Genomic DNA, 57671 nt, shown 5'->3' with positions numbered 1-57671 from the left:
AGTCTTTCAATAAGTTCAGACTTGGTCATATTACCTCCAAGCTTTGCAGCTAAACTACCGTTTCGGGGCGGTCTGTACATATCATAAATAATAACCGCCCCCCGTCATTACTCGCCTTTTGCCGCTTTGAACGCTTCAGCCATAGCGTTAGAGAAGTTGCTTTCTTCTGCTGGTTTGTTGTTAACCACAGCGATTGCTTCTTTCTCGTCTGACTCATCCTTAGCACGGACGGACAGGCTTACTACGCGGTTCTTACGATCAACACCGGTGAACTTAGCTTCAACATCATCACCAACGCTCAGAACCAGAGTTGCGTCTTCAATACGGTCGCGAGAAGCTTCTGAAGCACGCAGGTAACCTTCTACACCGCCTGCTAATTCAACTGTAGCACCTTTGGCGTCAACTGCTGTGACTTTACCAGTAACAATAGTACCTTTCTTGTTCGTAGACAGGTAGTTATTGAACGGATCTTCAGCCAGTTGCTTCACGCCCAAGGAGATGCGCTCGCGCTCTGCGTCAACTTGCAGAACCACAGCTGCGATTTCGTCGCCTTTCTTGTATTCACGTACTGCTTCTTCGCCTGCAACGTTCCAGGAGATGTCAGACAGGTGAACCAGGCCGTCGATGCCGCCGTCCAGACCAATGAAGATACCGAAGTCAGTGATTGACTTGATTTTACCTTCAACACGGTCGTTCTTGTTGTGGGTTTCTGCAAACAACTGCCATGGGTTAGATTTGCATTGTTTCAGGCCCAGGGAGATACGACGACGTTCTTCGTCGATGTCCAGAACCATAACTTCAACAACATCGCCCACGTTAACAACTTTAGATGGGTGGATGTTTTTGTTAGTCCAATCCATTTCAGAAACGTGAACCAGACCTTCAACGCCTTCTTCGATTTCTACGAAGCAGCCGTAATCAGTCAGGTTGGTAACGCGACCAGTCAGTTTAGTACCTTCTGGGTAACGTTTAGCGATAGCAACCCATGGATCTTCGCCCAGCTGTTTCAAGCCAAGGGATACACGAGTACGTTCACGGTCAAATTTCAGAACTTTAACAGTGATTTCGTCGCCAACGTTGACGATTTCGCTTGGATGTTTAACACGTTTCCAAGCCATGTCAGTGATGTGCAACAGGCCGTCAACGCCACCCAGATCCACGAATGCACCGTAGTCAGTGAGGTTCTTAACGATACCTTTAACTTCCATGCCTTCCTGCAGGTTTTCCAGCAGTTGATCGCGCTCTGCGCTGTTCTCAGACTCAATTACTGCACGGCGAGAAACAACAACGTTGTTGCGTTTCTGGTCCAGTTTGATGACTTTGAACTCAAGATCTTTGCCTTCGAGATGCAGCGTGTCGCGTACCGGACGAACGTCTACCAGTGAACCTGGCAGGAACGCACGAATACCGTTCAGCTCAACAGTGAAACCGCCTTTAACTTTACCGTTGATAACACCGGTAACAGTTGCAGCTTCTTCGTAAGCTTTTTCCAGCGTGATCCAAGCTTCATGACGTTTAGCTTTTTCACGGGACAGCAGAGTTTCACCGAAGCCATCTTCAACAGCGTCCAGCGCAACATCAACTTCGTCGCCAACCTGGATTTCCAGTTCGCCCTGTGCGTTTTTGAACTGCTCTGCTGGAATCGCGGACTCAGATTTCAGACCGGCGTCAACCAGTACGATATCTTTGTCGATAGACACAACAACGCCACGAACGATGGAACCCGGACGGGTTTCGATTGTTTTTAAGGATTCTTCAAAGAGTTGAGCAAAAGATTCAGTCATGTTGTTAATCTTTAAGTTCTTAAGTTTAACGTCCATCTGGCGTCCTGCTGGATGGGGTTGTTTCAAATGCCCCGCTACAGATCCTTGCGGCGAGGTTAAAAAAAACTATAGCCAAAACCGGCACTGAAGAGTATTCAGCACCAGAAATAAGGCTCGATCACCGGGTTTGTTTTTGCGGCAATCCTAGAATTTCAGTGGCATAAGCCAACGCACGTTGGATAACTTCGTCAATCGACATACTGGTTGAATCCAGTAATAACGCATCAGAAGCGGCAACCAAAGGCGCTATAGCACGATTACGGTCACGGTCATCCCGTTCCTTTATCTCGGCTAAAAGACGTTCAAAGTTAACACTAAAGCCTTTTTCCTGCAACTGTAGCATTCTTCTGTTCGCACGCTCTTCCGAGCTGGCATCCAAAAATATTTTTACCGGTGCATCAGGGAAAACGACGGTGCCCATATCACGCCCGTCAGCAATCAGTCCCGGAGCCTCACGAAAAGCCCGCTGGCGACGGAGCAAGGCTTCACGAACCCGGGGGAAAGCAGCAGCCTGGGAAGCTGTATTGCCCACCGTTTCAGTGCGGATTTCATTACTGACATCCTCACCTTCTAAAATCACTTTTAATTGCCCGTCCTGAGCGACAAAACGAACGTCAAGGTGTGCGGCAAGCGGTACCAACGCCTCTTCAGAGACAATATCGACCTGATGATGTAAAGCAGCCAGTGCTAAAACGCGGTAGATGGCACCGGAGTCCAGCAAGCGCCATTCTAGGGCCTCTGCCAGCGCTTTACACAGCGTGCCTTTACCTGCGCCACTTGGCCCATCAACGGTTATCACCGGGGCTAAAGCCGTCATTTCTGTCTCCTTTGGTGGGGTAAACCCTCATCATTAACCCGGAAAGGCTAATTCAGGAGCGATATTATACGCTGCCTTTACCACAACTGTTACCCCACGTTGTTCAGTTGCCGAAAAAGCAGACTACACCTATAAAACTGTTGACGATAAAGTGCAAAAAAAACGGACATCTTTCTATGTCCGTCTTAGTTATAGACTATGCCAACGTGCTGATAGCGGCGAGTCGCTCAAAATAGTCGGGGAATGTTTTGGCGGTGCATTTGGGATCCAGAATAGTCACCGGGGTATCCGACAGCGCCACCAGCGAGAAACACATCGCCATCCGATGATCGTTATAAGTACCAATTTCGGCAAAGGTCAAAGATTGAGGCGGTTCAACGCGGATGTAATCCTCACCCTCTTCAACCGTTGCGCCCACTTTGCGCAATTCGGTGGCCATCGCGGCCAGACGGTCGGTCTCTTTGACGCGCCAGTTGTAAATGTTACGCAGCGTCGTTGGCCCTTTCGCAAACAGCGCGGCCGTTGCGATGGTCATTGCCGCGTCAGGAATGTGGTTCATATCCATATCGATACCGATCAGTTCACCGCGGGTACATTCGATATAATCTTTTGCCCAGGTGACTTTAGCACCCATCTTTTCCAGTACGTCAGCAAAACGGATATCACCCTGCATGCTGTTTTTGCCAATACCGGTGACGCGCACTGTGCCGCCTTTAATGGCGGCGGCGGCCAGGAAATAGGAGGCGGACGAGGCATCGCCTTCGACTAAATAGGTGCCTGGTGACACGTAATTCTGCTGCCCGCGAATGCGGAACTGCTGATAGTTTTCGTTGGTGACCGTCACTCCGAAGATTTTCATCAGATTCAGCGTGATATCAATATAAGGCTTAGACACCAGCTCACCTTTAATACGGATGGTAGTGTCCGCGCCGGCCAGCGGAGCCATCATCAGCAACGCCGTCAGAAACTGGCTGGAAACGCTGCCATCGACGGTGACTTCGCCGCCTTTAAATCCACCGCGTAAACGCACTGGCGGATAATTGTCCTGCTCAAGATAGTCAACATCCGCACCGCCCTGACGCAGCGCATCCACCAGATGGCCAATCGGACGCTCTTTCATGCGCGGTTCGCCCGTCAAAACCACATCATGCGAACCGAGACAAAGCGCCGCAGCCAGCGGACGCATGGCCGTACCGGCATTACCCAGAAAAAGCTCCAGAGCGGCAGAAGGCTGAAAAATACCGCCCAGTCCCTCGATTTCACAATGTGTACGGTCAGCCGAGAGACGATAGGTCACACCCAGCTTAGTGAGGGCATTTAACATATGACTGACGTCATCGCTGTCGAGAAGGTTATTCAGGCGAGTCGTGCCCTGTGCAAAAGCAGCCAGTAAAAGGGCCCGGTTAGAAACACTTTTTGATCCAGGTAAATTGATGGTGCCGTTAACCAGTGCAACGGGTTGTAATGTCAGGGATTCCACGCTATCTCCATTTTATTTTATTCATAAAATGACCCCGGACTTCCAGCCGGGGTCATTTTTAAACCACATTTATTCAGCCATTCTGGCACAGATCAACCGTGGCGTTTTTCGAAATCAGCCATAAAGTCAGTCAATGCTCTCACGCCTTCAATCGGCATAGCATTATAAATAGAAGCTCGCATTCCGCCGGCAACACGGTGCCCTTTCAGCGCGTGCATTCCTGCCTCAAAAGATTGTTGCAGGAAAAATTTGTCCAGCGATGCATCGGCCATTTGGAACGGCACGTTCATCCACGAGCGGTTGGCTGCGGCTACGTTGTTACGGTAAAAATCACTGCGATCAATGGTGCCATAAAGCAGTTCGGCTTTCGCCTGATTACGTTTTTCCATTTCACGTAATCCACCCTGCTCTTTCAACCATTTAAACACCATCCCCGATAAATACCAGGCAAAGGTCGGAGGTGTATTAAACATCGAGTCGTTTTCAGCCAGCACCGTGTAATCAAGAATCGAAGGCAACGCTTTCTGCGCTTTGCCGAGCAAATCTTCACGGACAATGACCAGAGTCAGGCCCGCAGGGCCGATATTTTTCTGCGCGCCCGCGTAAATCACGCCAAAGCGACTGACATCTACCGGGCGGGATAAAATAGAGGAAGAGTAGTCAGCGATGACCACTTTGTCGCCGAAGTCTGGGACTTCATCAATCGCGACGCCATCAATAGTTTCATTCGGGCAGTAGTGAACATAAGCAGCATCGGCATTCAATGCCCACTCGCTCATCGGCAAGATGCCGCGTTTGCCATCGACGGTGGTGGTCACATCGATAACATTCGGCGTGCAGTATTTTTGAGCTTCTTTCACTGCACTGTGTGCCCAATAGCCGCCGTCGATATAATCCGCAGTGGCTTTTTCACCCAGTAAATTCATGGGTACGGCGGCAAATTGCGCACGCGCGCCACCGTGGCAGAACAAGACTTTATAGTTGGAAGGAATATTCATCAGATCACGGATATCCTGCTCGGACTCCTCGGCAACCTGGATAAACTCCTTACTACGGTGGCTGATTTCCATTACCGACGTTCCCAGCCCATGCCAGTTACACAGTTCTTGTTCAGCACGTCGTAATACTTCTGCCGGGATCATTGCCGGTCCAGCACTAAAATTATAAACCTGAGTCATTTCCCCTCACCACTCCGCTGAGACAACCATAAGATATAACCAATTTACTGGTTTTATCATTCGAGACAAGCAGTCTGCAATGGTTATTCGTAACGGGAGCATGATCACATTGTTGTCACTGCGTTAACGGTTGCCTGTAGCCTAAAATCCCGTATGATTGCGCGTTTTTAGAACGCTCAAAAGTGAACTCAATGACACAAACCTTCATTACTGGCAAAGACGCGGCGCTGGAAGATTCAATTTCCCGTTTTCAACAAAAACTCACTGACCTCGGTTTCAACATTGAGGAAGCTTCCTGGCTGAACCCGATCCCTAATGTCTGGTCAGTGCATATCCGCGATCGCGATTGCCCGCTGTGCTTTACCAACGGCAAAGGTGCCAGTAAAAAAGCGGCGCTGGCCTCTGCGCTGGGTGAGTATTTTGAGCGTTTATCGACCAACTATTTCTTCGCGGATTTCTATCTGGGTAAAGAGATTGCCAACGGTGATTTCGTCCATTACCCGAACGAGAAATGGTTCCCGATCCCGGCTGACAACGGTCTGCCAGCAGGTATTCTGGATGAGCGTCTGCATGATTTCTATGATGCGGATAAAGAGCTGACCGGTGGCGACCTGGTGGACCTGCAATCAGGCAACCCGGAGCGCGGGATCTGCGCCCTGCCATTCACCCGCCAGTCTGACCTGCAAACCGTCTATATTCCGATGAACATCATCGGAAACCTGTATGTCTCCAACGGGATGTCTGCCGGTAACACCGCCAATGAAGCGCGTGTTCAGGGTCTGTCAGAAGTGTTTGAGCGTTACGTCAAAAACCGCATCATTGCTGAATCCATCAGCCTGCCGGAGATCCCAGCCGATGTGCTGGCGCGTTATCCGGGCGTCGTTGAAGCCATTGCCAAACTGGAAGAAGAAGGTTTCCCCATTCTTTCTTATGACGCCTCTCTGGGCGGCAACTATCCGGTTATTTGTGTGGTTCTGTTCAACCCGGCCAACGGTACCTGTTTTGCCTCTTTTGGCGCGCACCCTGATTTCGGCGTGGCGCTGGAACGTACCGTGACCGAACTGCTGCAGGGCCGCAGCCTGAAAGATCTGGATGTGTTCACTGCACCGACCTTCGACGACGAAGAAGTGGCCGAACACGCTAACCTCGAAACTCACTTCATCGATTCAAGCGGTTTGATTTCGTGGGATATGTTCAAGCAGGATGCCGACTATCCGTTCGCCGACTGGAGCTTCAGCGGCACCACGGAGCAAGAGTTCACCACGCTGATGGCTATCTTTGATAAAGAAGACGCCGAGGTTTACATCGCTGATTACGAACATCTGGACGTTTACGCCTGCCGCATCATTGTTCCGGGCATGTCTGATATTTACCCGGCCGAAGATTTGCTGCTCGCCAATAACACCATGGGCGCTCACCTGCGCGAACAACTGCTGGCACTGCCGGGCAGCGATTTGCCGAAAGAAGCCTATCTGGAGATGATCACTCAGCTTGATGAAGAAGGTCTGGATGACTTTACCCGCGTACGTGAATTATTGGGTATCGCCAGCGGTAAGGATAATGGCTGGTATACGCTGCGTGTGGGTGAACTGAAGTCCATGCTGGCTCTTGCCGGCGGCGATATGGATCAGGCGCTGACCTGGGCCGAATGGGCGCATGAGTTTAACTCCTCCGTTTACAGCGACGAGCGCAACAACTATTACCGTTGTCTGCAGACGTTACTGCAACTCGCGCTGGAAGAAGATCGCTCCCCTGAACAGTACTATGGCGCGTTCGTCAAAATGTACGGTCAGGATGCCGTCGATAGCGCTTCTGCAGCTATCAGTGGCGAAGAGCGTTTCCACAGCCTGTTCGCCGTAGAGACCGACCTGCGTGCCCTTCCTGCTCATCAGGGATTGCTCGCCGCTTACGAAAAGCTGCAAGTGGCAAAACGTCGTCATTGGTCTAAAATCTGACTTCACGCTTTTAGTCGGCGTTGAAATCTTACAACCGGTAGCCTTGGCTGCCGGTTTTTTTATGCCTCAGGAAATTTGACTCGCAGCCAAAAGTGGCGTGTAATTCGGCCGCATCGCCCAGTCGTTTAATGTATAAGCGTTTTAATCGCACGTATTTTACGCACAGTTAATTAACAGTGAATATATTATGCGCATTTAAACCTGAATTGATTACATTGCACCCTAATAATTAACATAAAGCCATTATGTCTCGTTGATGCATTCAACTTTATTTGTAAGATTTAAAATGTTTTTATTTGATATTTTTCAACGAGATAAGCAATTTATTACTCCTTTAGGATAGGGGTAAAACGTCCCTAATATCCCCCCTTATGATCCAAGTCAATTTTTACGTTATACTGCTTTGCTAGTATCTCGTTGTGCAGTAGATAACCCTTAAAGAGAGAGTTACTGTGAAAGCTGACAACCCCTTCAATTTATTGTTACCCGCAGCAACAGCGAAAGTCGCTGAAGATGCAGGTGTTTATAAAGCCACTAAACAACCGCTGAAAACTTTTTATTTAGCGATCACTGCTGGCGTCTTTATTTCCATTGCTTTTGTTTTCTATATCACATCAACCACCGGTACTGCGGCCATTCCTTTTGGTCTGGCAAAACTGGTTGGGGGGATCTGCTTCTCACTCGGCCTGATGTTGGTCGTCGTTTGTGGTGCTGACCTTTTCACTTCGACCGTACTCATCGTTATTGCTAAGGCTAGCGGCAGGATAACCTGGGGTCAGTTGGCGTGTAACTGGATCAACGTCTACATCGGAAACCTCTTCGGCGCCCTGTTTTTTGTCGCACTGATCTGGTTCTCCGGCGAACACATGACCGATAATGGTCTGTGGGGCCTGAATGTATTACAAACCGCAGACCACAAAATGCATCACACCTTTATTGAAGCTGTGTGTCTGGGTATTTTGGCTAACCTGATGGTCTGTCTGGCGGTATGGATGAGTTACTCCGGCCGCAGTCTGATGGACAAAATGTTCGCCATGATCCTGCCTGTCGCCATGTTTGTTGCCAGCGGTTTTGAGCACAGCATCGCCAACATGTTTATGATTCCTCTCGGTATTGTCATCAAGAACTTTGCATCTCCTGAGTTCTGGCATGCGGTTGGAACCACCCCTGCGCAATTTGCAGAACTGAATATCAGTAACTTTATTATCGACAACCTGATCCCCGTCACTATCGGGAACATCATCGGTGGTGGTCTGATGGTAGGGTTAACGTACTGGGTAATTTATCTCCGTGATGAGCAGCCTCATTAAGTTCTGTGAAATGCTTGTTACGACAGGTTTACAAACCGATTTTTAAAAGAAAGCCAAATTAGAAGGTAGGTGCATAATGTCCAAGCTCAATGAAAAATTGACCAACGCATGGCAAGGTTTTAGTGCTGGCGACTGGCAGACTGAAGTTAACGTCCGTGACTTCATCCAGAAGAACTACACCCCGTATGAAGGTGACGAGTCTTTCCTGGCCGGTGCGACCAAAGCGACTTCTACGCTGTGGGATAAAGTAATGGAAGGCATCAAACTGGAAAACAGCACCCATGCTCCAGTTGATTTTGATACCGACGTTGCCGCAACCATCACCTCTCATGATGCGGGCTATATCAACAAGTCCCTTGAAACCATCGTGGGTCTGCAGACTGATGCTCCTCTGAAACGCGCCCTGATCCCGTTCGGCGGCATCAAGATGGTTGAAGGTTCATGCAAAGTTTATGGCCGTGAACTGGATCCAGCGCTGAAGAAAGTCTTCACCGAATACCGCAAAACCCATAACCAGGGTGTATTCGATGTGTATACCAAAGACATCCTGAACTGCCGTAAATCCGGTGTACTGACCGGTCTGCCAGACGCCTACGGCCGCGGCCGTATCATCGGTGACTACCGTCGCGTTGCGCTGTACGGTATTGATTTCCTGATGGCTGACAAATATCAGCAATTCCTGTCACTGCAAAATGATCTGGAAAACGGCGTTAACCTGGAAATGACCATCCAGCTGCGCGAAGAGATCTCTGAGCAATACCGTGCCTTGGGCCAGATTAAAGAAATGGCGGCCAAATATGGCTGCGACATTTCTGCACCGGCAAATACCGCTCAGGAAGCTGTTCAGTGGACTTACTTCGGCTATCTGGCTGCGGTTAAATCTCAGAACGGCGCTGCAATGTCCTTCGGCCGCGTATCTACCTTCCTTGACGTGTTCATCGAACGTGATATCAAAGCAGGCAAACTGACTGAAGAAGCTGCTCAGGAGCTGATTGACCACCTGGTCATGAAACTGCGTATGGTACGTTTCCTGCGTACCCCTGAGTATGATGAATTGTTCTCTGGTGACCCAATCTGGGCAACAGAATCTCTGGCAGGTATGGGCGTTGATGGCCGTACTCTGGTCACTAAAAACAGCTTCCGCTTCCTGAATACCCTCTACACCATGGGGCCTTCACCAGAGCCGAACATGACCATTCTGTGGTCAGAAAAACTGCCACTGAACTTCAAAAAATACGCTGCAAAAGTGTCTATCGATACTTCATCCGTACAGTATGAAAACGATGACCTGATGCGTCCTGACTTCAATAATGATGACTACGCCATTGCTTGCTGCGTAAGCCCGATGATTGTTGGTAAACAAATGCAGTTCTTCGGCGCGCGTGCCAACCTGGCGAAAACCATGTTGTATGCAATCAACGGCGGCGTTGACGAAAAAATGAAAATCCAGGTTGGCCCAAAAGAAGCGCCAATGATGGATGCCGTGCTGGACTATGACAAAGTCATGGAACGTATGGATCACTTCATGGACTGGCTGGCTAAACAGTACGTCACAGCCCTGAACATCATCCACTACATGCACGACAAATACAGCTATGAAGCTGCATTGATGGCGCTGCATGACCGTGATGTTTACCGCACTATGGCGTGTGGTATCGCAGGTCTGTCTGTTGCTGCGGACTCCCTGTCTGCTATCAAATATGCAAAAGTCAGCACCATTCGTGACGAAGACGGCTTAGCCGTTGACTTCAAAATCGAAGGTGAGTACCCGCAGTTTGGTAACAACGATTCACGCGTAGATGACATTGCTTGTGACCTGGTAGAACGTTTCATGAAGAAAATTCAGAAACTGCGTACCTACCGTGGCGCTGTGGCAACTCAGTCTGTTCTTACCATCACCTCTAACGTGGTTTACGGTAAGAAAACAGGTAACACTCCAGACGGTCGTCGTGCTGGCGCGCCATTTGGCCCAGGTGCTAACCCAATGCATGGTCGTGACCAGAAAGGTGCTGTTGCCTCTCTGACTTCCGTTGCAAAACTTCCGTTTGCTTATGCGAAAGACGGTATCTCCTACACCTTCTCCATCGTGCCAAATGCACTGGGTAAAGATGATGACGTCCGTAAAGCTAACCTTGCTGGCCTGATGGATGGTTACTTCCACCATGAAGCCAATATCGAAGGTGGTCAGCATCTGAACGTCAACGTAATGAACCGCGAAATGCTGTTAGATGCGATGGAAAACCCGGAAAAATATCCGCAACTGACCATCCGTGTTTCTGGTTATGCAGTGCGTTTCAACTCGCTGACCAAAGAACAACAGCAAGACGTGATCACCCGTACGTTCACCAAAACGCTGTAAAAATTTCGGCTCGCAATAAGCAAGCCTAAGACTAAGGCTCCACACCCGTGGAGCCTTTATTTCATCCCCCACGTTGACTATCGACTCGCTCGAATAGTCTGTTTTGCCAGATATCCCCTACCGATGGATCTCTGGCAAAGCAGTTCAGTAATGCCACATACCCAAAATAATTTGAGCTTCTGGAAGCTGGTCAGTGAACAAACCCCGATGAGATTACATAAGTAAGTGATTCAGGTGAGTGAGCGTAGCCAACGCATCTACTGCTTGACGTATGAAGGGTAATCAACCTTGCTGTTTGTCTGTTATTATTAGCGAGTAGCTACAAGAGAATACCCAAAAGCGATAAGGGTTCCCTTTCAGTTTATCTCTGCCAGGCCAGCATCGGCGCATTTTAGACTGCAACTTATTGGTCAATATTGGAGAAAAACCCGCAATGTCAGTTCAAGGTCGCATCCACTCTTATGAATCCTGTGGCACGGTAGATGGCCCAGGTATACGTTTCATTGTTTTCTTCCAGGGCTGCCTGATGCGCTGTATGTATTGCCATAACCGCGATACCTGGGACACGCACGGTGGTAAAGAGATCAATGTTGAAGACCTGATGAAAGAAGTGGTGACTTATCGTCACTTTATGAATGCTTCTGGCGGCGGCGTCACGGCATCCGGTGGTGAGGCTATCCTGCAGGCTGAATTTGTACGCGACTGGTTCCGTGCATGTCAGAAAGAAGGGATCAACACCTGTCTGGATACTAACGGTTTTGTACGCCGTTATGACCCGGTCATTGATGAATTACTCGATGTTACCGATCTTGTGATGCTCGACTTAAAACAGATGAACGATGATATCCACCAGAACCTGGTCGGCGTTTCGAATCACCGTACACTGGATTTCGCCCGCTATCTGGCTAAACGTAATCAACGCACCTGGATCCGTTATGTTGTGGTGCCGGGCTGGTCTGACGATGACAAATCGTCACACCTGCTGGGTGAATTTACCAAAGACATGACCAACATCGAAAAAATTGAGCTGCTGCCTTATCACGAGCTGGGCAAGCATAAATGGACAGCGATGGGTGAAGAGTACGGTCTGGATGGCGTTAATCCACCGACTAAAGAGATCATGGATCGTGTGAAAGGTATTCTTGAGAGTTACGGGCATAAAGTTATTTATTAAGCCTGCCCGTTAAAATCTTTCGTTATAAAAAACGCCCGTATAGTTTTCACTGTCGGGCGTTTTTTATTTTTCAGGAATGCTCAGCGTATTTTTACTGAAGTGATCTCATGCCGCTGCCACCGGGTTTTGGTGTTTGTCCGCTTTACGCAGCAGAACCACCAGATAAACCAGCGCGACGACCGCAATCATCACAAACAACAGGCGGTCTGAATAACTCTGCATCAGCATCGCGGTCATTGTCGGACCTGCCAGACTGCCGATGGTGTAACTCATTAACAACGCCTGATTCATCGCCACCAGTTCGTCGGGATTGACCTTTTCACACGCCCAGGACATCGCGACCGGATAAAGAGTGAAGCCCGCGCACCCCAGAATAAACAGCGTCGGTGCCATAGCATAACCGCTGAGCATCGCGATGCTGCCTAGAATCACGACAAATACCTGCACCCGTAGAACAATCAACCGACCGTAACGGTCAGCAAGACGCCCGACTGGCCATTGGCCGATAATCCCAGAACTAACCAGCAGTGCCATCCAGTAGCCCACGTCAGCATCGCTCATCCCCTGATGATTCAGGAAGAGCGGCATCAGCCCATATAATGACCCAAGAATAATGCCGGAAATGACACAGCCATTAATACCAAGCCGCGCACTGCGGCGCTTGAGCATGGGCCACACACTCGTATGCGGCTGCTCGCTGTCCTGATTGGTGATATGAGTAAAAAGCAGTGGCAGCATGGCAATGACAATCAATGACGTCACCCACGGCAACACATTAAACAGTTCGGTAGAAACCATACCGAGCATCAGTTGCCCGAAAACCGTGCCGATATAGTAAATAATCATGTAGGCCGCGAGTAGCTGACCGCGGTTTTTCACCGTTCCACTGCGCAGTAATGCACTCTCAACCACAACCCAAATTAGCGCACATCCCATGCCCGCGACAAAACGCCAGCCAATCCAGCTCCAGAATGTCATCGAGAGTGCCAGACCGGCAGTAGCAACTGCAAAGACGATGCACGAAAGATAATAGCTGCGGTTAAACCCAATTCGTTTGATCAACACACCGGCGATTAACGTCCCCACCAGATTCCCTGAATAATAGGAAGAACTGACCAATCCGACCTGCCAGGTCGGCAGCATTTCGTGGCTCAGCCAGAGAGGCACCAACGTATTGAGAACAGCAATAGAAACCGTCAGTAATAGCAGCCCACAGAGTAATAACATTACCGGGCGAGAATAGGCGGACATAGGGAGTTGGCGACCACAAATGCGAAGAAATTGCGCGCATCATGCCACCGGTGAATTAAAAGTCAATCAGGCGAAAACCGGCGTAAGCACGAACTGCAGTTCGATGATTCAAATCGCTCATCAATCACGACAAGCAATGTCAGGTGCCTATTAATGACAAATTAATATCACCATGATAACAAACGAGTTTGCATTTCCCACAGCCGTTACACTGCGTATTATCCACCGAGGGTTGATTCTGTTGATTAAAAAATATTGCCGTGCGCGGACACGCAATTTCGCACATCCGACACAGGTCATCTAATCGTCCCAGGCATTGCCCGGAAATCACCGGCCGCAGGCCTGTATCCATGGACTGAGTGAGGCTCAGTGCCCCACTCTGACAACTCGCAGTGCATTCACTGCAAAAATTACATTCAGCATATTCAATATTCATCCGCGCTTTGCCGTTATCCAGCGCGATAACCCCCACCGGACAAGCATCGCGGCAGGCTCCACAGCCATCGCAGGCTTGTAAGAACAGCAGCTCAGCAACTGCCTGCGGTGGACGGGCGACCCGCCGTCGTAATAGGCCTCCTTCAAGTCCGCTCTGTATTGCACGTTGTCCCGGTGCAAACAAACCGCGAAAGAGCCCGCGGCGGCTGACCGTACGCGAACTCATCCAGGCTCGGTAATAACCGGAATCGCGGGAGTCACTCATCAGCGATATAACTCATGCTCAATAACTGCAAATTCGCATTGTTGCTGCCACCCTTCCAACGTCACTTGCGTTAACCGGGCTATACCCTGATAGACAGGATGGTCTGCCCCCTGTTCAAGCAATGTGAGATAACGGAATGCCCATGGAAACAGATGCATAGCTAAAAACTCAGCAAGGAGTTCCGGAGAATTCTCGGCCAGCCAGGCAGACATCATCAGCATCAAGCCGATGTGATCCTCAGGCTCGGCCTGTACCTTGTGGGGTTCAATACCGTGCAGACGCATCCAGTCGCGCAAGTTCAAGGTTGATTCGCCAAACAACACACTTTCGCGGTCCAGATAAACCGATCCCCAGGGAGGTGCTGGCAATGCATAAGGGCCGACGAACAGACGCTGGAAAGCCTCTTCGTCAGACTCAACAGACGCTGCTTCACTGGCAATGCAGTTTACAATCTGCTGCAAACGTTCGGTCCCGCCATAGGGCCATTCGGGCATCCACGTGTGAGTCTGTAACCATTGAAAAAGTGGCTTTGCTTGCTCTGAATCTGGCGGAAAATACAAGAGAGTGCCTAAGACTTTGCCGGTGGCGGCGATGGTATCTGCTGACATAAATAACGCGTCCTGAAAACGCGCATTGCGACTAAACAATGCGCGGATAGAAAAAGATTAACTGCCGATCGCCATACCCACGGTCATATGCAGACCGTAGAAAACGGCGCGGCCAATCAGCTCACCAGCGAACACCAGCACGAAGCCCAAAATGAGTGAAGCCAGTGCAGGACGCTTGCGCAGTATCAGCGGGCAAATCCAGCAACCGAGACCCACCACGACCAGCACCAGGCGCCATACGGACAATGCACCGTATTGAGGAATCAAATCAGAAGCGGCCTGAACTGAACTGCTGATAGACGCCAGACTGGCACTCTGCATCACGACGGCTGCCATGCTAACTACCAGCGCAGCCATGCTGATCATAGGCAACAGGCGCAGTGAACAGCCCTGAATATTGGCCATACGCAACAGCAATGCGCCGAGCAGTGGGCCACCAATCAGTACCGTCAGACCAAAGTTCAGGGCGGTATAGCTGTTATCCCAGGTCGGCACGGTATCGATTTCATATACGCGACACATGGCATAGACAAAGCCCGCACCCGCTAACAGGGTGATTACCAGCCAAACTTTACCCAGCGCCTGCGGCATTTTGTTCAGCACAGCCAGCAGCCAGTAAATGCCGCCCAGCGCAAAGAACAGTGAACCGCTGCCGATTTCATTGCTCAGCGGCGAGGCACCCAAACGATTCAGTGAATTAAATGCCCTGAGCGGAGAACCGAGGTGCAACACCGAGGCGATAAACGCAATCGCCATCAGCACCCACAGGAAAAACATCGACAGATGAATACGTCGAGTCTCTTCCTGACTGCGTTTTCCCATCAGCGTCAGTGCTAAAACGATAAAACCGCCCACCACGCACTGCCCAAGAACGGTAAAAACCATTAAAGGCCATTCATGCCATCCGTTTCCCATCTCAAACCTCCTTCGGGTTAGCCAGATATCCAGTGGTATCGCCTACCGGACGGCAATTCGCATTGGGTTTAATGACAATATTGGGTTTAGTGAACTGCGTACCCGGAAGCGGTGCGACCTGCGCCAGCGTGCCATATTTCGCCCGCAGCTCTTCGATCGGTGCCATATCCAGCGCACGCAGCGGACAAGACTCTACACAAATAGGTTTCTTGCCATCCGCAACGCGTTCATAGCAGCCGTCACATTTAGTCATGTGGCCTTTCGCGGCGTTGTATTGCGGCGCGCCATACGGACAGGCCATATGGCAATAACGACAGCCGATGCAGATATCTTCGTTAACCACCACAAAGCCATCATCACGTTTGTGCATCGCGCCGCTCGGACACACTTTGGTGCAGGCCGGATCCTCGCAGTGGTTGCAGGCAATCGAAAGATAGTAGGCAAAGACATTCTGATGCCAGCCGTCACCATCCTGCTGCCAGTCGCCCCCGGCGTATTCGTAGATGCGGCGGAAACTGACGTCGGGTGTCAGATTTTTGAAGTCTTTGCACGCCAGTTCGCAGGTCTTACAACCGGTGCAGCGGCTCGAATCAATATAAAAACCATATTGGGTTGTCATAAGTTATTCCTTTAAACCTTCGCCACTTGCACAAGGTTGGTATGAGAAGGGTTACCTTTCGCCAAAGGGGAAGGCCGCTGAGAGGTCAGGACATTAATGCTGCCGGCACGGTCGATTTTGTTACTGTCGGGTGAGTACCAGGCCCCCTCCCCCAACGCGACCACGCCCGGCATCATGCGCGGTGTGACCTTGGCTGCAATATGCACTTCACCGCGATCGTTAAAGATGCGGATCATATCGCCGTTGGCAATGCCACGTGCGCTGGCGTCGAGCGGGTTCATCCACATTTCCTGCCGACACGCGGCCTTAAGGACATCGACATTGCCGTAGGTAGAGTGAGTGCGCGCTTTGTAGTGGAATCCCGTCATTTGCAACGGATAACGGCTGGCAAGCGGGTCATCGTAGTTTTCAAAGCCAGCGGCATAAACCGGTAGCGGATCAATGACATCATCCTTTTCCAGCTGCCATTTCGCGGCGATATCAGCCAGCTCAGCAGAGTAGATTTCAATTTTGCCGGAGGCCGTTTTCAACGGATTCGCCTGAGGATCCTGACGGAAAGCTTTGTAGGCAACATGATGCCCCTGCGGGTCACGTTGCTTGAAAATACCCTGCTGGCGGAAAGTATCGAAGTCAGGCAGTGTCGGGATCGCCTGCATGGATTGCTGATACAGATGGCGCATCCACTCTTCCTGAGTGCGGCCCTCGGTGAATTTCTGCTCCACGCCCATCCGCTTCGCCAGTTCGCTGGTCATCTCATAAATATTTTTGCACTCGAAGCGCGGTTTGATGACCTGATCGGCAAAAATGACGTAAGACATATTGCCCGCCGAGGCATCCAGACAGAAGTCCATCTGCTCGGAAGCGGTACAGTCAGGCAGGACGATATCGGCATATTTCGCTGAAGACGTCATGTGGTTGTCGATCACAACAATCATCTCGCACTGCTTGTCATCCTGTAGAATATCGTGAGTACGGTTGATATCGGAATGTTGGTTAATCAGGCAGTTACCAGCATAGTTCCAGATAAACTTGATTGGAACATCCAGTTTATCCTTCCCACGCACACCGTCTTTGGTAGCGGTCATTTCCGTGGCGCGGACAATCGCATCGGTCCACATGAACATAGAAATACTGGTCTGGACCGGATTCTCGAAGGTCGGCATGCGCACAAACGGCAGGCTGTAAGAGCCTTCACGGGCACCTGAGTTGCCGCCGTTAATGCCCACGTTACCGGTCAGAATTGCCAGCATAGCAATGGCGCGGGTGGCAATTTCACCGTTGGCATGGCGCTGCGGTCCCCAGCCCTGCGAAATAAAGGCCGGTTTTGCCTGACCGATTTCCCGGCCAAGTCTGACGATTTTATCTGCCGAAATACCGGTAATTTTAGATGCCCACTGCGGAGTTTTGGCCATACCATCGGGGCCAACACCCAGAATGTAAGCCTTGTAATGACCATTTTCAGGTGCACCCGCGGGCATTGTTTTCTCGTCATACCCGACGCAATATTTATCGAGGAATAGCTGATCCACCAGATTTTCACTGATCATCACATACGCCAGCGCGGCTGCCAGTGCCGCATCCGTGCCGGGACGGATCGGCAACCATTCATCTTCACGGCCGGCCCCTGTATCGGTATAACGCGGGTCGATAATGATCATGCGCGCATTGGATTTCTGCCGCGCCTGTTCGACGTAGTACGTCACACCGCCACCGCTCATGCGCGTTTCACCGGGGTTGTTGCCAAACAGTACTACCAGCTTACTATTCTCGATATCCGACGGGCTGTTACCGTCGGCCCAGCCGCCATAGGTATAATTCAGTCCTTCGGCGATTTGCGCAGAACTGTAATCTCCGTAGTGGTTGAGATAACCGCCGCAGCAGTTCATCAGGCGCGCAATAAGGGTTGAACCTGGCGGCCATGAACGGCTCATGGTCCCGCCCAGCGTTCCGGTGCCGTAATTCAGATAGATGGCTTCGTTACCGTATTTACTGATGATATCTTTCATGCTATCGGCAAGAGTGTCGAAAGCCTCCTCCCAGCTGATACGTTTAAATTTACCTTCACCGCGGGCGCCAACGCGCTTCATCGGATATTTCAGACGGTCAGGATTGTAGACACGGCGGCGCATGGAGCGTCCGCGCAGACAGGCACGGACCTGATGCAAACCCTCATAGTTATCATCACCGGTATTATCGGTTTCGACATACCGGATTTCACCGTCCACGACATGCATTCTCAGCGGACAGCGGCTACCGCAGTTGACCGTACAGGCACTCCAGACCACCTTCTCATTGGCCAGTTTGCTGGCTGATACCGTTTCTGTCGCCAGTGCATGACGAAAAGGCAAAGATACGCCTCCCGCTGCCGCTGCCAGCCCAACCAAAGCGGAGCTTTTCATCAGCGTGCGGCGACTGATCCCCTCTCCTGATGCTGATTTTCCTTGCTTCTTAATCGACATTCTCGTGCTCCTCGATATCCCCTCATAAAAACGGTGTAGGGGTAAAAATAAACGGCTACTTTTGCGGGAAGCGGATCTTTGCGTCCGCGGCCTCGACTAGACTTTTTCTATCTGAATCAGATTGGTATGTTGCGGATTCCCTTTCGCCAGCGGTGAGGCACGTTGAGTGGTCAGTGTGTTCATACAAGCACCGTGGTCAATGCGATCTCCCTTCATATCCGCCTGATGCCAGGCTCCCTGCCCCATGGCCACCACGCCGGGCATGATCCGCGGCGTCACTTTGGCCGCAACGCGCAGTTCACCGCGGCCGTTAAACACTTTCACTTTGTCGCCATTGGAAATACCACGACTCTGTGCGTCCAGCGGATTGATCCACACTTCCTGGCGGCAGGCAGCCTGTAAAATATCGATATTTCCGTAAGTCGAGTGCGTACGAGCTTTGTAGTGAAAACCAAACATCTGCAACGGATACTGGCTGCGCAGAGGGTCATCCCAGCCTTCGAACGTTGAGGCGTAAACAGGTAACGGACTGATGGTTTCGTCTTTTTCCAGATCCCATTGCGCTGCGATCTCAGCTAACGCCGTGGAGTAAATTTCTATTTTTCCAGATGGCGTTTTTAGCGGGTGGGCTTGCGGGGCCTGACGGAATTTTTTGTAAGCCACATAATGCCCCTCCGGGTCTTTACGCTTATAAATCCCCATCTGCCGCAGCTCTTCATAAGCCGGAAGGGCAGGGTCTTTCACCAGCATTTTGGCGTACAGGTACTGCAACCACTGCCGCTGGGTGCGGTTTTCGGTGAACTTTTGATAAACGTCAGGTCCGAGACGACGGGCGACTTCGCTCATCATTTCGTAAATGCCTTTACGCTCGAATTTAGCGGTGGTCGCAGGCTGAATGAAAATCAGATACCCCATATTCCCGGCGTAATCGTTGGGGATAATATCTTCCTGCTCGGTTGTCATCAGGTCAGGCAGCAGAATGTCGGCGTATTTCGCCGAGGCGGTCATGAAGTTTTCCAGCACCACGATCATCTCGCACTGTGAATCGTCCTGCAGGATGTCGTGGGTTCTGTTGATATCCGAATGCTGATTGGTGATGGTGTTACCGGCGTAATTCCAGATGAATTTGATCGGCACGTCCAACTTGTCTTTTCCGCGTACACCGTCTTTTTTTGCAGTCATTTCCGGACCGCGAACGATAGCGTCGGTCCAACTGAAACAAGAGATTTGCGTTTTAACCGGATTAGTCAGCACCGGCATACGCTCGATGGTGATGGTATAAGTCGACTCCCGTGCGCCACTGTTTCCGCCATTAATACCCACATTCCCGGTGAGAATGGGCAGCATAGCTATCGCCCGTGAAGTCAGTTCACCGTTGGCCTGACGCTGCGGTCCCCATCCCTGTGAGATACAGGCGGGTTTTGCCTGACCTATTTCACGCGCCAGTTTAATGATGCGGTCAACTGGGATGCCGGTGATATGCGAAGCCCACTGCGGCGTCTTGGCGGTAGCATCGTCACCCTGTCCGAGTATGTAGGCTTTGTAATGCCCGTTTGCCGGTGCTCCGGCTGGCTGTGTTTTCTCGTCATAGCCGATGCAGTAGGTATCCAGGAAGGGTTGATCGACTAAATTCTCAGTGATCAACACATGCGCGAGCCCCGCGACCAGCGCGGCGTCAGTGCCGGGGCGGATTGGGATCCACTCATCTTCACGCCCGGCCGCCGTATCGGTATAACGTGGGTCAATCACGATCATGCGGGCGTTAGAGCGTTCCCGGGCCTGCTCGAGGTAATAGGTTATCCCGCCGCCGCTCATGCGGGTTTCTGCCGGGTTATTACCAAACAGGACGACCAGCTTGCTGTTTTCGATATCCGAGGTGCTGTTGCGATCGTTGCTGCCGTAGGTATAAGGCATGGCGCAGCTGATTTGTGCGGTGCTGTAGGTGCCGTAATGACTGAGGAACCCGCCGTAGCAGTTCATCAGACGCGCAACCAGTGAGGCGTACGGCGAAGAGCGGGTAATATTTCCCCCCACCACGCCTGAGGTGTAATTGATATACACCGCTTCATTGCCATATTTCGCGACAATACGCTTTAGGTTATTGGCAATCTCATCGAAAGCCTCTTCCCAGCTGATGCGTTTGAATTTGCCTTCACCGCGCTTACCCACCCGTTTCATCGGATAGTTGAGTCGCTCAGGATGATTCATGCGTCGGCGGATTGAACGCCCGCGCAGGCAGGCGCGCACCTGATGATCGCCGTATTCATCATGGCCGGTATTATCCGTCTCCACCCAGTACACTTCGTTATCGCGAACATGCAGACGTAAGGCACAACGACTGCCACAGTTAACGGAACAAGCACCCCAGACCACGCTCTCTTCGCTGCTTATGGGCTGTGGTGTCACTGCGTCGGCAAGGACTTTGCGACTGAAAGGCAAAGAAACGCCACCGGCAGCGATGGCTAACCCTGCCAGCGAGGAGGTTTTCATTAATGTGCGGCGGCTGATACCACTTCTTACTTTGGCGTTTTCTGGTTTGTTTTCCGACATTTTACGCTCCGCTAAGTTGCTCCGCCGTTGTTGCACCGGTAACAAGGCCGATGACCATAGGGCTTGACGAAGAGTTGAGCGGGCCGGGACAGCACGTTGGCTGGAGTATATTTCTACCCACTCAGAATGCATGGATATTACTCACCAAGGGGTAGGAAACTTTGTTTGCTATCAAAAAAGGAGGGATTGAGGGAAGAAGATCGGTAGATTCGTCGTGTAGCGCACTATTTTACACATAAAAAAAGCGCCCGCAGGCGCCTTTTCGCTATATTATAAAATACATAACGGCCTTAGCCGATATATTCTAAGCCACCCATATAAGGGCGCAATACTGCCGGTACTTCAATACGTCCGTCTGCCTGTTGGTAGTTCTCCAACACAGCCACCAGAGTACGGCCTACAGCCAGACCAGATCCGTTCAGAGTATGAACCAGACGCGGTTTCTTCTCAGTTTTGCTGCGGCAACGTGCCTGCATACGGCGCGCCTGGAAATCACCCATGTTTGAACATGAGGAGATTTCGCGGTAAGTGTCCTGCGCAGGCAACCACACTTCCAGATCGTAGGTTTTAGTCGAACCAAAGCCCATGTCGCCGGTGCACAACAACATTTTACGATATGGCAGGTTCAGCAACTGAAGCACTTTCTCGGCATGACCGGTCAGCTCTTCCAACGCCTCCATGGAATCTTCAGGGCGAACAATCTGTACCATCTCGACTTTGTCGAACTGGTGCATGCGGATCAAACCACGGGTATCACGGCCATAAGAACCTGCTTCAGAACGGAAGCATGGCGTATGGGCAGTCATTTTCAGCGGCAGAGACTCTTCTTCAAGAATTTCGTCACGCACGAGGTTAGTCAGTGGTACTTCTGAGGTGGGAATCAACGCATAGTTGCTGCTGTCCACTTCTTCATCCAGCGGCTTGGTGTGGAATAAATCTTCACCAAATTTCGGCAACTGGCCGGTACCGTACAATGAATCATGGTTGACCAGATACGGCACATAGGTTTCGAGATAACCGTGCTGCTCGGTGTGCAGATCCAGCATGAACTGTGACAAAGCACGGTGCATACGGGCAACTTGTCCTTTCATCACAACGAAACGCGAACCGGTCAGTTTGACGGCGGCAGCGAAATCCAGACCACCGGACATTTCACCCAGTGAAACATGATCGCGTACCTCGAATTCATACTGATGAGGCGTACCCCAGCGGCTGACTTCCAGGTTATCATTTTCGTCTTTACCGGCAGGAACGGAGTCATCCGGCAAATTCGGAATAGCAGATGCAATGTTGCGGATTTCATTTTGCAACGCATCCAGCTCGGCCTTCGCCGCATCCAGTCTCTCACCCAGCGTATTCACTTCCTGACGCAGGGGTTCGATGTCTTCGCCACGGGCTTTAGCCTGACCGATAGTTTTCGATCGTGCATTGCGTTCAGCCTGAAGAGTTTCCGTTTCTACCTGCAAGACTTTGCGGCGTTCTTCTTGGGAACGCAGCGTTTCCACATCGAGTTTAAAACCTCTGCGAGCGAGTTTTTCTGCAACTGCGTCTAGCTCATTACGCAGTAGATTGGGATCGAGCATGCTAATCCTGTACGTGTCGTTTTGATTGTGAAATAGATGAAGCACGCCACCTGAACAGGTAGCATGTCAAAGAGTTATCAGAAGTAACCTTACCGCAAGAGCAAAATTAGCGGTAGCGTTTTGTCGGGCTATTTTGATCTTGTTCAGTCAGCCATGCCAGCTTTTCGCCGATCTTGCCTTCCAGCCCACGAGATGAAGGATAATAGTACTGAGTTTTCGCCATTTGCGGCGGGAAATAGTTCTCACCGGCGGCATAAGCATTGGGCTCATCATGGGCATAACGGTATTCTGCCCCCAGCCCCATCTCTTTCATGAGCTTGGTGGGCGCATTACGCAGATGTTCAGGAACATCGTAATCTGCCTGCTCTCTGGCATCGCGCATGGCGGCTTTGAAAGCGGTATAGACGGCATTACTTTTTGGCGCACAGGCCAGATAAACGATCGCCTGCGCAATCGCCCGCTCGCCTTCTGCCGGACCAACACGGGTGAAGCAGTCCCAGGCCGAGATGGCGACCTGCATACCCCGGGGATCGGCGTTGCCGACATCTTCGGAAGCGATCGCCAGCAGACGGCGCGCGACATACAACGGATCCCCACCGGCAGTAATGATCCTCGCATACCAGTATAAGGCCGCGTCCGGAGAAGAACCGCGCACCGATTTATGCAACGCAGAAATCAGGTCGTAATAGCGATCACCTTTGTTATCGAAACGCGCACTGCGTTCACCGGAGATCTCTTTGAGTAACTCCGGCGTTAATGTTCTGACCCCTTTTGCATCGATTTCAGCCATATCGGCCATCATTTCAATGCTATTCAGCGCTCGGCGGGCATCACCGTTAACCAGTTCACCCAGCATGCGGCGCGTCTCATCCGGCACCACAATTTTTTGATCGGCGTAACCACGTTCTTTATTAGTCAGCGCCTGGTCAATCACTTTCTCGATGTCTTCAGCGGTCAGAGATTTGAGCAAATAAACGCGGGCACGGGACAGCAGTGCGGAATTGAGTTCGAATGAGGGATTTTCAGTGGTGGCGCCAATAAACGTGATAGTGCCATCTTCGATGTGCGGCAGAAAGGCATCCTGCTGGCTCTTGTTGAAGCGGTGCACTTCATCCACAAACAGGATTGTGCGTCTGCCCGCATCACGATTTTGCCGTGCACGCTCAATGGCTTCTCGGATCTCTTTAATTCCCGACGTCACGGCCGAAATGCGCTCAACATCCGCATTAGCATAACGCCCGATCAGTTCTGCCAGCGTCGTTTTTCCCGTCCCAGGCGGTCCCCAGAGGATCATCGAGTGCAGCTGACCGGCTTCAATTGCCCGCGGCAGAGGTTTACCCGGTGCCAGCAGATGCTGCTGCCCAATATACTGCGCAAGAGAAACTGGCCGCATTCTTGCGGCCAGTGGCTGGAACTCATTGTGGGAAAAATCGAGTGACAGATTACTCAAAGGAACCTCACTGACGCTGGTCGTCCACCGTCACACCTTTCGGCGGTGTAAATTTGAATTTGGCATCATCAACCGAGGTATTCTGCTGACCTTTCAGGCTGTATGCACTTTTCTGACCATCCTGCTCAACCGCAGTGAAGCTTTTGATGGTACCGGTTGGCGTAACGTTAATTGCAAACTGTTTCAGATTACCGGCGGCCGTTTTCGGCGTTAATTCAAAATCATCGCCTTTCTGTTTAATGTTGTACTTCGACCAGTCACTGCTGTCGTTACGGGTGATCAGCATAAATGGCGTGTTACCGGTGGCATTTTTCAGCCAGGTCGCCGTGACTTGTTCGACAAAAGGGTTATAGAACCACAGGGTTTTACCGTCAGACACCAGAATACTTTCATCCGGTGAGGTCATATGCCAGTTGAACAGATTTGGTCGCTTGACCCACAGTTCGCCTTCACCTTGCTGCACCGCAGCACCGTCATCACTGGTAACGGTTTGGGTAAAACTTGCATGGAATGTATTCAGTTTACCCAGGCGGGATTTAAGATCACTGCTGGCGTCAGCCATCACGGAAGCCGAAGTAAACGCAGTCAGTAAACAGCCTACTACTAACAATTTTTTCATTATTATACTTGCCTCAGAAATCCATAAATTTCAGACGATGCCTTTCACACAGGCAAAAGACGTAGGGTGCGAACTCTATCCGAGGCAGCGTGCCAGCGGTAGCTCAATCATCTGAAAAACGCTTGTTTTACGCATCTTTGCAAATACCCTTTCTCATTCAAACTGCCTGTGTTGGTTGCCTTCAGCCCCCCGCTCACTTACTTTTGTAAGCTCACTGAGGGCCATTAGTTACCGCCTTGATCCAGCCCGAATGAGTTTGGATATTCATTTCGAAAAGATTTATTCGTGTGAGGGCGGAGCCAGCACTTCACGGTTACCGTTATGGCCCGGCGCACTGACAATGCCCTGCGCTTCCATTTGCTCAACGATACGTGCCGCGCGGTTGTAACCGATACGGAACTGACGCTGTACACCGGAAATTGAAGCCCGGCGTTTATCCACTACAAAGGCCACAGCCTGATCAAACAGGGCATCCAGCTCTTCATCACTATCAAGACCCAGACCGCCGCCCTCACCGTCTTCACCACCAGAGATGATGCTTTCGATATATTTAGGACGACCGCGGGCTTTCCAGTCCTGAACGACCGCATGCACTTCCTGGTCACGTACGAACGCACCGTGGACACGCACCGGAATCGAAGAGTTAGGCGCCATATAAAGCATGTCACCCATACCCAGCAGAGATTCCGCGCCGCCTTGATCAAGAATAGTGCGTGAGTCAATTTTGCTCGAAACCGTAAAGGCAATTCGGGTCGGAATGTTGGCTTTAATGAGACCGGTGATAACGTCAACCGACGGACGCTGAGTTGCCAGAACTAAGTGGATACCTGCTGCACGCGCTTTCTGTGCCAGACGGGCAATCAACTCTTCGACCTTTTTACCTACCGTCATCATCAAGTCAGCGAATTCGTCCACCAGTACCACGATAAACGGCTCTTTTCCAAGGAACGGCGGCTCAGCGGCCATACCATCGCCTGGCTTCCAGAACGGATCGGGGATTGGACGTCCCATGGCTTCCGCCTGTTCAACACGTTCGTTATAGCCCGCAAGGTTACGCACACCGAGTGCCGACATCAGCTTATAGCGACGTTCCATTTCTCCGACACACCAGCGCAGCGCATTGGCCGCATCTTTCATATCGGTAACCACTTCGGTCAGCAAATGCGGAATACCTTCATACACGGACAACTCGAGCATTTTCGGGTCGATCATGATGAAACGCACTTCCTCCGGCGTTGCTTTGTAAAGCATGCTGAGGATCATGGCGTTCACGCCGACAGACTTACCGGAACCGGTAGTACCGGCCACCAGTAAGTGCGGCATTTTGGCCAGATCGGCTATCACTGGCTCACCGGAAATATCTTTACCCAGCACAATCGTCAATGGTGAAGGACTGTCCTTAAACTTGGCGCAATCCAGCACTTCCCGCAGATATACGGTCTGACGCTTCTTGTTAGGTAATTCCAGACCAACGTAAGGCTTACCCGGTATCACCTCGACTACACGCACCGCTACCGCCGATAAAGAACGGGCAAGGTCGCGCGAGAGGTTAGAGATACGTGCGGCTTTCACTCCTGGTGCCAGATCCAGTTCAAAACGGGTGATCACCGGCCCCGGCTGACGGCCCACAACATCTGCTTTAATACGGTAGTCGTTGAGGCGGGCCTCAATCAGATTGCCCATCTGTTCCAGAGCAAACTCGTCGACCGGCTCAGATTCCACCGGCGGAGACGTCAGTAAATCCAGTGACGGCAACGGTGTCGTTGGCTTCACCAACGGTTGTTCATTGCGCATCAGGAACGGGTGGATCAGGCTATCCATATTTGGTTGATGCGCTGCCTGTGACTGCTGCGGCGCTTCATACTGCTCAATAGGCTCGACCGGCGCGTGAACAGGACGGTGCGCTGACTGGCCGAAAGCAGGAGCCTCTGGCTCATCTTCTTTCTGCGGTGAGAGGGTAAATAACGGCTCTGAAGGCGTGTCATCTACCAAATCTGCCATCGGCGAGAACGTGAAGGCATCATGCGTACTGATATTCATTGCCGCCGCAGCAACAGCCTCTGACGCAGGAAATGAAACCGGCGCAGGCGAGAGTGCACGTTCCTGGTAAGGCACAGAATCCATCGGCTCCTCTGCGTCCTGCTGATAGCGGTTCTGCTCGCGGGCAGCAAAGGCCTGACTCAACGCCGCTTCCTCCAGTGCCGCTTCTTCATCCTGCTCAGTGGCCTGATGCTCTTGGCCATAACGATGGCTCTGCTGCTGAGCAAACTGTTGACGCAGTGCCGCTTCCTGCAAGGCCTGATCGTCATCGCCCTGAACATTATTAATAGCATCGGCAGAAGTGTCAGCGGTCTGCTGCTGCGCATTCTCCTGCTCCTGCTGCTCAGCCATTCGCTGAGAAGGCAGCTTGATGCCGTACGATGCCAGCTCGCGGCGAGTTGGAATACGTACCGGATTCGGACGAGGTAACTCAGGTCCTACACCTTTTTTGATTTGAGAATTACCATCACTGACTGCGCTGAACGCAGGCATAAAGGTAGTGGTGGCTCCCGCCGCGGACTGCCCGGCCTGTGCAAGCCCAGTTGCCAGTGCCGCCGTAGCCGCAACGCTGTTCACATCGCTGCTGTCACGCTGTGCGGTACTGAAATCAAATGGCGAACGCTCAGAGGCCGGATTGGCCGCCGCACTCCAGTTACCCAGTCGCGGCTCACCCTGATCATATTCGGAATGCGGCGCAGGTTGCTGAGGCGCTGGTGTTTCTTGTGGAATTTCAAAGCTGTATAACGGCGGCGGAGGTGCAATTGTCGCATCCGGCGCAGGAATATGGAGCGGCGCGGCGGGCTGCGAGATCTCTGCCGGAGCTGGCTCTGCGCTAGCCACTGCTGGCTGAATAGGCGCGGCCTGAGGAGAGGGTTCATGCAGGGACGGTGCAGAGAACAGCACGTCGTCGTCTTCAGCAGCGGCCTGAGCAAGGGCTGGCGTCATGGCGGCGTTGGCAGTGGCTACTGCTGCCGCACGTGCAGCTTCAGAAGGGACATAATCGCTATCAAGCAGCGGATCGTCCTGCGCGTCATGAACATCCTGCTCGTGGCGATCGTCGTAATACTCTTCCTCGTCATCACGGCGGGAACGGTTGGTCATAAAGGTGGTCACACCCAGAACTGCACCACCAATTTTCTCTGCAATAGTCAGCCAAGACCAGCCTGTAAACAGCGTTAAACCCGCCGCCCAGACGCAAAGCAGCACCATGGTAGCACCGACATTGTTAAACCACGGCGTCATAGCCGTACCCAACAAACTGCCGATCACACCACCGGAGGCGAAGTAATACAGATCATCAATGTTAAACGCGGCTAATCCACAAGACGTGAGAATGAGCGCCAGCGTCCCGATAAGGCGCAGCGATAATGAAAAATAATCGACGTGATCCTGATTATCACGCTGGCGAAACGCCGCCCAGCACAGGCTAAGCATGATAGGTGGAATAGCGTAAGCTAATACGCCAAAAACGAAGAATAACGTATCGGCCATCCAGGCCCCAACACCACCACCCCAATTATGGATAGGTCCATGCCAAGCAGTTTGCGACCAGCTTGGATCTGACGGGTTAAAACTCACCAAGGCCGCGATAAGGTACGCGGCGAAAACGGCTACCACAACCAGCACAGCCTCCAGTACACGGCGGCTACTGCTTAGTTTCTTCAAGGTAACGTCTTTATCTTCTGTATATTCCTGGCTCAAGAAAGGCTCTCCAGGTTCCTGTGGGCTGAAAAAGCAACAGCGCCGAGAACGGGCCTCGGCGCCAGAGCTGTATAGATACACAGGAGTGTAGCTAACTTTATAAGGTTTTGCACCTGAACCTTTACCGGGTCTTAATGACCAGTCGGTTAGTTTGTTTTACTTCTTCCATCACCACATAGGTGCGGGTGTCGTTGACGCCCGGCAGACGAAGTAACGTCTCTCCTAACAACTTACGGTAAGCGGACATATCAGGTACGCGGGTTTTCAACAAATAGTCGAAATCCCCGGAAACCAAATGACACTCCTGAATATCTTCAAGTTTTTGTACTGCAGCATTGAATTGCTCAAATACATCCGGTGCACCACGGTTGAGTGTTATTTCAACAAACACCAGCAGCGACGCATCCAGATAATGTGGATTGAGCAACGCAGTATAACCGTTGATGAAGCCCTGACGTTCTAAACGACGAACGCGCTCCAGGCACGGCGTTGGTGATAATCCCACACGTTTGGAAAGCTCGACGTTTGAAATCCGGCCATCCTTTTGCAATTCGTTGAGGATGTTACGGTCAATACGATCGAGATCTTTTCCCGGACGTTTTTTGTTGTCTACCATTATTATTATCTCTCTGCTGTCCTTCCCTGCACCTGCCATACCCTAGCCAACTTCAATGTGTCAGGGTTTGTCCCAAGCGAAGACCCGATTGTTATAGGTTTTAGCACCCTGTATGAACGCATTCGTCCCCTGTCGAAAGAAAACGCGTTCAGTGACCTGATACCGAGAAAAAATAACGCTGTGAAATTAATAGCTTGCATAGCGCCAGCTGCTTTCACTAAATCCTGCGCAAGAAAAAACCAGCGATGCATAATCCCGAACGAGTCAGGTAGCAGCTGATCGTGTAATTTCAAGTCACAGGCAGGCGATTAATTTCTTCGTCCCCAGATGTTTTCGCAAATGCACAGCGGATTGTCAAAGTAAAAGAAGCAAAATCAGAAGAACGTGCCAGATTGAAAAGACACGACATCCTTTTTAGCTATCTTTCTACGACCCACAATAACAAAACAATTAGCAGACTTTTCCACGATAAACCCTGCAAGAAGCCGGGATTTAGCTTGAAAACGTCACATGTCCGAAAAAATTCGAACCAGAAATAACCAACCTACAGGCTCATATTCCTCTGCCCATCAATTAGTTACCCGCCTTAATGGCTGGCAGCGGTTCTGTTCTACGCGGATTTAAAAGCAAAAACTATCAGACAAATCGCTAACAACATCTGAGTTTACTTTTTTTACGGCGCGGTTTTCCCTACAATCGGTTCATTGCTAGTCCCCATCACGGAGATGAATTGCTCATGAGTACGGTTAAACACAGTAAATTATTGATTTTAGGCTCAGGCCCTGCCGGTTATACCGCAGCAGTTTATGCTGCCCGCGCCAACCTCAATCCGGTGCTCATCACCGGCATGGAAAAAGGCGGTCAGCTGACCACCACGACCGAGGTTGAAAACTGGCCGGGTGATCCGGAAGGCCTGACTGGCCCAGCTCTGATGGAACGTATGCACGAGCATGCGGCAAAATTTAATACCGAAATCATTTTCGACCATATCAACAAAGTCGATTTGCAAAACCGTCCATTCCGCCTTTTTGGCGACAGCGAAGAGTACACCTGCGATGCGTTAATCATCGCCACCGGGGCTTCCGCACGTTATATCGGCTTGCCATCTGAAGAGGCGTTCAAAGGCAAAGGCGTTTCCGCCTGTGCTACATGTGACGGTTTCTTCTATCGCAACCAGAAAGTCGCCGTGGTCGGTGGGGGTAATACCGCCGTCGAAGAGGCGCTTTATCTGGCGAACATCGCTGAAGAAGTGCACCTGATCCACCGTCGCGACAGCTTCCGCGCAGAAAAAATTCTGATTGATCGTCTGAACGAAAAAGCCAAAAACGGCAACATTGTTCTGCATACCCATAAAACACTCGACGAAGTTCTGGGCGACCCGATGGGCGTTACCGGTGCAAATCTGCGTGATGCCCGTACCGATGAACTGAGCAAGCTGGACGTTGCCGGTGTGTTTATTGCTATCGGCCACAGCCCGAACACCGCAATCTTTGACGGTCAGCTGGCGCTGGAAAACGGCTATATCAAAGTGCAGTCAGGCATTCATGGTAATGCAACTCAGACCAGTATTCCGGGCGTCTTCGCAGCAGGCGATGTGATGGACCATATCTACCGTCAGGCCATCACATCGGCCGGTACCGGTTGTATGGCCGCGCTGGATGCTGAACGTTATCTGGACGGCCTGATAAAACCGGCCACGGTCTGATCATTCCCATCGGTAGTACACGCGATAACCTATAAGGCGGCTGAATAGTCGCCTTATTTTTTTATAAAAATAGATAATGTTTTCAGTCTTACTTTGAACATGTAACATGAGCGGGCTTTCGACTCAGCTCGGAACACAACGGCTGATAGCGCCGTCACTGCGGCGCTTTTTTGGATCATGCGATCTGCGATCGGGCTTCTTCAGCATCCTTCTGATTTCCCCGCCAGCCCGCATGTCACCCTATGCAGAAATATCCACAGTGATTTCTGTATTGCTGCGCAGACTGATTGCCTGATGAATAAAACACGACAACAAGAACTGATCCGCTGGTTAAAGCAACAAAGCTCACGGGCTAAAGGCTGGATACGCCTGTCAATGATGCTCGGTTTACTTGCGGGTTTGTTGATCCTTGCTCAAGCCTGGCTCATGGCCGGTCTCCTCCACAGCCTGATTATCCAACACACGCCGCGCGAAGCCCTGCTGCAAAGTTTTCTGCTGCTGGCGCTGACGTTTATTCTGCGCGCCGTCGTAACCTGGCTACGTGAACAGGTCGGTTTTATCTGCGGCAAAATCATTCGTCAGGAGATGCGCAGACTGGTGCTCGACCGGCTGGAGAAGCTCGGACCAGCATGGATTCAGGGTAAACCAGCGGGAAGTTGGGCTACCATCATTCTTGAACAAATCGAGGAGATGCAGGACTACTACGGACGCTATCTGCCGCAAATCGCTCTGGCGGGGATCATCCCGCTGTTGATTCTGGTGAGTATTTTCCCGATCAACTGGGCGGCGGGCATGATCCTGCTGGTCACTGCGCCGCTGATCCCCATTTTTATGGCGCTCGTGGGAATGGGGGCTGCGGACGCCAACCGCCGCAACTTTACCGCCCTCGCCCGCCTGAGCGGTAATTTTCTCGACAGCCTGCGCGGCCTTGATACCCTGCGCCTGTTCCACCGTGCACAGGCTGAAACCGACCAGATCACCCGCTCAACCGAGAACTTCCGTGCCAGAACCATGGACGTCCTGCGTCTGGCCTTTTTATCGTCCGCCGTACTGGAATTCTTTGCCTCGCTCTCCATTGCCGTTGTCGCTGTCTATTTTGGGTTCTCCTATCTGGGCGAATTGAATTTCGGCAGCTACGGCACGCCGGTCACGCTTTTCGCCGGTTTCCTGGTGCTGATTCTTGCACCGGAATTTTTCCAGCCGCTGCGTGACCTTGGCGCGTTCTATCATGCCAAAGCACAAGCCGTGGGCGCCGCAGAGAGCCTGCTAACATTCCTCACTACCGAAGTGGAAACTCAGGGCGAAGGCACACAACCTTGGAGCAGTAAAACACCACTTTCACTGGTTGCAAGGGATCTGGTCATTCTCTCCCCGGATGGCAAAACGCTGGCCGGCCCGCTCAATTTTGATTTACCCGCAGGTGCCCGCGTCGCCATTGTCGGGCTGAGCGGCGCCGGAAAAAGCTCGCTGCTGAACGCACTGCTGGGCTTTTTGCCCTACCAGGGTTCGCTGCAGGCAGGTGGGCTTGAATTGCGGGAGATCCGCCGCCAGGACTGGCGTCAGCAGCTTGGCTGGGTGGGACAAAATCCGCACCTGCCTGAGCAAACGTTGCGCGCCAACATCTTGTTGAACCAACCTGATGCCAGTGAGGAACAGCTTCAGACCGCTATCGAGCGCGCCTATGTCAGTGAATTTTTAGCTCTGCTTCCGCAAGGTCTGGATACCGAACTGGGCGACAGCGCCGCCCGCCTGTCTGTTGGCCAGGCACAGCGTGTCGCCGTGGCCCGCGCCCTACTTTCTCCCTGTCAGCTATTGCTGCTGGATGAACCGACCGCCAGTCTGGATGCACACAGTGAGAAACGCGTGATGCAGGCGCTGACTGACGCTTCAAGGTCGCAGACCACCCTTCTCGTCACCCATCAGTTAGAAGATACGGAACACTACGATGTAGTCTGGGTGATGGGCAAAGGCCAGTTGATCGAACAGGGCAGCTATCAGCAATTAGCCGGTCAGGGCGGTGCGTTCTCCCGCTTGCTGGCCCAGCGCAGTCAGGAGCTGTAACCATGAAAATTCTACTGCCTTACCTCGCGCTGTACCGTCGCCACTGGTTCCGCCTGTCACTGGGTATCATTCTGGCGATTGTCACCCTGCTTGCCAGCATCGGGCTGCTGACCCTTTCCGGCTGGTTCCTTGCCGCATCGGCGGTGGCTGGCCTGGCCGGTTTATATACGTTCAACTACATGCTGCCTGCCGCAGGCGTACGCGGTGCAGCTATTTTCCGCACCGCAGGCCGTTACGCTGAGCGGCTGGTGAGCCACGATGCGACGTTTCGTGTTCTGGCCCATCTGCGGGTGTTCACGTTTACCAAAATCATGCCGCTGTCGCCGGGCGGTATTGCCCGTTTTCGTCAGGCGGATTTACTGAACCGTTTGGTGGCTGACGTTGATACGCTTGACCACTTATATCTGCGGGTAATCTCCCCACTGGTCAGCGCGCTGGTGATCATCTTAGTCGTTACGTTTGGCCTGAGTTTTCTGGATCTCAACCTGGCCCTGACGCTCGGCGCCATCATGCTGGCACTGATGCTGCTATTACCGGTGATTTTTTATCGTGCGGGCCAGCCGATCGGCCGCGAACTGACCAGCCTGCGCGGCGCTTACCGCACGCAGTTGAATGCGTGGTTACAAGGTCAGGCAGAGTTGGTGGTATTTGGTGCACAGGCACGTTTTCGCCAAACGCTGGATGACATCGAGCGTCGCTGGATAGCACGTCAGCAACAGCAGGCAAAACTCTCCGGACTGTCACAGGCAACGATTATTGCCTGTGCGGGGCTGACGGTCACACTGATGTTATGGCTGGCCGCTGGCGGATTCGCCACGCTGGCGCGGCCCGGCGCACTGATTGCCCTGTTTGTCTTCGCACCGCTGGCCGCCTTTGAAGCACTTGGCCCGGTCGCCGCGGCTTTCCAGCATCTCGGGCAGGTTATTGCTTCCGCCCAGCGCATCAGTCAGGTGATCGAACAACAACCGCTTGTGACCTTCCCGATGCAGGGTGCTTCGGCACAGAATCAGGCCGATCTTTACATCGAAGATCTGAACTTCACCTATCCGGGCCAGCCGCTGCCGGTACTTAAAGGCATAGGGCTGAATATCCGGGCCGGTGAGCACGTGGCTTTACTCGGCCAGACCGGCTGTGGCAAATCTACCTTGCTGCAACTGGTGACCCGCGCATGGGATGCAGACAGTGGCAGCATCAGGCTCAACGGTACGCCGCTGGCCGACTACGCTGAAACCTCTCTGCGCCAGATGATGACCGTCGTCAGCCAGCGCGTGCATATTTTTAATAATACGCTGCGTGAAAACTTGCGAATGGCGTCACCTCACAGCAGCGACGCAGAACTGGCGACGGCGCTTGGGGCCGTGGATTTGCATGTGCTGCTTGAAGGTGAAGGGCTCAACGCCTGGCTCGGAGAAGGCGGTAGGCAGCTTTCTGGCGGCGAACAACGTCGTCTTGGGCTGGTGCGCGGTTTATTGCATAACGCTCCGCTGTGGCTGCTGGATGAGCCGACAGAGGGGCTGGACGCCGAAACCGAGCGTCACATTCTGGCATTGCTGAGCAAACATTGTCAGGGTAAGACGCTGGTGCTGGTCACTCACCGCCTGTACGGACTTGAAAATATGGACAAGATTTGCGTGATGGAAGAAGGACAAATCGTCGAACAAGGCGATCACCAGACGCTGATTAACCATGCAGGCCGCTATGCCCGTTTTCGCGCACGGGGTTAATTTCTTTTTCGGCTTACCATGAGCAAAGGTGACTATGCGGCTCGTTAAACTTGAAGCAAATTCAGTCAGCTTCCCGGATCCGGAAACGGCTCTGCAGGACCCTAACGGCCTGCTGGCGCTGGGCGGGGATTTAACCCCGCGACGCCTGCTCTCGGCCTATCATCAGGGAATATTTCCGTGGTTTGACCCCGGCGAGATGATCCTGTGGTGGTCTCCTGATCCCCGTGCCGTGCTGTTTCCCCCTGAGCGCCATGTCAGCCGCAGCCTGCGCCGCTTTATGCGCCATGAGCCTTACCGCTTCACGCTTAACCGTGCGTTCGGTGACGTGGTCCACGCCTGCTCTCAGCAGCGTGATGAAGGCACCTGGATTGGCCCGCTGGTCAAACGTGGCTATCAGGAGCTGCACGAGGCAGGCCACGCCCATTCTGTCGAAGTCTGGTCAGGAGATGAACTTATCGGCGGTATGTATGGTGTGAGCGTCGGCGGTCTGTTTTGCGGTGAGTCGATGTTCAGCCGCCAATTGAATGCCTCAAAATGCGCCGTGATGATTTTTTGCCAACATTTTACCCGCTATGGGGGAGAACTGATTGACTGTCAGGTGCTCAACCCTCACACTGCGTCGCTGGGTGCGAAAGAGATCCCCCGCCGCCAATTTTTGCAGCTGCTTTCCCGGCTTTCACAGCATCAATTACCGCCGGAATGCTGGCTGCCCCAAGACTTATCCCCACGTTATGAAGACCTGCCGACACTCCCGATGGATAGGGAATAGATGCGCTCATGGTCCATATTTCTTTACATAATGTGGGTTTTTCGGCATTATCTTGCCGGTTAAAAACTATGGTAGTTAGACCTAGAGGATTCGATGGCCAAAGAAGACAATATTGAAATGCAGGGTACCGTACTTGATACGCTGCCAAACACTATGTTCCGCGTTGAGTTGGAAAACGGTCACGTAGTAACTGCACACATCTCCGGTAAAATGCGTAAGAACTACATCCGCATCCTGACGGGCGACAAAGTCACTGTAGAGCTGACCCCGTACGACCTGAGCAAAGGCCGCATTGTCTTCCGTAGCCGCTAATAAGCGGTTTACTCATCGCTGATTTTTCTGGCGATACCTGAGGATACCCTTTTCGCCCTTCCTGCTGTTGCAAGGGCGTTTTGTGGTATCCGGAATTTGACAATTGTTCGGTTTTTCTCTGCTTAGCATTCCCTGTCAGTGACAGGTTCTGCTGAAGTACAGGCATAAAAAAAGGCGATGATATCATCGCCTTTTTCACTTCTATGCTTTCAGTGGCCGTTTAATGCACAGCACCTTCCGCTTTTTTCTTCTGCGCGCTCATGAAATGGTACGTCAGTTTGTCAGCGCTCTTATCGAGGGCGACGGAGACTGAACCGCCATCAACCAGCGAACCAAACAGCAATTCGTTAGCCAGTGGTTTCTTCAGGTTCTCCTGTACGGCACGGGTCATTGGGCGTGCGCCCATCGCCTTGTCGTAGCCTTTCACCGTTAACCAGTTGCGTGCTTCGTCGCTGACTTCAAGTGAGACGCCCTTCGCATCCAGCTGCGCCTGCAATTCCACGATGAACTTATCAACAACCTGCTGAATCACTTCAGTGGACAGATGGTTGAACCAGATCACGTTATCCAGGCGGTTACGGAACTCTGGCGTAAACACTTTCTTGATCTCATCCATAGCATCCGGGCTGTTATCCTGATGCACCAGACCAATCGATTTACGTTCGGTTTCACGTACACCGGCGTTGGTAGTCATCACCAGAATCACGTTACGGAAATCCGCTTTACGGCCGTTGTTGTCGGTCAGCGTACCGTTATCCATCACCTGCAACAGCAGGTTGAAGACGTCAGGGTGCGCTTTCTCGATTTCATCCAGCAGCACAACAGAGTGCGGATGCTTCAGCACAGCGTCAGTCAGCAAGCCACCCTGATCAAAGCCGACGTAACCCGGAGGTGCACCAATCAAACGGCTGACGGTGTGACGTTCCATATACTCGGACATATCAAAGCGCAGCAGTTCGATATCCAGCGCTTTTGCGAGCTGAACTGTCACTTCGGTTTTACCCACACCGGTTGGACCGGCGAACAGGAAGGAACCGACAGGCTTATGATCCTGACCCAAACCGGCGCGGCTCATTTTGATCGCTTCGGTCAGAGCTTCAATCGCCGGATCTTGCCCAAACACCAGCATTTTCAGACGATCGCTGAGATTTTTCAGCACATCACGGTCCGTTGAAGAGACGGTTTTTTCCGGAATACGCGCAATACGTGCAACCACGCTTTCAATGTCACTGACGTTGACGGTTTTCTTGCGTTTGCTGACCGGCATCAACCGGCTGCGGGCGCCCGCCTCATCAATGACGTCGATGGCTTTGTCCGGCAAATGACGGTCATTAATGTATTTAACCGACAGCTCCACCGCTGCGCGCACCGCTTTGGCGGTATAACGCACGTCATGGTGTGCTTCATATTTTGTTTTCAGGCCGTTGATGATCTGCACGGTTTCTTCGACAGAAGGCTCAGTGATATCAATCTTCTGGAAGCGACGCGCCAGAGCACGGTCTTTTTCGAAGATATTGCTGAACTCCTGATAAGTCGTAGAACCGATCACCCGAATTTTACCGCTGGAAAGCAGCGGTTTGATCAGATTGGCTGCATCGACTTGCCCGCCAGACGCCGCACCCGCACCGATGATGGTATGGATCTCATCGATAAACAGAATGCTGTTCTTGTCTTGCTCAAGTTGTTTGAGCAGCGATTTGAAACGTTTTTCGAAATCGCCGCGGTATTTGGTGCCTGCCAGCAGTGAACCGATATCCAGAGAATAGAGGGTGCAGTCGGCAATCACTTCCGGCACATCACCCTGCTCGATTCTCCATGCAAGACCTTCGGCAATGGCGGTTTTACCCACACCGGACTCGCCCACCAGCAGTGGGTTATTTTTACGACGGCGGCAAAGTACCTGAATCGCACGCTCAAGCTCTTTGTCACGGCCAATCAGCGGGTCGATCCCTCCCACACGCGCCAACTGGTTAAGATTAGTGGTGAAGTTCTCCATACGATCTTCCCCCGCCGACTGCTCTTCGTTAACTGGGTTTTCTGCATTGTTTGGCGTCTGGCCCGGTTCGTCTTTACGCGTACCGTGAGAGATAAAGTTCACCACATCGAGGCGGCTGACGTCATGTTTGCGCAGCAGATACGCGGCCTGGGATTCCTGTTCGCTGAAAATAGCGACCAGAACGTTTGCGCCAGACACTTCACTACGGCCAGAAGACTGCACGTGGAATACCGCACGTTGCAGAACACGCTGGAAACTCAGCGTAGGCTGGGTGTCGCGCTCTTCTTCACTGGCAGGTAAGGTGGGCGTGGTTTGTTCGATGAACGCTTCCAGTTCCTGGCGTAATGCGACCAGGTCAACGGTACAAGCTTCAAGCGCTTCACGGGCTGCAGGGTTGCTAAGCAACGCCAGCAGCAGGTGCTCCACGGTCATAAACTCATGCCGGTGCTCACGGGCTCTTGCAAAAGCCATGTTGAGACTGAGTTCAAGTTCTTGATTGAGCATAGGCACCTCCCAAATAGATTGCCTTAATCAGGCTTTTTCCAGCGTACACAGCAACGGATGCTCATTCTCCCTGGCATACTCATTCACATGTGCGACTTTGGTTTCAGCGACTTCAGCAGTGTAAACACCGCAGATAGCTTTGCCTTTATAGTGCACCTGGAGCATCAGTTGCGTTGCACGTTCAATATCATAAGAAAAGAACTTTTGCAGCACGTCAATCACAAATTCCATTGGAGTGTAATCGTCGTTGTTTAATATAACTTTATACATAGATGGCGGTTTTACCTCATCCTTTAGCTTGTCCGCCGCTAATTGTTCGAAATTCAGCCAGTCTTGATTCTTACCCATTGCCTGTCCATCACCCTCTGAAGATCAGTTCTGACTTAAAAAGACACTGACACCGCGGTGCTTTGTCTTCAGTCATGACGTTTAACAATCATTTTACCATCTCTTACGCCATCATGCCGCAGCACATAGACCTCTCTTTGCTATCGGCAGAAACGTTGAAATAACGACCAAATTATTTCAATAGCGTTAGCTGCTTCAAAGTTTGGTTATCTGCCCGGAGCCGACAAATGCCGTTCCCTTGACGTCCGGATCAATTCCACTAGAGTGTAATTTCGTACGCTGAATCCCTGTCAGAAACGCCTGCATTCAGCGACGTACGGGCATTCGTGCTCACTTACGGGCTTAATCTCTTCAACTCACCACACAGTCATGAGAGGGAAGTAGAAGCATGGAGACGGGTACTGTTAAATGGTTCAATAATGCTAAGGGCTTTGGTTTCATTTGCCCCTTAAATGGCGGTGAAGATATCTTTGCTCACTACTCCACGATCCAGATGGAGGGTTACCGCACCCTCAAAGCCGGACAGCAAGTCAGCTTCGATGTTCATGAAGGGCCAAAGGGAAATCATGCCAGCCTCATCATTCCGGTGGAAAGTGAAGCAGTCGCCGAACCCGCTGCATAACGCTTATTGTCATACCCTCTTACTACAGATTCTTTTCCAAATGCCGGTCTAACATTGACTGGCATTTTTATTTATGGGGGAGAAACGCCTGAGCTTCAAGTGCCAGCACTGAAAAAGGCACTTATTTGTCAGGTTTGCCCGCGTTGAAATGGCATTTTCTACCGCGGAAATTTACATTTTGTAATATCGAATAAACAGAATCCAAACAGTTGTAAAGCTTTCCCCGCCGCCAAATCTCCGTTGTAATTCGGTTTATTCAGCACCTGTTCAAATAGTCCTATTCGGCCCGCAGGCCCGTGATGAACAGGTACAGTGCAATGACAACTCTCATTTATCCTATCGCAGGTGACCAAAAACGCTCTGGTTTACAGTTGCTGTCTGCGCTGGTTTCCCATCAATCAGTGCCGGGCAAAACGTGGAACCGCACCAGCTTTCGCATGAAGTTTTTGCTGCGTACGCTGTGGTCCCCGCGTGTCACGCTAAACCTGCTGGACTATCTGGCCCAGCATCCGCAGCGCGATGAGATTCTGCAAGCCATGCCTACCCTTCCCTGCAAACTGCACCGTGTTTATCAGGCGGTGAATATCAGCCGTGAGACCGCGCTGAACAACATTATCGCCCATTACGACCATCTCGCTACGCAAGTGCCGCCAGCCATCAACCATGCGCTGCTGAGTGCAAAACCGCTGAACATCGCGATGCTGGAAGGCAAAGAGGGCCAGCGTTTTGCGCTGCAACTCAATGCGGTGTCCCATTATGACAAAGAGGGTGAAGCCTCTTTAATGTTCAAGAATGAATCCGGTGAATCTGTCGCTACAGTGACTTTTTCGCTGATTAACTACATCGGCCAGCCAACGCTGTTTGTCGGTGCGATTCAGGGGCCGAAAGCGCACGTTGAGCACGCTGAAATCCAGAAAGCCACCAAAGCCTGCCACGGTTTATTCCCGAAACGGCTGGTGATGGAAGCAGTGATGCTGGTCGCGGAACTGACCGGGATGACGCAGATTGTGGCGGTCAGCAACCGCACCCATATCTATGAACACCCGCGCTATAAAAAGCGTAAAGGTTTGGTTTTTGCCGATTACGACGGCTTCTGGGAAACCCTGCACGGCATATTGGGCGAGGACGGCTACTTCCACCTGCCGCGCCAGATCCCGCACCGCCCGCTGGAAGAGATCGCCAGCAAGCGCCGTTCAGAGTACCGCCGCCGTTACCAGTTACTCGACGAACTGGAAGCGCAAATCCGTCAGGCTTTTTCACAAGGCTGTGCAGAGCAACGTCGCTCCAGCGCAGCCTAGTCGGCACGCCCGCGTGCCAGCCATGCCACGCGGGAGAACATCTGTCTGAGCAGCGGTGGCACCGAGCTGACACCGCGCTGCGACGCCGCCAGAGCAACATCAATTGCCAGATCAGGTTTAGAAGTCCGGTGGATCGCTTTGTCGATGATCCTGCGCGGTGACATCGGTACGTTTTCAGGCAGTGCCGCGTGGCGGCGGTATACGTCCTCAAAGCCGCCACGGTAAAGAAAGTGTTCGATATCCTGTGAAGGCAGCGCCGTCAGGCGATAGCGCAACGTATCATCATGCGTTTCAACGTTGCTGATCACCGTCGCGGCGTATTTCTTACCCGCTTCGTCGCCGTCCACCAGCACGTGCCACTCAATCCCCATCTGTCTCGCAAAGCGCAACAACGGCTTCAGGCCCGACTGCGCAAACTCAATCACCTTGATCCCTTCTGACTCAAAATGGTAACCACACTGACGCGCAAGTTGGTTGAGCAACCACACTTCTGTCTCTCCTTCCACCAGCAACCAGCAGCGGGCGAAAAGCGATGAGGGTCGGTTAAAACGGATGTGAAAAGCAATGCGGCGGCTGTCTTCCGGGCTCAAACCCTGCGGCCCGATGCTATAAGCCGCTACCCGCCCCGATTCACGCACCAACCGGCAAATTTGCTCGACCGGCACCAGTGAGAGCAGTTCGCCGGAATTGGTTGTCGTGATGCGTTGCAGAGGAAGCTGGTCGAGCAGCCCCCAGGCTACCGACAGCATGATCGGATGCAAGCGGGTTTCAGGGTCTTCTATTAATAGCAGCGGGCGGGCATCAGGGTGTAACAGCACCGAGCCTTTTGCCTGCAACAACGTAGAGAACATCCCCAGCAACATCACCCGCATACTGCGGCTGTTAGGCTCGGCAATCATCCGGTTGATATTCCCCAGTGAACGCCATGCCCGGCGGCTCTCCGCCCTGCCGTGGCGTTTCTGCTGCCACGAGACGCTGTTGGTGGTGCCCTGCTCGGCAAAATAGTGTTCGAGCAGCTGCTGCATGGCGGCCAGCCCGCTGCGCAGTTCACTGTTGGTCAGATTCTGCGGATTATGGATCAGGCCCCGCGTCAGCTCATCGAGTTCACGGGCCATCTGTTCGTTGTTTTTTGCCAGCCTCGGCGCCAGCGTATCGCTGCGCAAACGGCGTATAAAACGCGCATCGCGCAAACGTAAAACCGGATTGAGTGTGATCAGCGCCTGCGCCAGCGGATCAATCGTTTGCAGGTTCAGCGCCTGCCCGTTGGCAGACAGAAAACTGCGCAACGTCAGCACGCTGCCGTCATCATCCAGTTCACCCTCGAGCCGGTAGTAGATCCGCGTCAGTTTATCGGGGCACTTCACCCATAAAGGAGAGAGCGGATTAAACCGGGGCGATGTGTGGTGTCCGGCCTGATTTTCGCAAAAGGTGAAGACGACATGCAGATATTTGGTTTTCTCCTGCTGTTCGCCCGCTGGGAAATAGAAATCTTCTTCTTTAAAGCAGTAAAGTTCAGGCTGCGGTGAGAGCAGCAGCGTCAGGGCATCCAGCAAACTGGATTTACCCCAGGCATTTTCACCTATCAGCACCGTATTGGTGGTCACCGACGAGACACTTTCGTCGTTTATCGGCCCGGTGATTGACGCGCCGCGTCGCGTGGGTTGTGTCAACGTCAGTGAAAGCCGGTTAAGACCGCGAAATCCTGCAATGTCGATATGTTCCAGATACATCAGAGCGCTCTCCTGTGCGACCACCTGTTAGAAGCATGGCGTTAAAAACGCATTCTGGTCAAGCACTCTGGCCATAGCCTGCGTGTTTAAGCGGCTTTACAGTTCGGTAACTTTTGGTTAGCGTGTTGGCCGACTATTCAGGATTCATATCACACACGGACTCACCCCATGTATTCAGGTTTGTTGATCATTCTTTTGCCGCTGATCTTCGGCTATCTCATTCCGGTCAAAAAGGGCGCCCTTCTACATACTATCAACCGGTTATTGAGCTGGATGGTGTATGTGATCCTATTCATTATGGGCATCAGTCTGGCGTTTCTGGATAATCTCAGCACCAATTTAGTACTGATATTTAAATATGCCGGTGCTTTTTTTCTGTGCATTTTTATCGTCAACGTCGTGGCCTTATGGCTGCTTGAACGACGTAAACCGTGGAAAACCACCCATAAGCAGGAATCCCTGCCATCTCGCCTGAATATGGCGCTGGACTCACTGAAACTTTGCGGCGTCGTAGTCGCCGGTTTCCTGCTCGGCCTGACTCAGTGGCACTGGCTGACCTTCGCCTCACAGGCCAGTGAAGCAGCACTGATTTTCCTGCTGGTTCTGGTCGGTGTGCAGTTACGAAATAGCAGTATGACACTGCGCCAGATCATCCTTAACCGCCGCGGTATGCTGGTGGCGGCGGTGGTCGCCGTAAGTTCATTGGCGGGCGGTGCCGTGGCCGCCGTAATGCTCGGTTTACCGCTCAAAACCGGTCTGGCTATCGCCTCCGGTTACGGCTGGTACTCACTGTCCGGTATCGTGCTGACAGACTCCTTCGGGCCGGTGATCGGCAGCGCCGCCTTCTTTAACGATCTGGCCCGTGAACTGGTTGCCATCATGTTGATCCCGACACTCGTGCGCACCAGCCGTTCTTCGGCACTGGGCCTGTGCGGCGCGACGTCTATGGACTTTACCCTGCCGGTACTTCAGCGCAGCGGCGGTCTGGACATGGTTCCGCCAGCGGTGGTACACGGTTTCCTGCTGAGCCTGCTGGCACCGGTATTAATGGCCTTCTTCTCTGCCTGATTTCCCCCTACCGCCGGTCTGCGAACCGGCGGTATCGTCCCTGCCAAAACTTGCGTTATATCAACTCTCCCGCACATAAAACAAAAAGCGCTTCAATTCTTGCCCGGTCAGTTCTAGGCTTATTTTAAAACACGCATTGAAAATGCAACTTATAAAAGGAACTGATGATGTTTTGTGTGCAATGTGAACAAACGGTCCGTACCCCGACGTCCAACGGCTGCGCCTATGCGCAAGGCATGTGTGGCAAAACGGCTGAAACCTCAGACCTGCAAGACTTGCTGGTGGCTGTGTTGCAAGGCCTCTCTGCCTGGGCACTGACCGCCCGTGGCTATGACATCATTGATGCTGAGATCGATGCCTTCGCGCCGCGCGCCTTCTTCTCAACCCTGACCAACGTGAATTTCGACTCAGACCGCATTGTCGAGTACGCCCGTGAAGCCATTGTCTGCCGCGAATCGCTGGCAGCACGCTGCCGCCTGATGGATCCGGCCATCACGGTCGATCACCCGCTGGCACAGCTGGAACTGGCAGGCATTACGCTTCGCGAGTTACAAATTCAGGCGCAGCAGTTTGCGCTCAACAACGATAAAACTGCCGTCGGTGACGATATCCACGGCCTGCGCCTGCTCTGTCTGTATGGTCTGAAAGGGGCCGCCGCGTATATGGAACATGCGCATGTTCTCGGTCAGTCCGATGCCAATATCTATGCCGATTACCACCGTCTGATGGCGTGGCTCGGCACTCAGCCTGCCGACATGAACACCCTGCTGGAAAATGCTATGGGCATCGGCAAGATGAATTTCCACGTGATGGCCATTCTGGATAAGGGTGAAACCGACGCCTACGGCCACCCGGTGCCGACCGTGGTAAACGTTCGCCCGCGCGCAGGCAAGGCAGTCCTTATCTCCGGCCATGACCTGAAAGACCTGCAAATGCTGCTTGAGCAAACCGCAGGCCTCGGTATTAATATTTATACCCATGGGGAGATGCTGCCCGCCCACGGTTATCCGTTACTGAAGAAATACCCGCATCTGGCCGGTAACTATGGCAGCGGCTGGCAGAATCAGCAGATTGAATTTGCCAAGTTCCCTGGCCCGGTGGTGATGACCTCCAACTGCATTATTGATCCTAACGTAGGCAACTACGGCGATCGTATCTGGACCCGCAGCATCGTCGGCTGGCCGGGTGTGAAGCATCTCGAAGGGGAAGATTTCGCCCCTGTCATTCAGCAGGCGCTGGAACAACCGGGCTTCCCGTATAACGAAATTGAGCAAGAGATAACTGTCGGATTTGGCCGCGAAACCCTGCTCGGTGCCGCCGATACCGTCATTGATCTGGTCGCAACCAAACAACTGCGCCATATCTTCCTGATTGGTGGCTGTGACGGCAGCCGTGGCGAGCGCAGTTACTTCACGGATCTCGCCCGTGCTGTGCCACAAGATTGCCTGATCATGACGCTGGCCTGTGGCAAATACCGCTTCAATAAACTCGACTTCGGCACACTCGGGCCGCTGCCACGGCTGCTTGACGTCGGGCAGTGCAACGACGCCTATTCTGCCATCATGCTGGCGGTCAATCTGGCAGAGAAACTCGGCTGCGGCGTTAACGATCTGCCGCTCAGCCTGGTGCTGTCCTGGTTCGAGCAAAAAGCCATCGTGATCCTGCTGACGCTGCTTTCGCTCGGCGTAAAAAATATTGCCACCGGCCCGACGGCACCGGCATTTCTGACAGACAACCTGCTCGCCGTGCTGAATGAAAAATTTGGCCTGCGCGCCATCAGCTCCGTTGAGCAGGATTTGAAAATGATGTTGCCGGAGTAATGCACGATGAATTTTCCTTTATTTGCCGATCAGCCCACGCTGCTGTGTCAGAACCGGATGCAGGTGCATGACATTCGCCGCGAAACGCCCGACGTCTGGACGCTTTCGCTGTTCAGCCACGTCTTTTACCCGTACCATCCCGGCCAGTTTGCGCTGGTCAATACCGGTCACGGCGGCGATGTGCAACGCGCCTATACGCTCTCGTCCACGCCGGGCGTCAGCCGCTTTATTACCCTCACCGTGCGAAATATTGAAAACGGCGCAGGTTCTGGGTGGCTGACGCAGCGGGTAAAACCGGGCGATTATCTGTGGCTCAGCGATGCGCAGGGCGAATTCACCTGCAACAGCCAACAGCCGTTGTTACTGCTGGCGGCAGGCTGCGGTGTGACGCCGGTGATGTCGATAGCGCGCGACGTACTGGCTCATCACCCTACGCAAAGCGTGCAGGTGTTTTACAGCGTACGTACTGCGCAGGACATTATTTTTGCTGCCGAATGGCAACGGCTGGCCACGCAATATGCACCGCTTCGCCTGACTGTTCTGGCCGAAAAGGATGCCGCACCAGGCCAGATCACCGGGCGGCTGAGTCAGGATATTCTGCAAACGCAGGTACCGGATATCCGTGCACGCCGGGTGATGATCTGCGGGCCTGCGCCCTACATGCAACTGGCTGAAAACTGGGCGCTGGCACTCGGCGTAGCGGCGGACAATATCGTTACAGAGCAGTTTCAGGCGGTGGCAGCGCCGGTTTCTCAAGAGTATCAGCTCACCCTGACCCGCCTCACGCCGCTGAAAAACTACCGCGTACCGGTCGGCACAACGCTGCTTTCTGCCATGGAGCAACACGACATACCGGTAACGGCCGCCTGCCGTGCCGGCGTCTGCGGCAGTTGCAAAACCCGCATTCTCTCCGGCGACTATCAGACCACCAGCCAGATGACGCTGACCGCAGAAGAGATCGCACAAGGCTACGTTCTGGCCTGTAGCTGCCAGCTACAGGGCGACCTCACGCTGGCTTAACCCCCGCGTTGCCCCGCAGCCCGTTCATGACTTTTTACAGTCATGCCGGGCAATTTTACAAATCTACCGCATCCTTCCGCCGCGACTTAGGTATGGTTTAGGCCTGAGCATTCATCGCCGTGATCATTGAACTATGATTAACGCAGTTATTTTTTGAATACACGGAAAGGATCTAAAAATGAAACACAGCGTAGCGTCATTACTGGCAAAAACTCTTGAGCAGGCAGGCGTCAAAAGGATTTGGGGCGTCACCGGCGACTCACTCAACGGGCTGAGCGACAGCCTCAATAAAATGGGCACCATCGAATGGATGGGCACGCGTCACGAAGAGGTGGCGGCGTTCGCAGCCGGTGCCGAAGCCCAGCTGACCGGCGAACTGGCGGTGTGCGCCGGTTCCTGCGGACCGGGCAACCTGCATCTCATCAACGGTTTGTATGACTGCCACCGCAACCACGTCCCCGTGGTGGCCATTGCCGCGCATATCCCTTCCAGCGAAATCGGCACCGGTTATTTTCAAGAAACCCATCCGACCGAGCTGTTCCGCGAGTGCAGCCATTATTGTGAAATGATCACCAATCCGGAGCAGCTTCCTCAGGTGCTGGGCATTGCCATGCGCAAAGCCATTCTTAACCGTGGTGTCTCAGTGATTGTGCTGCCGGGCGACGTGGCGCTGAAACCTGCTCCGGAAGAAGCCACCGCCAAATGGTATCCGCCACAGTTGCCGGTGGTGCAGCCGAACCCGTCCGAGATGGAAAAACTGGCGGTTGCGCTTAATGGCGCGAAAAATATTACCCTGATGTGCGGCAGCGGCTGTGCCGGTGCACATGACGAAGTGGTGAAACTGGCCGAAATCCTCAAAGCGCCGGTGGTACATGCGCTGCGCGGTAAAGAGCATATCGAATGGGACAACCCCTACAGCGTCGGGATGACCGGTCTGATTGGTTTCTCGTCCGGTTTCCACGCCATGATGAACGCCGACACGCTGATCCTGCTCGGCACCCAGTTCCCGTACCGCGCTTTCTACCCGACCGACGCCAACATCATTCAGGTTGATATCAATCCGGGCAGCATCGGCGCGCATTGCCAGGTCGATATGGCGCTGGTCGGTGACATTAAGTCCACCCTGACCGCCCTGCTGCCTAATTTACAGGAGAAAACCGACCGCAAATTCCTCGACAAGGCGCTGAAACACTACGCCGAAACGCGTAAAGATCTCGACGGGCTCGCGACGCTTAACGACAAGCAGGCGATCCACCCTCAGTATCTGGCACAACAGATCAGCCGTTTTGCCGCTGCCGATGCGGTATTCACCTGCGACGTGGGTACGCCGACCGTCTGGGCCTGTCGCTACCTGCAAATGAACGGCAAACGCCGTCTGATTGGTTCCTTTAACCATGGCTCTATGGCCAATGCCATGCCGCAGGCACTGGGCGCGCAGGCTATTGACCGCAACCGTCAGGTAGTGGCGATGTGCGGTGACGGCGGATTTACCATGCTGATGGGGGATTTCCTGACGCTGGCACAGCAAAAACTGCCGGTGAAAATCATCATTTTCAACAACAGCGTGCTGGGTTTTGTGGCGATGGAAATGAAAGCCGGTGGCTATCTGACTGACGGCACCGAGCTGAAAAACCCGAACTTTGCCGCCATGGCTGAAGCTGCCGGTATCAAAGGGATCCGCGTTGAGAAGGCGTCCGACGTCGATGCCGCATTGCAGGATGCCTTCGCCTATGAAGGGCCGGTTCTGGTGGATGTTGTGACCGCCACCGACGAACTGGCGATGCCACCGCAAATCAAATTCGAGCAGGCCAAAGGCTTCAGCTTGTATATGTTGCGCGCGGTGATTAACGGCCGCGGCGACGAAGTGGTAGAACTGGCAAAAACCAACTGGCTGCGATAAGCCCGCTGGCGCTATAGTGATAAAAGCAGGGCGGTGTCCGCTCTGCTTTTTATTTTTCGCTTTTCGCCCTTCCCCTCCACAATGCACAAGGAAAATGACGTTGATCGATTTACGCAGTGATACCGTAACGCGCCCAAGTGATGCCATGCGTCAGGCGATGGCCAGCGCTGAAGTCGGTGATGATGTGTACGGCGATGACCCGACTGTCAATGCTTTACAGGAGATGGCCGCAGCACTGACCGGTAAAGAAGCGGCGCTGTTCCTGCCCACCGGTACGCAGGCCAATCTGGTGGCATTGCTGACCCACTGTCAGCGCGGCGAAGAGTATATTGTCGGCCAGAAAGCCCACAACTATATGTACGAGGCGGGCGGTGCCGCCGTGCTCGGCAGCATTCAGCCGCAGCCGCTGGATATGGAAGCGGACGGGTCGATTTCGCTGGATAAAATCGCCGCCGCAATTAAGCCTGACGATATTCATTTTGCCCGCACCCGTCTCCTGAGTCTGGAAAATACCCACAGCGGTAAAGTCCTGCCACTGGATTATCTGCAAAAAGCCTTCGCCTTCACGCGGGAAAAAGGGCTGGCACTGCATATCGACGGGGCACGTATCATGAACGCCGCCGTGTCGCTGAACGTACCGCTTATCGACATCACCCAATATTGCGACACCTTGACCATCTGCCTGTCAAAAGGGTTGGGGACGCCGGTCGGCTCGCTGCTGTGTGGCAGCAAAGAGTATATTCACCGCGCGAACCGCTGGCGGAAAATGACCGGCGGCGGTATGCGTCAGGCCGGTATTCTGGCGGCAGCGGGCATTTATGCGCTGGAAAACAACGTCGCTCGTTTGCAGGAAGACCACGATAACGCCCGCTGGCTGGAACAACAATTGCGCGATATCGGCGTGGAGATTGCAGAGCCCGGAGCGCAAACCAACATCTTATACGTCAAACAGAGTCCCGATCTGGCCGCTAAAATGGGCCCATGGATGCGCGAACGCGGCGTGCTCATCAGTGCAGGTCCGCTGACGCGCGTCATCACGCATATCGACATTAGCCGCACTGACCTGCAAAAAGTAGTGTCGTTGTGGCGTGACTTCCTGCAACATCACGCCTGATAAGATTTCCGGCGGCACGGTTCGGGCACAAAACACCCCCCACTACGCTGCCGGTTTTCACCTCTTTCCCTAAAATGAGCAAAATGGATGATGCCTGCTTCAATATTTGACGGACGGGTATTTAACGGACGAATAGTGGTGCTGGGCGCCAGCGGTTATGTTGGTCAACACCTGACGTCACATTTAAGCCAACAGGGCTTTCAGGTTACCGCCGCGGCCCGCCGCCTCGACTGGCTGCAACAGCAAAAGTGGCCGAATGTGCGCTGCTGCTTTGCTGACGTTTATCAGAGTAAGAGTCTGAAAGAAGCCTTCGAAGGGGCTGACGTTCTGGTCTATCTGGTTCACGCGATGGCAGAAGAAGACGATCTGCTGGAAAAGGAGCGACAGGCGGCGCAAAACACCCTGCTGGCGCTGAAAGACTCCACCATCAAACACATTATCTATCTCGGGTCGATGCAGCCACAGGAGAGCCACTCGGCCCATCTTCAGGCGCGCAAACTGACCGGCGATTTACTGCGCATGGGCGATATCCCCGTCACCGAACTGCGGGCGGGCATCATCATTGGTGCCGGTTCTGCGGCGTTCGAAGTGATGCGAGATATGGTGTACAACCTTGCCGTGCTGACGCCCCCGCGCTGGGTGCGCTCTAAATCATCACCGCTGGCACTGGAAAACCTGCTGAATTATCTCAGCGGTCTTATCGTCGCGCCTGCCGATGCGCACCGCCAGTTTGACGCGGCAGGACCGGAATACATCAGCTATCAGACCCTGTTCGAGCGCTTTATTGCCATCAGTGGTAAACGCCGCTGGTTGATCCCGATCCCGTTGCCAACGGCGATGATCTCCACCTATTTCATCAGCATGATCACGTCGGTTCCCACGCCGCTGGCTAAGGCGCTGATCCAGGGTTTGAATCATGATTTGCCAGCCGACAGTGCGGCGTTGCAAGCATTAATTCCTCAGACACTGATCCCGGTGGATGACGCCATCCGGCAAACGCTGGCGAAAGAGGAGCAGCAAGTTCTCGACTCAACCGACTGGCATTACGACGCTGACGCCCGCGCCCGCTGGCGGCCAGGTTATGGTTATTACCCGAAGCAGGCCGGATTTACCCTTGAAACCTCAGCCACGAAAGCGGCATTGTGGCAAGTCGTGCAGCAGCTCGGCGGCAAAGAGGGCTATTTTTATGCCAACGTGATATGGAAACTGCGGGCACGAATTGACGATGTGATCGGCGGGCGTGTGGTGTATGGCCGCCCTGAGCGCGATCAGCTGAAAATTGGCGATAAAATTGACGGCTGGAAAGTGATTGCACTGAAACCGCAGCGCGAACTTTCTCTGCTGTTTGGCATGAAAGCGCCGGGCCTCGGCCGGCTGACGTTCACCATCACCGACCACGGTGAAAGCCGCAGTATCGATGTGCGTGCCTGGTGGCACCCGGCAGGTTTCAGCGGTTTGTTATACTGGTTCAGTATGATGCCCGCGCATCAATTTATTTTCCGTGGTATGGCAAAACGCATCGCCAGCCTTGCGCGGCAAAAAGATCGTTGTGGCCGCTGACAGCGGCTTATTTCGCGCGCAATCGCACAGTTTCAGACAAGCAGACATCGCTTACCCATTGCAACCCGCACAATTTCACGAAAGAATGGCACCCTTCTTGCTGAGAGGTTCCAGGCCTAGCCAACACTCTCTGATATATGAACAAATACTCAAAATCATTCGTGTCGCAGCAAGGCAGTAAACGAATGACAAATCGGTTAACCGCTTTGAACAGCGCTCGCGCTGCCCCGTAGGATGAGATGACGGAAGTCAATGATTCGGGTGACAAATCTGCAGGAGCAGATTTGAACGCTGCTTGCAGCGGCCCCTTCAGGGGCGAGGCCCAGGGACGGAACGAGTAATGAGTGCCGCTAACGCCGCTGCACCAAAAGTAGGCGCCTCTAGACGATGCGAAGGATGAAGAGCAGTTATGAAGGTATTGGTCACCGGTGCTAGCAGCGGTTTAGGCCGCAATGCGGTGGAGTTTCTGCGCAATAAAGGCATTAAAGTCAGGGCGACGGGCCGTAACGCCGCCATGGGTTCGCTGTTGCAGAAAATGGGCGCTGAATTCATTCACGCCGATCTCACCACGCTGGTTTCTGCTCAGGCAAAAGCTCTGCTGGCCGATGTCGATACCGTATGGCACTGCTCAGGAATGATTGCTCCGTGGGGCAGCGAACAGGATTTCGAACTGGCCAACGTGCGCGCCACGCGCCGCCTCGGTGAATGGGCTACTGCTTATGGCGTCGGCAGCTTTGTGCATATGTCCTCGCCGGCGGTCTATTTCGATTTCCACCATCACCGCAATATCAAAGAAGATTTCCGCCCGAACCGTTATGCCAACTCTTTTGCCCGCAGCAAAGCGGCGGCTGAACAGGTGATCGCTACGCTGGCGCTGTCCAATCCCCAAACTCACTTCACTATTTTGCGCCCGCAAGGTGTATTCGGCCCGCACGACAACGTGCTGTTGCCGCGCCTGCTGCAAATGCTGAAATACGGTGGAACGCTCATGCTGCCCCGCGGTGGCGAGGCGCTGGTGGATATGACGTACGTGGAAAACGTGGTGCATGCCATGTGGCTGGCGTCGGAAACGCAGACCACAGAATCCGGCCGCGCGTTTAATATCACCAACCAGCAACCGCGCCCGCTGCGCACGCTGGTGCAACATCTGATGGATGCGCTGGAGATGAAGTACCGTATCCGCTCGGTGCCTTACCCGCTGCTGGACATGATGGCGCGCGGCATGGAGAAGTTCAGCAAAAGCTCGCACAAAGAGCCGGTGCTGACGCATTACAGCGTCGCCAAACTCAATTTTGATCTTACGCTTGATACCCAGCGAGCGCAGGATGAACTGGGCTATCACCCCGTGGTGTCGCTAGATCAGGGCATTATCCGCACCGCCAACTGGCTGCGTGACCACGGACGCCTCCAGGGTCTGCAAAGCGTCGGGTCAAAGCGCGACTAACCCCTTCTCAGCTCTTATCGGGATATTGCGCTAACAGCGCGCTGATGATCGCGTCGCTTTCAGCATCTGCCTCGCCACGGTAATTCTCCGGCCTGAAATGCATCTGGAACGCCGCAATCACGCGGCGCTGCTGTTTGTCCGTCATGTTGTCAGTCAGCGGATACCCGTATTTCCCCAGTTTCACCAGCAACATCTGCGCATCTACCGGCTGATATCGGTCACGTCCCGCGAGATTCGCCTGTATCCGGTTTGCATCCGGCCATACACCAATCCCCCGCTTCGCCAGTTCCTGCCACGGGAACAGCGGTCCCGGATCGTCTTTGCGCTGCGGCGCGATATCACTGTGACCAACCACATTACGCGGCTCAATCTGATAACGGGCAATGATTTGTTCACTCAGCGACGCCAGCAGATCGATTTGCGCAGGCGGGTACGGGTAGAATTTTTTGCCGAGTAAATGCGCGCTGTAGCCTCTGTTTTCCAGCTCAATACCCACCGAGGTGTCATTAAGATTAGTTCGCCCTCGCCAGCCGCTGGCCCCCGCGTGCCACGCGCGCAGGGATTCCGGCACCAGTTGCCACGCCACCGGTTTCCCCTCTTCCAGAGGCGGGTGCGCCGGGATCAGATAATGCGCACTGACGTGCTCATCAGTAAGCGTGTTTAATGCGTTGTGGAAATCTTCAGCAGTGTAATGGATCACCAGAAAGCGCACGCGCTGATCCGCGCCCTGTGCCTGCCGCTGGGTTTCCAGCCGGTAGGGAAGATGTTGGTCCTCTGACGGCGGAGATGACTGACAACCTGCCAGCAATAAACCGCAGAATACTGCCCCTGCAGGCAGCAAAAAGCGCCTCATGGGCGACTAACGATGGTTAAATTTTGCATAAGTATTCCTTATTAATTGCCGTCCGTATGCTCCGCGCAGTGCAGCGCGGTTTGCCAGCCAGTATAGCGCAAGCCAATCCGGCCGATTTCACACCGCACCATGCAGCAATTGAAATCGGTTTTATACTGTATGATAAAGAAAGTCATGGTGAAAACGTTCAATCTTTCAGTAAGGAATACGATGAAATATAAAACACTTGCCGCCGCGATCCCCCTGGTGCTGACCCTGAGCGCCTGTACTACGGTTGACCCCGCATTTAAGGACATTGGCACGCGTACCTCGCCATGCGTTGACGGCGGCCCGGACACCGTGGCGCAGAAATTTTATGATCTGCGCATTCAGAAAGGCGGCGCTGGCCTGCCCGACAGCAGCCAGTTGGCCGAGTACCGCCCTTACCTGAGTACCGGTTTGTATAACGAACTGTTAAAAGCGCAGTCGGAACATAAAGTGGATATCGCCGCGACCCCGAATGAAAAACCGGGTGCTACCGATGGTGATGTCTTCTCCAGCCTGTTCGATGGCCCGACCTCGGCCTCCGTAGACAGCGCCTCGACCATTCCAAACACCGATGCCCGTAACATTCCGCTGCGCGTCACAATGTCGCACCAGAAAGGTAACGGGGCTAAATCAACCTGGAAAGATGAAGTGCTGATGATACGTGAAGGCCATTGCTGGGCCGTCGACGACGTGCGCTATATGGCTAATCTCGACTTCGCCTCGAGCGGCACACTTCGCCAGGTTCTGGAAAATCAGTAAGTCTGCATAACAGCAGTCAGGCCCGCGTGATCCGGGCCTGACTTTTTCTCTGTTAACCACTGCGTAACAATATCTTGTGCTATGCTTTGGCAGTTCTACACCTCACTCATAAATTTTATCCCGCGATCGTTGCATAACTATGCTACGGAAGTTACCATCTGCGGCATCAATGGCTATTCACTATTTGCGCATGAGTATTCAACTAAATAACATCAATTGCTTCTACGGCGCACATCAGGCGCTGTTCGACATTCAGCTCGACTGCCCTGCCGGAGAAACACTCGTGTTACTCGGGCCAAGCGGTGCGGGGAAAAGTTCTCTTCTGCGGGTCTTAAACCTGCTGGAAATGCCGCGGTCAGGCACCTTGCAGATAGCCGGGAACACCTTCGAATTCACCCAAAAACCAGACGAGAAAGCGGTGCGTGAACTGCGCCAAAACGTCGGCATGGTGTTTCAGCAATACAATTTATGGCCGCACCGCACGGTGCTCGACAACTTACTGGAAGCTCCGATGCGTGTGCTGGGTCTGAGTAAAGATGTCGCCATGAAACGCGCTGAAAAACTGTTGACCCGTTTGCGTCTGACTGATTATGCCAGCCGGTTCCCCCTGCATCTTTCGGGTGGTCAGCAGCAGCGCGTGGCTATTGCCCGTGCGTTGATGATGGAACCTCAGGTATTACTGTTTGACGAACCCACCGCGGCGTTGGATCCGGAAATTACTGCCCAAATCGTGAGTATTATTCGCGAACTGGCCGGTACCGGCATCACGCAGGTTATCGTGACCCACGAAGTGGAAGTGGCGCGTAAAACGGCCAGCCGCGTGGTGTACATGGAAAACGGTCGCATTGTTGAACAGGGCGATGCTTCCTGCTTTACCCAGCCGCAAACCAAAGAGTTTGCCAGCTATCTGTCACATTGATCTCATTGATGGTTACTACGGAGTTTGCGATGAAAAAATTATTAATTGCTGCTGTTCTGGCAAGCGTCAGTTTATCCGCCAGCGCGGCTGAAACCATCCGTTTCGCGATGGAAGCCTCTTATCCTCCGTTTGAATTCGTGGATACCAGCAATAAGATTCAGGGCTTCGACGTCGATCTGGCGAACGCCATGTGTAAAGAGATGCAGGCAGACTGTACCTTTACCAACCAGGCGTTTGACAGCCTGATCCCAAGCCTGAAATTCCGTCGTTTTGACGCAGTGATTTCTGGTATGGACATCACGGCCGACCGTGAGAAGCAGGTTTCCTTCACTAATGCTTACTACGATAACTCCGCCATTTTCATCGCTGAGAAAGGGAAATTTGCCGATCTTGCGGCCCTGAAAGGCAAGCGCGTAGGGATGCAGAACGGTTCCACTCACCAGAAATTCCTGATGGAAAAACATCCGGAAATCACTGCAGTCCCTTACGACAGCTATCAGAATGCCGTACTGGATCTGAAAAATGGCCGTCTTGACGCCGTGTTCGGTGACACCGCCGTCGTAAACGAGTGGCTGAAGCAGAACCCTAATCTGGCTGCCATTGGCGACAAAATTACCGATAAAACGTACTTCGGTTCCGGTCTGGGTATCGCTGTTCGTCAAAACAACACCGAACTGTTAACTAAAATGAATGCAGCCCTGGCAAAAGTGAAACAAGATGGCACTTACCAGACCCTATATTCAAAATGGTTCCAGCAATAAGTTTTGCTATCAATGAATGAATTCCAACCTTTAGCCAGCGCCGCCGGGATGACCGTCGGCCTTGCCCTGTGTGCACTGGTCCTCGGCCTGTTTCTGGCGATGATTTTTGCCGTCTGGGAATCAGCGCCGTGGAAGCCCGTTAGCTGGCTCGGTACCGCGTGGGTCACTATCCTACGTGGTCTGCCGGAAATTCTGGTGGTGCTGTTTATCTATTTCGGCTCATCCCAGCTGCTGGTGGTGCTCGCCGATGGCTTCAACATCAATTTCGGCCTGTTCCAGTTACCGGTAAAACTGCCTATCGATAACTTCGAAGTCAGCCCGTTTGTCTGCGGGGTGATTGCGCTGTCACTGCTTTATTCAGCTTATGCTTCGCAGACACTGCGCGGCGCGCTGAAAGCCGTACCGCAGGGACAGTGGGAATCCGGCCAGGTGCTGGGCATGAAAAAAGCGGCGATTTTCTTTCGCCTGATCATGCCGCAAATGTGGCGTCACGCGTTACCGGGCCTGAGCAATCAGTGGCTGGTACTGCTTAAGGACACCGCGCTGGTATCGCTTATCAGCGTAAATGACCTGATGCTGCAAACCAAAAGCATCGCCACACGGACTCAGGAGCCGTTTACCTGGTACATGATCGCCGGCGGGATTTATCTGGTCGTCACCCTGTTCAGCCAGTTTGTTATCAAACGCATCGAACTCCGTACCACCCGCTTTGAACGGAGTGCTTCCTGATGTGGGAATACTTACCTGAAGTCATGAAAGGGCTGCACACCAGCCTGACCCTGACCGTCGCGGCACTGATCGTCGCCCTGCTGCTGGCACTGATTTTCACCGTCGTCTTGACGCTGAAAGTGCCGGTGCTGAGCCAGATTGTGAAAGGTTACATCACGCTGTTTACCGGTACGCCGTTGCTGGTGCAGATCTTCCTTATTTACTACGGCCCGGGGCAATTTCCGTCAATTCGTGAAATCCCGTGGTTATGGGAAGTGCTGTCGCAACCGTGGCTTTGCGCGATGTTTGCGCTGGCGCTGAACAGTGCGGCATACACCACGCAGCTGTTTGCCGGTGCGATGCGCGCGATTCCATCAGGCCAGTGGCAATCATGCGAAGCGCTGGGTATGTCGAAAGCACAATCGCTGCGTATTCTGCTGCCGTTTGCTTTCAAGCGTGCGCTGTCGTCTTACTCCAATGAAGTGGTGCTGGTGTTTAAAAGTACCTCTCTGGCCTATACGATTACGCTGATGGATGTCATGGGTCACAGCCAGCTGATGTACGGCCGGACTTACGACGTGATGGTGTTTGGTGCTGCGGGTGTTGTTTACTTGTGTGTGAACGGTCTGCTGACACTCATGATGCGCCTGATTGAGCGCCGTGCTCTGGCCTTCGAGCGCCGTAATTAACCGATTGTGATAAAAATACGCTACGCTGAAAAGGCGGCCTTCGGGTCGCCTTTTTACTTTGAAGCACGTCCCAGCGACTTAAAACTTGCGAGACATCTCGCATTCTTGCAACGCAACATTCAATTTTCATAAAAATAGAGATCTGCATCACACAAAATCAGATGAAAGGCCCATAGAATGATTCCCCGTAAATCCTCAAGGATCACACCTCATGCATTCCCGTTTCACTGACGCATTCGCCACACTGCCCGCCGCACTTCAGACCGCACTCGAACCGTTGCTCAGCCGTGACGATTTCCCGGCTATGCTGACCGCCGCTCAGGTTGCGGACGTCCGTACGCAAACGGGTCTGGATGATGACGCGCTGGCCTTTGCACTGCTGCCACTGGCTGCCGCTTGCTCCATTACGCCCATTTCACATTTTCACGTCGGGGCCGTCGCACGTGGGGTTTCAGGTAATCTCTACTTTGGCGCCAATATGGAGTTCAGCGGCGTGTCCATGCAGCAAACCGTCCATGCCGAGCAGTCCGCCGTGACCCACGCCTGGCTGCGTGGCGAAGCGAAACTGGCCTCCATCACCGTCAACTACACGCCGTGCGGCCATTGCCGTCAGTTTATGAACGAGCTTAACAGCGGCACAGCGCTGAATATCCACCTGCCGGACCGCGACGTCGCGACGCTCGGTGACTACCTGCCCTATTCGTTCGGGCCGAAAGACCTGGATATCACCACGCTGCTGATGGATAAGGTTGA

At 53.0% G+C, this 57671-nt stretch carries 45 protein-coding genes and 1 pseudogene (2 of these 46 cut by a window edge); 25 read left to right on the top strand and 21 right to left on the bottom strand.

The window, feature by feature from the left end; all coding sequences use genetic code 11:
• From ihfB to serC, 5 genes are all read right to left on the bottom strand, one after another.
• Positions 1-29 carry the 5' portion of an integration host factor subunit beta gene (gene ihfB / locus ACZRKO_RS03455; protein ID WP_034789191.1) on the bottom strand. Its footprint begins 256 nt before the window's first position, so the window shows 29 of its 285 coding nt (coding positions 1-29); it begins with the start codon at positions 27-29; its stop codon lies beyond the left edge, outside the window.
• A gap of 78 nt (positions 30-107) precedes the next feature.
• A complete protein-coding gene (gene rpsA, locus ACZRKO_RS03450) occupies positions 108-1820 on the bottom strand; it encodes a 30S ribosomal protein S1 (RefSeq protein WP_463735856.1) in 1713 nt (570 codons plus the stop codon).
• 121 nt (positions 1821-1941) lie between these two features.
• Positions 1942-2640: a (d)CMP kinase gene (cmk, locus tag ACZRKO_RS03445; protein ID WP_140470189.1), complete on the bottom strand. Its 699-nt coding sequence runs from the start codon at positions 2638-2640 to the stop codon at positions 1942-1944.
• Positions 2641-2836: 196 nt separating this feature from the next.
• The gene (gene aroA / locus ACZRKO_RS03440; protein WP_463735855.1) at positions 2837-4120 is read right to left on the bottom strand and encodes a 3-phosphoshikimate 1-carboxyvinyltransferase; all 1284 of its coding nucleotides are present in this window, start codon (positions 4118-4120) and stop codon (positions 2837-2839) included.
• A gap of 92 nt (positions 4121-4212) precedes the next feature.
• The gene (gene serC, locus ACZRKO_RS03435) at positions 4213-5298 is read right to left on the bottom strand and encodes a 3-phosphoserine/phosphohydroxythreonine transaminase (RefSeq protein ID WP_463735854.1); all 1086 of its coding nucleotides are present in this window, start codon (positions 5296-5298) and stop codon (positions 4213-4215) included.
• 191 nt (positions 5299-5489) lie between these two features.
• On the opposite strand from serC, the gene ycaO reads away from it, so the two are divergent.
• From ycaO to pflA, 4 genes are all read left to right on the top strand, one after another.
• A complete protein-coding gene (gene ycaO, locus ACZRKO_RS03430) occupies positions 5490-7253 on the top strand; it encodes a 30S ribosomal protein S12 methylthiotransferase accessory factor YcaO (RefSeq protein WP_463735853.1) in 1764 nt (587 codons plus the stop codon).
• A gap of 452 nt (positions 7254-7705) precedes the next feature.
• Positions 7706-8563 carry a formate transporter FocA gene (gene focA, locus ACZRKO_RS03425; protein WP_463735852.1) on the top strand — a complete coding sequence of 286 codons (858 nt, stop codon included), beginning with the start codon at positions 7706-7708 and terminating at the stop codon, positions 8561-8563.
• A 76-nt stretch (positions 8564-8639) separates the two neighbouring features.
• On the top strand, positions 8640-10922 hold the full coding sequence (gene pflB / locus ACZRKO_RS03420) for a formate C-acetyltransferase (RefSeq protein WP_463735851.1): 2283 nt from the start codon (positions 8640-8642) through the stop codon (positions 10920-10922).
• Positions 10923-11355: 433 nt separating this feature from the next.
• Positions 11356-12096, top strand: a complete 741-nt coding sequence (pflA, locus tag ACZRKO_RS03415; RefSeq protein ID WP_463735850.1) for a pyruvate formate lyase 1-activating protein — start codon at positions 11356-11358, stop codon at positions 12094-12096.
• A 105-nt stretch (positions 12097-12201) separates the two neighbouring features.
• Here the strand turns inward: pflA and ACZRKO_RS03410 are convergent, their stop codons facing one another.
• The 12 genes from ACZRKO_RS03410 to lrp form a co-directional block, all read right to left on the bottom strand.
• On the bottom strand, positions 12202-13347 hold the full coding sequence (locus ACZRKO_RS03410; protein ID WP_463735849.1) for an MFS transporter: 1146 nt from the start codon (positions 13345-13347) through the stop codon (positions 12202-12204).
• A gap of 139 nt (positions 13348-13486) precedes the next feature.
• The gene (napF, locus tag ACZRKO_RS03405; protein ID WP_463735848.1) at positions 13487-14047 is read right to left on the bottom strand and encodes a ferredoxin-type protein NapF; all 561 of its coding nucleotides are present in this window, start codon (positions 14045-14047) and stop codon (positions 13487-13489) included.
• Positions 14047-14655: a Tat proofreading chaperone DmsD gene (gene dmsD / locus ACZRKO_RS03400; RefSeq protein ID WP_463735847.1), complete on the bottom strand. Its 609-nt coding sequence runs from the start codon at positions 14653-14655 to the stop codon at positions 14047-14049. The genes napF and dmsD overlap by 1 nt, the downstream gene beginning before the upstream one ends.
• Positions 14656-14712: 57 nt before the next feature.
• On the bottom strand, positions 14713-15570 hold the full coding sequence (locus ACZRKO_RS03395) for a DmsC/YnfH family molybdoenzyme membrane anchor subunit (protein ID WP_463735846.1): 858 nt from the start codon (positions 15568-15570) through the stop codon (positions 14713-14715).
• Position 15571: 1 nt separating this feature from the next.
• Positions 15572-16189: a DMSO/selenate family reductase complex B subunit gene (locus ACZRKO_RS03390; RefSeq protein WP_463735845.1), complete on the bottom strand. Its 618-nt coding sequence runs from the start codon at positions 16187-16189 to the stop codon at positions 15572-15574.
• 11 nt (positions 16190-16200) lie between these two features.
• A complete protein-coding gene (gene dmsA / locus ACZRKO_RS03385) occupies positions 16201-18648 on the bottom strand; it encodes a dimethylsulfoxide reductase subunit A (protein WP_463735844.1) in 2448 nt (815 codons plus the stop codon).
• Positions 18649-18744: 96 nt separating this feature from the next.
• Complete coding sequence (gene ynfE, locus ACZRKO_RS03380; protein WP_463735843.1) at positions 18745-21198, bottom strand: selenate/tellurate reductase subunit YnfE; 2454 nt, start codon at positions 21196-21198, stop codon at positions 18745-18747.
• A gap of 290 nt (positions 21199-21488) precedes the next feature.
• Complete coding sequence (serS, locus tag ACZRKO_RS03375; protein ID WP_463735842.1) at positions 21489-22781, bottom strand: serine--tRNA ligase; 1293 nt, start codon at positions 22779-22781, stop codon at positions 21489-21491.
• A gap of 106 nt (positions 22782-22887) precedes the next feature.
• Complete coding sequence (locus ACZRKO_RS03370; protein ID WP_463735841.1) at positions 22888-24231, bottom strand: replication-associated recombination protein A; 1344 nt, start codon at positions 24229-24231, stop codon at positions 22888-22890.
• 7 nt (positions 24232-24238) lie between these two features.
• Complete coding sequence (gene lolA, locus ACZRKO_RS03365) at positions 24239-24850, bottom strand: outer membrane lipoprotein periplasmic chaperone LolA (RefSeq protein WP_463735840.1); 612 nt, start codon at positions 24848-24850, stop codon at positions 24239-24241.
• A gap of 279 nt (positions 24851-25129) precedes the next feature.
• On the bottom strand, positions 25130-28591 hold the full coding sequence (locus ACZRKO_RS03360) for a DNA translocase FtsK 4TM domain-containing protein (protein WP_463735839.1): 3462 nt from the start codon (positions 28589-28591) through the stop codon (positions 25130-25132).
• 121 nt (positions 28592-28712) lie between these two features.
• Positions 28713-29207, bottom strand: a complete 495-nt coding sequence (gene lrp / locus ACZRKO_RS03355; RefSeq protein WP_013574775.1) for a leucine-responsive transcriptional regulator Lrp — start codon at positions 29205-29207, stop codon at positions 28713-28715.
• 305 nt (positions 29208-29512) lie between these two features.
• Here lrp and ACZRKO_RS03350 point away from each other — a divergent pair.
• From ACZRKO_RS03350 to infA, 6 genes and pseudogenes are all read left to right on the top strand, one after another.
• Positions 29513-29746, top strand: a pseudogene (locus ACZRKO_RS03350) (hypothetical protein); the annotation flags it as partial.
• Positions 29747-29943: 197 nt separating this feature from the next.
• Positions 29944-30912, top strand: coding sequence for a thioredoxin-disulfide reductase (trxB, locus tag ACZRKO_RS03345; protein WP_463735838.1), 969 nt, complete (start codon positions 29944-29946; stop codon positions 30910-30912).
• A gap of 294 nt (positions 30913-31206) precedes the next feature.
• A complete protein-coding gene (gene cydD / locus ACZRKO_RS03340) occupies positions 31207-32973 on the top strand; it encodes a heme ABC transporter permease/ATP-binding protein CydD (RefSeq protein WP_463735837.1) in 1767 nt (588 codons plus the stop codon).
• Between the two features lie 2 nt (positions 32974-32975).
• Complete coding sequence (gene cydC, locus ACZRKO_RS03335) at positions 32976-34697, top strand: heme ABC transporter ATP-binding protein/permease CydC (protein WP_463735836.1); 1722 nt, start codon at positions 32976-32978, stop codon at positions 34695-34697.
• A 34-nt stretch (positions 34698-34731) separates the two neighbouring features.
• On the top strand, positions 34732-35466 hold the full coding sequence (gene aat, locus ACZRKO_RS03330) for a leucyl/phenylalanyl-tRNA--protein transferase (protein WP_463735835.1): 735 nt from the start codon (positions 34732-34734) through the stop codon (positions 35464-35466).
• A gap of 93 nt (positions 35467-35559) precedes the next feature.
• Positions 35560-35778 carry a translation initiation factor IF-1 gene (gene infA, locus ACZRKO_RS03325; protein ID WP_002211347.1) on the top strand — a complete coding sequence of 73 codons (219 nt, stop codon included), beginning with the start codon at positions 35560-35562 and terminating at the stop codon, positions 35776-35778.
• Between the two features lie 220 nt (positions 35779-35998).
• Here infA and clpA read toward each other — a convergent pair whose 3' ends face one another.
• Positions 35999-38278, bottom strand: coding sequence for an ATP-dependent Clp protease ATP-binding subunit ClpA (clpA, locus tag ACZRKO_RS03320; protein WP_463735834.1), 2280 nt, complete (start codon positions 38276-38278; stop codon positions 35999-36001).
• A 27-nt stretch (positions 38279-38305) separates the two neighbouring features.
• Entirely contained in the window at positions 38306-38626 is a 321-nt protein-coding gene (gene clpS / locus ACZRKO_RS03315; RefSeq protein WP_463735833.1) for an ATP-dependent Clp protease adapter ClpS, read from the bottom strand.
• Positions 38627-39014: 388 nt separating this feature from the next.
• On the opposite strand from clpS, the gene cspD reads away from it, so the two are divergent.
• Positions 39015-39248, top strand: a complete 234-nt coding sequence (gene cspD / locus ACZRKO_RS03310) for a cold shock-like protein CspD (protein ID WP_463735832.1) — start codon at positions 39015-39017, stop codon at positions 39246-39248.
• Between the two features lie 317 nt (positions 39249-39565).
• Positions 39566-40546, top strand: coding sequence for a VirK/YbjX family protein (locus ACZRKO_RS03305; protein WP_463735831.1), 981 nt, complete (start codon positions 39566-39568; stop codon positions 40544-40546).
• On the opposite strand, the gene ACZRKO_RS03300 is transcribed toward ACZRKO_RS03305, so the two are convergent.
• Positions 40543-42276, bottom strand: a complete 1734-nt coding sequence (locus ACZRKO_RS03300; protein WP_463735830.1) for a DUF2813 domain-containing protein — start codon at positions 42274-42276, stop codon at positions 40543-40545. The two genes, ACZRKO_RS03305 and ACZRKO_RS03300, sit on opposite strands and share 4 nt — an antisense overlap.
• A 168-nt stretch (positions 42277-42444) precedes the next feature.
• Here ACZRKO_RS03300 and ACZRKO_RS03295 point away from each other — a divergent pair, with 168 nt between their 5' ends.
• The 7 genes from ACZRKO_RS03295 to ACZRKO_RS03265 all read left to right on the top strand — a co-directional run bounded on the left by ACZRKO_RS03295 (position 42445) and on the right by ACZRKO_RS03265 (position 52202).
• Entirely contained in the window at positions 42445-43344 is a 900-nt protein-coding gene (locus ACZRKO_RS03295; RefSeq protein ID WP_463735829.1) for a LysO family transporter, read from the top strand.
• A 167-nt stretch (positions 43345-43511) separates the two neighbouring features.
• A complete protein-coding gene (gene hcp / locus ACZRKO_RS03290; RefSeq protein ID WP_463737456.1) occupies positions 43512-45164 on the top strand; it encodes a hydroxylamine reductase in 1653 nt (550 codons plus the stop codon).
• 6 nt (positions 45165-45170) lie between these two features.
• Complete coding sequence (gene hcr / locus ACZRKO_RS03285) at positions 45171-46184, top strand: NADH oxidoreductase (protein ID WP_463735828.1); 1014 nt, start codon at positions 45171-45173, stop codon at positions 46182-46184.
• Between the two features lie 178 nt (positions 46185-46362).
• The gene (gene poxB, locus ACZRKO_RS03280; protein ID WP_463735827.1) at positions 46363-48084 is read left to right on the top strand and encodes a ubiquinone-dependent pyruvate dehydrogenase; all 1722 of its coding nucleotides are present in this window, start codon (positions 46363-46365) and stop codon (positions 48082-48084) included.
• A gap of 94 nt (positions 48085-48178) precedes the next feature.
• Positions 48179-49198 (top strand): low-specificity L-threonine aldolase, encoded by a 1020-nt coding sequence (gene ltaE / locus ACZRKO_RS03275; protein ID WP_463735826.1) that lies wholly within the window; start codon positions 48179-48181, stop codon positions 49196-49198.
• Positions 49199-49285: 87 nt separating this feature from the next.
• The gene (locus tag ACZRKO_RS03270) at positions 49286-50758 is read left to right on the top strand and encodes a DUF2867 domain-containing protein (RefSeq protein ID WP_463735825.1); all 1473 of its coding nucleotides are present in this window, start codon (positions 49286-49288) and stop codon (positions 50756-50758) included.
• A gap of 409 nt (positions 50759-51167) precedes the next feature.
• A complete protein-coding gene (locus tag ACZRKO_RS03265; protein ID WP_463735824.1) occupies positions 51168-52202 on the top strand; it encodes an NAD-dependent epimerase/dehydratase family protein in 1035 nt (344 codons plus the stop codon).
• A 7-nt stretch (positions 52203-52209) separates the two neighbouring features.
• Here ACZRKO_RS03265 and ACZRKO_RS03260 read toward each other — a convergent pair whose 3' ends face one another.
• Positions 52210-53055 carry an N-acetylmuramoyl-L-alanine amidase gene (locus tag ACZRKO_RS03260; protein WP_463735823.1) on the bottom strand — a complete coding sequence of 282 codons (846 nt, stop codon included), beginning with the start codon at positions 53053-53055 and terminating at the stop codon, positions 52210-52212.
• Between the two features lie 210 nt (positions 53056-53265).
• Between ACZRKO_RS03260 and ACZRKO_RS03255 the strand changes: the two genes are divergently transcribed.
• The 6 genes from ACZRKO_RS03255 to cdd form a co-directional block, all read left to right on the top strand.
• Positions 53266-53841, top strand: coding sequence for a lipoprotein (locus ACZRKO_RS03255; protein ID WP_463735822.1), 576 nt, complete (start codon positions 53266-53268; stop codon positions 53839-53841).
• Between the two features lie 190 nt (positions 53842-54031).
• On the top strand, positions 54032-54760 hold the full coding sequence (gene artP, locus ACZRKO_RS03250; protein ID WP_463737455.1) for an arginine ABC transporter ATP-binding protein ArtP: 729 nt from the start codon (positions 54032-54034) through the stop codon (positions 54758-54760).
• 29 nt (positions 54761-54789) lie between these two features.
• Complete coding sequence (artJ, locus tag ACZRKO_RS03245; protein WP_463735821.1) at positions 54790-55521, top strand: arginine ABC transporter substrate-binding protein; 732 nt, start codon at positions 54790-54792, stop codon at positions 55519-55521.
• Between the two features lie 12 nt (positions 55522-55533).
• Complete coding sequence (gene artQ / locus ACZRKO_RS03240) at positions 55534-56250, top strand: arginine ABC transporter permease ArtQ (RefSeq protein WP_463735820.1); 717 nt, start codon at positions 55534-55536, stop codon at positions 56248-56250.
• Positions 56250-56918 carry an arginine ABC transporter permease ArtM gene (gene artM / locus ACZRKO_RS03235; protein ID WP_463735819.1) on the top strand — a complete coding sequence of 223 codons (669 nt, stop codon included), beginning with the start codon at positions 56250-56252 and terminating at the stop codon, positions 56916-56918. The genes artQ and artM overlap by 1 nt, the downstream gene beginning before the upstream one ends.
• Before the next feature lie 211 nt (positions 56919-57129).
• Positions 57130-57671 carry the 5' portion of a cytidine deaminase gene (gene cdd, locus ACZRKO_RS03230; protein WP_463735818.1) on the top strand. Its footprint extends 343 nt past the window's final position, so the window shows 542 of its 885 coding nt (coding positions 1-542); it begins with the start codon at positions 57130-57132; its stop codon lies beyond the right edge, outside the window.

Source organism: Ewingella sp. C233 (assembly GCF_055407225.1).
This window is presented reverse-complemented; position numbering and strand designations above follow the sequence as displayed.

Excerpts from the sequence above, each read along its gene's own strand:
- rpsA (WP_463735856.1), bottom strand. The coding sequence starts at position 1,820 with ATGGACGTTAAACTTAAGAACTTAAAGATTAACAACATGACTGAATCT.
- cmk (WP_140470189.1), bottom strand. The coding sequence starts at position 2,640 with ATGACGGCTTTAGCCCCGGTGATAACCGTTGATGGGCCAAGTGGCGCA.
- serC (WP_463735854.1), bottom strand. The coding sequence starts at position 5,298 with ATGACTCAGGTTTATAATTTTAGTGCTGGACCGGCAATGATCCCGGCA.
- ycaO (WP_463735853.1), top strand. The coding sequence starts at position 5,490 with ATGACACAAACCTTCATTACTGGCAAAGACGCGGCGCTGGAAGATTCA.
- pflB (WP_463735851.1), top strand. The coding sequence starts at position 8,640 with ATGTCCAAGCTCAATGAAAAATTGACCAACGCATGGCAAGGTTTTAGT.
- pflA (WP_463735850.1), top strand. The coding sequence starts at position 11,356 with ATGTCAGTTCAAGGTCGCATCCACTCTTATGAATCCTGTGGCACGGTA.
- ACZRKO_RS03410 (WP_463735849.1), bottom strand. The coding sequence starts at position 13,347 with ATGTCCGCCTATTCTCGCCCGGTAATGTTATTACTCTGTGGGCTGCTA.
- napF (WP_463735848.1), bottom strand. The coding sequence starts at position 14,047 with ATGAGTGACTCCCGCGATTCCGGTTATTACCGAGCCTGGATGAGTTCG.
- dmsD (WP_463735847.1), bottom strand. The coding sequence starts at position 14,655 with ATGTCAGCAGATACCATCGCCGCCACCGGCAAAGTCTTAGGCACTCTC.
- ACZRKO_RS03395 (WP_463735846.1), bottom strand. The coding sequence starts at position 15,570 with ATGGGAAACGGATGGCATGAATGGCCTTTAATGGTTTTTACCGTTCTT.
- ACZRKO_RS03390 (WP_463735845.1), bottom strand. The coding sequence starts at position 16,189 with ATGACAACCCAATATGGTTTTTATATTGATTCGAGCCGCTGCACCGGT.
- dmsA (WP_463735844.1), bottom strand. The coding sequence starts at position 18,648 with ATGTCGATTAAGAAGCAAGGAAAATCAGCATCAGGAGAGGGGATCAGT.
- ynfE (WP_463735843.1), bottom strand. The coding sequence starts at position 21,198 with ATGTCGGAAAACAAACCAGAAAACGCCAAAGTAAGAAGTGGTATCAGC.
- serS (WP_463735842.1), bottom strand. The coding sequence starts at position 22,781 with ATGCTCGATCCCAATCTACTGCGTAATGAGCTAGACGCAGTTGCAGAA.
- lolA (WP_463735840.1), bottom strand. The coding sequence starts at position 24,850 with ATGAAAAAATTGTTAGTAGTAGGCTGTTTACTGACTGCGTTTACTTCG.
- lrp (WP_013574775.1), bottom strand. The coding sequence starts at position 29,207 with ATGGTAGACAACAAAAAACGTCCGGGAAAAGATCTCGATCGTATTGAC.
- trxB (WP_463735838.1), top strand. The coding sequence starts at position 29,944 with ATGAGTACGGTTAAACACAGTAAATTATTGATTTTAGGCTCAGGCCCT.
- cydD (WP_463735837.1), top strand. The coding sequence starts at position 31,207 with ATGAATAAAACACGACAACAAGAACTGATCCGCTGGTTAAAGCAACAA.
- cydC (WP_463735836.1), top strand. The coding sequence starts at position 32,976 with ATGAAAATTCTACTGCCTTACCTCGCGCTGTACCGTCGCCACTGGTTC.
- aat (WP_463735835.1), top strand. The coding sequence starts at position 34,732 with ATGCGGCTCGTTAAACTTGAAGCAAATTCAGTCAGCTTCCCGGATCCG.
- infA (WP_002211347.1), top strand. The coding sequence starts at position 35,560 with ATGGCCAAAGAAGACAATATTGAAATGCAGGGTACCGTACTTGATACG.
- clpA (WP_463735834.1), bottom strand. The coding sequence starts at position 38,278 with ATGCTCAATCAAGAACTTGAACTCAGTCTCAACATGGCTTTTGCAAGA.
- clpS (WP_463735833.1), bottom strand. The coding sequence starts at position 38,626 with ATGGGTAAGAATCAAGACTGGCTGAATTTCGAACAATTAGCGGCGGAC.
- cspD (WP_463735832.1), top strand. The coding sequence starts at position 39,015 with ATGGAGACGGGTACTGTTAAATGGTTCAATAATGCTAAGGGCTTTGGT.
- ACZRKO_RS03305 (WP_463735831.1), top strand. The coding sequence starts at position 39,566 with ATGACAACTCTCATTTATCCTATCGCAGGTGACCAAAAACGCTCTGGT.
- ACZRKO_RS03300 (WP_463735830.1), bottom strand. The coding sequence starts at position 42,276 with ATGTATCTGGAACATATCGACATTGCAGGATTTCGCGGTCTTAACCGG.
- ACZRKO_RS03295 (WP_463735829.1), top strand. The coding sequence starts at position 42,445 with ATGTATTCAGGTTTGTTGATCATTCTTTTGCCGCTGATCTTCGGCTAT.
- hcp (WP_463737456.1), top strand. The coding sequence starts at position 43,512 with ATGTTTTGTGTGCAATGTGAACAAACGGTCCGTACCCCGACGTCCAAC.
- hcr (WP_463735828.1), top strand. The coding sequence starts at position 45,171 with ATGAATTTTCCTTTATTTGCCGATCAGCCCACGCTGCTGTGTCAGAAC.
- poxB (WP_463735827.1), top strand. The coding sequence starts at position 46,363 with ATGAAACACAGCGTAGCGTCATTACTGGCAAAAACTCTTGAGCAGGCA.
- ltaE (WP_463735826.1), top strand. The coding sequence starts at position 48,179 with ATGACGTTGATCGATTTACGCAGTGATACCGTAACGCGCCCAAGTGAT.
- ACZRKO_RS03270 (WP_463735825.1), top strand. The coding sequence starts at position 49,286 with ATGATGCCTGCTTCAATATTTGACGGACGGGTATTTAACGGACGAATA.
- ACZRKO_RS03265 (WP_463735824.1), top strand. The coding sequence starts at position 51,168 with ATGAAGGTATTGGTCACCGGTGCTAGCAGCGGTTTAGGCCGCAATGCG.
- ACZRKO_RS03260 (WP_463735823.1), bottom strand. The coding sequence starts at position 53,055 with ATGAGGCGCTTTTTGCTGCCTGCAGGGGCAGTATTCTGCGGTTTATTG.
- ACZRKO_RS03255 (WP_463735822.1), top strand. The coding sequence starts at position 53,266 with ATGAAATATAAAACACTTGCCGCCGCGATCCCCCTGGTGCTGACCCTG.
- artP (WP_463737455.1), top strand. The coding sequence starts at position 54,032 with ATGAGTATTCAACTAAATAACATCAATTGCTTCTACGGCGCACATCAG.
- artJ (WP_463735821.1), top strand. The coding sequence starts at position 54,790 with ATGAAAAAATTATTAATTGCTGCTGTTCTGGCAAGCGTCAGTTTATCC.
- artQ (WP_463735820.1), top strand. The coding sequence starts at position 55,534 with ATGAATGAATTCCAACCTTTAGCCAGCGCCGCCGGGATGACCGTCGGC.
- artM (WP_463735819.1), top strand. The coding sequence starts at position 56,250 with ATGTGGGAATACTTACCTGAAGTCATGAAAGGGCTGCACACCAGCCTG.